The sequence below is a fragment of the Parendozoicomonas callyspongiae genome (genome assembly GCF_023502345.1).
GTDB lineage: Bacteria > Pseudomonadota > Gammaproteobacteria > Pseudomonadales > Endozoicomonadaceae > Sansalvadorimonas > Sansalvadorimonas callyspongiae.
In genome coordinates, this window is record NZ_JAMFLX010000024.1 from 1 (window position 1) to 57,671 (window position 57,671).

A 57,671-nucleotide genomic window follows, 5' to 3' on the forward strand; every position below is an offset into this window, starting at 1 on the left:
CGCGGCATAGAGATAAAAGGCGAGCAGTTCTTTAACCAGCTCGGTTATGTCTGCTGGCAACACATACTGACATACCTGACCGCCAGAGATATTCAGATACTTCGGATGGTCTGCAGATATTTCCGTTTGGATGATGCTGAAAAGAATCCATGTAGAATCAGCCAAAATCAATTTTTGACCAGATTTTTGGTGGAAAAATATTATCACAGCAGCCCCAGGATACAGTCCCGATACCGTAACAGCATGCCGTCAGAATTTTCCCGCGAATGCCAGCCCGAGGCTCCTTTTAGGCGGTGGCTGGAAAAGCATTTTACTGAGAAAGAGCGGGCATGGGTTATGAGAGACGTGCTCAGGCAAGGTGCCCTGCTGCGCTATTTGAGCAACAGGGCCGGGAAAGTTGAAACTATTACCACCCTGAAAGGGCACACAGAAGTGATCAAATGCCTGGCCACCTTCCCCGACGGCCGGGTGCTCTCTGGCTCTTTTGATAAAACTCTGAAAGTCTGGGACCTGGCCAGGGAGTCAGGTCAGGAGTGTATCGCCACCTTGACAGGGCACAGTAGCTGGGTGCTATGTGCGGCCACCCTCCCCAGTGGGCAGGTGATCTCTGGCTCTTGTGATAAGACTCTGAAAGTCTGGGATCTGACCAGGGAGCCAGGTCAGGAGTGTATCGCCACTCTGATGGGGCACTGTGACTGGGTGCTATGTGTGGCCATCCTGCCCGGTGGGCAGGTGATCTCTGGCTCTGCTGACAGTACCCTGAAAATCTGGGGGATCAGAGTGTCAGGCTATAAGTGCATTACCACTCTGACAGGGCACGTCCGTCGGATCAATTATGTGTCCATTCTCCCCGACGAACGGGTGATCTCAGGCTCTGATGACGGTACCCTGAAAGTTTGGGATCGGACTCTGAGGCCAGGTCAAGAGTGCGTCGTCACCCTGGCAGGGCACACAGACTGGGTCAGATGTGTGGTCATCCTCCCCGGTGGACAAGTGCTCTCGGGCTCTAATGATATGACGCTGAAAATCTGGGATTTGGCCAGAGCTCCAGGCTGTGAATGTGTCGCTACCCTGTCAGATCATGGCAGTTCGATTAAATGGATAGGCATCCTTCCCAGTGGGCGCGTGATCTCTAACTCTCATGATAAGACCCTGAAGCTCTGGGACATAACAAGGGCAGCAGGTGATATGTGTGTCGTCACCCTGAAAGAACACAGCAATGATGTCGAATTTGTGGCTAGTCTCTCCGATGGACGAGTGATCTCTGGCTCTGACGATAAGCCACTGAAAATCTTGGATCTGACCAGGGCTTCAGGTGATATGTGTGTCGCTACCCAAGAAGGGCATCCTGGCAGGATCGGACGTGTGGCCAGCACGTTCGAAGGGTGGGTGATTTCTGGCTCTTATGACAAGACTCTGAAAGTCTGGAACCTCTATGGTTCCATTGATGTAGACGAAGGGCTCATTGAAAAAGCCGTGAAACATTGATAGCCGAGCCTAATTAGTACAATTGTCAAATTCTCTGAATAAACAAAACCAGTCGTTCAATTATTCCGTGTGAATTGATTTCAAAAAGACGTGATTTTAAACCAGCCTGTCCTGTAGCTAGGCAGTCAGGTTCAGATCAATATCCAACTAACTGTCAAATCAGTATTTCTGACAAAAAAGAGAGGAACATTTTTTTTCAGTTCACATCTAATCAGGGCAAAGCACTTTTATCAGGAGTACATTCGCATGATTTTAAGATCGCAAGTTGAGAGGCCAAACCCTACAGAATCTCATTCGCCTCAACCGGCAGAGCGCGTACAGGACTTTCAGAACAATCGGTCGCAAACTGGAATACTACCTTCTCAAGTTGGAGACAAACCTCTTACAGCATTCGCAGTATCGGCCATCAGTAGCAGTTCTGTCGAAACAGAGTCCCCAAAGATAGCTGTTTCATTTGAAGACGACGGCGATACAGTGGTGTTCACGCTGAAATCAACCCAAGAGCCCGGTACTGTTGAAGAGGTAGAGGAAAAAATTTACAGGATTAGGGGCTGCAGATTATCTGAAGAAGTTTCGAACATTGGCATTAAAAACGCGATTGCAGCAGCAATTTGTAGCAAGGAAGACAATGAAGTTACCTTACATGACATATACACTTGGATGAATGACAACATCACCTATTACAAAAATACAGACAACCAAGGTAAAGGTAGATGGAGAAACTCCGTTCGACAGAGTCTTTCGTCTTATGAACACTTCAAAAAACTGCCTAAAACAGAAGGCTTGAAAGTAAAAATGCATTACTGGACGTTAAAAGATCATAAATCGTTCTTTGAAGAGTCACTGCTTCGTAGCAATAACAAGGGGGAAAACAAACATAGAAAACGAAAATATCAAGTTTTTGATGGGGCAACGCCCGAAATAACCAAGTTCAGAAAAGAATTCCCCACTGTAGATGTAGATGAGAGTCTTACGGCCCCCCTCCCGGCTAACACAAGACCGCTCCCTCCCAAGAGCAATTTCGAGGCTGCTTCAAATCTATCTTCTGGTGTTGCTGGTGGACAGCGGCAGATAGACAAGCCTGGTCGGCCTTATCAGTTAACACCTTGCCAATCCCAACCAAACTATATTCCTCCTCCTGCTGTTGCAAATAGTGGCAATTGGTCTGTACCACACATGCCTTATGGCCAGCCTTCGGGAAGTTATAGCCCGTACTCAGGAATGTATGGCCCACATGCAGGAAGAATGTATAGCCCATATGCAGGAATGTACTATCCACATTCAGGAATACATGGTATACATCCAGAAATGCGTGACCCAAATGCAGGAATTTACAGGCCGCCCGCAGGAAATTATGACCAATCTCAAAGAGGTCATGTCTCGACATCAGAAGGTTCTGCCTGGCGCCAGTAAACAAGATCTAAGACTTTTGGGTAGACGACAACCCTCAGAAACTCCTGATAACCAACCATGGATCGTTTTTGTTCAGGACTTGAATTCAGGAGCTTCCAATCTCAACGGCTGGTTGGTTATCCCCGCACGGGTAGGGAACTCACTGATCGTGGTAGATCCTCACTCCCCCACAATCCAAATTGTCAGTGCAAATGGAAGCTGTCAGCCCCAGATCAATATCTAACTAACTGTCAAATCAGTATTTCTGACGAAGAGAGGAACATTTCTTTTCAGTTCACATCTAACAGGGCTAAGCACTTTTATCAGGAATACATTCACATGAATTTAATGACGCAACAAGTTGGGAGGCCAAGCCCTACAGAATCTCACTTGCTTTATCCGACACTCTGCGACCAGAATTATTCACAGAGCAATCGGCTGCAAACTGGAATACTACCTTCTCAAATTGGAGGCAAACCGCTTGCAGCATTCGAAGTCTCGGCTGCCAGTAGCAGTTCTGTCGAAACCGAGTCCCCAAAGATAGCCACTTCATTTGAAGACGACGGCGATACATTGGTGTTTACGCTGAAATCAATCCAATCGTCTGGTGCTGCCCAAAAGGTAGAGGAGCAGCCTTATAAGATTAAAGGTTGTTCATTAACCACAAAAAAACCACAGGTTGGCTATTTATATTTGTGTGTAGCGGCAATTTGTAGCAAAACCAGCCATAAAGCCACCGCAAATGAAATATGTACCTGGATGATTAGTAACATACCCTATTTCAGCCGAAACAAGAGCAGTGGTATATGGAAACGCTCTGTGAGAAACAACCTTTCTAATAGCGGGAGTTTTATAAAACTGAATGAAAAGAGCACAAGATCGCAAGAACCCCATGGAATTAGAAGAGCCTCGCACTATTGGGCACTGAAAAATCATCAAGTGTTTTTTAATTCATTACCAAAAGATGGTGTAACGAAAAGAGTAGTGTTTGAAAAGGCACGAATGCAATGCACGCACAAACCATTCGTGTCTACTGGAATTACGCCCCAAATACCTCATCGCGAAACACAAGGCCCCAGGCCAGGAGAGGGTTTGGTGGCCGACTTAAAACCAATACTTGCCCAAAGCGCTTTTGGTCCGATCTCTGATTTATATCTTGAGGCTGACAGCCGACTTTGTATACAGCTGTGTGGTAAGCCTTATGTGCTAGTACCTTATCAACCCCAACCCCAACCCCAACCCCAACCCCAACCCCAACCCCAACCCCAACCCCACTCTGTGTCTTATTATTCTTCAGATAGCAGCAGCCGTTTCCTGCCGTCACTAGAAGCTTATAGACAACCCACAGCAGGTTATGAACAGCAGCCCCCAGGAGGTTACAGACAGCCCCATAATTTTATGTTTCAGCCTCAAATGATTATGGGTGGTAGCGGCCTGCCGCTCATAGAAGACATCCTGAGAGATTATCAGAGCCAAGACTTCCGCATTGGATTCCCTGCTGTCACGTAGAACGAAAGTCCTGGTGGAGCGAGGACAAATGTAACCCATTCCCCCTTGCATTCCTCAAATAGAGACATAACATCCCATGTATTACCAAGAGAATGTCTCGTGTAAGGTTGCTATGGATGCAGAGGCATTCTCTTATTTCTCTACTTTGATTGTTTGCTGCAAGATGTGCTCTGACTGTGAATCTTCTGACCAAGAAACTTAACAACTGCACCGGGATTGTTTTGACCGGAGGGCGGTCATCCCGTATGGGGCAGGATAAGGCTTTACTGGCCTGGCAAAATAAACCTCTCTATCGCCATATGGCTGAGTTGCTTGCTGCAACCGGTATTCAGCGTGTTTTTATTAATGGGGTTCATGACTTTGGTGAGAACATTGCTGATATCTTCCCCGGGCGTGGCCCGCTCTCAGGGCTGCATGCAGCATTGAACAGGGTTGATTCTGGCTATCTGCTTATTGTTCCCGTCGATATGCCTCTGTTAAAGGAGGTAGATTTGGTCCGGCTCATACAGCAGTGTGATGACGAAATGCCATTGCAATATGAAGGTTATTCCCTGCCGTTGCTGATGCCGGTTTCAGAAAAGGCAAGGCAACTCGCCAATCAGACTATCCAGAGTGATAACCGGAGGAACTACGCTCTCTGGCGCTTGATGGAAAAACTGAACGGGCAGAAACTGCCCGCACCAGAAGGGCATGAAACCAGCTTCTGCAATACAAATACTCCCCAGGAATGGCGGGAGTGCACAGATATCCTTGAAGTTACACAAACTGATTGAGGTAGATACCTTGACTGTGCCAGTATGTGCAGCCTTATTCAGACCGATGAGTAGTAGTCATGGGACAGCATAAAAAAGTCACCGGGTTTATTCCTCTGAATATTGCCGTACTGACGGTATCTGACACCCGCACAGAAGAGACCGATACCTCCGGCCATCTGTTGGTGGACAGCCTGCAGGCTGCCGGTCACAAGCTGGGTGATAAACGCATTGTAATTGACGACATCTATCAGATTCGTGCTGAACTCTCCCGCTGGATCGCTACAGACAAGATTCAGGCTGTCTTGATTACCGGCGGTACAGGGTTCACCGGGCGTGACAGCACTCCGGAAGCCGTTCTTCCTCTATTTGATAAAGTAGTTGACGGTTACGGTGAACTGTTTCGTCAGGTTTCCTTTGAACAGATCGGTACCTCCACCATCCAGTCCCGCGCCGTTGCCGGCTTTGCCAATGGTACAGTGATGTTCGTGATGCCTGGTTCCAACAATGGTTGTAAAACCGCCTGGGAACAGATTATTCGTGAGCAGCTGGATAGCCGTCAGCGTCCCTGCAACTTTGTGGAACAGTTGAAGTTTGAGCAGGCCGAAGTATGAGCCATCTGACCCATACGGCTGAAGGTGGTGAAGCGAAGATGGTGGATGTCGGTGATAAAAACGACAGTCGCCGTGAAGCCCGTGCCGAAGGCTTTATCTATATGGCTCCAGCCACGTTGGAGCTTGTGCAGGAGAACGGTCTGCAGAAAGGTGATGTGCTGTCCGTAGCTCGTGTTGCCGGTATTCAGGCTGCCAAGCAGTGTGGCAATCTGATTCCGCTTTGTCATCCTTTGATGTTGAACTTTATCGGCGTTGAGTTTGAGTTGCAGCCGGAACAGAACCGTATCCGCATTGAAACGTGTTGTCGTTTAAGTGGTAAAACAGGTGTTGAAATGGAAGCTCTGACGGCTGCATCGGTTGCCGCTCTGACTGTGTTTGATATGTGCAAGGCTGTCGATAAAGCCATGCACATTGAAGGTGTGCGGGTTCTGGAAAAGAGTGGTGGCAAGAGTGGCCACTATCTTGCCGAGAGTATTACCAGCAGCACACCTGAGTATGAGGTAGTCGAATGATTCAGGTTCTTTTCTTTGCTGGTTACCGTGAGCGGCTGGGTTGCGATCGCCTGGAACTGGATTCCAGCGCCAGCAATATCTCAGAGTTGAAAGAAGAGCTGGCTGAGCGAGGTGATAACTGGAAGACTGTGCTGCTGGATCGCAAAACACTGGTGGCTGTTAACCAGACCATGACTAAAGACAGCGCTGCACTGAAAGATGGTGATGAAGTTGCCTTTTTCCCCCCTGTGACGGGCGGTTAAGAGAGCTATTCAGGTTTATTCAAACACAACCGGTTATCTGCTTTTGATGACCGGGTGTGCTTTTATATATAAGCTCAAAAGAAAATCTCCTTCAAAAAATAATTAAAAACCAGGTAGTGGGTCAAATGTATGTTTTCGTGCGTAAATATCCCTGCCAAACTCGACCTTATTGATTAGTATGTTATGGGGTATGTGCGCAAACAGGAGCTCTGAGCAGGTTTTGGTGTTTGATGGCCGTGGTAAACCGCAGTTAGTCAGTGAAAGATACACTGGTCGTGACGCTCACTCTCTGGCATGTTACAACCGCGTGAGTGAATATTAAAAGTATACAGGGTTAGTCATATGGGGTTTGGTGGTATCAGCATGCCGCAGCTGCTGATTGTTCTGATGATTCTTGTGGTTCTGTTTGGCACCAGGCGTCTCGGCAGTATCGGTGAAGATCTGGGGGGCGCGGTAAAAGGGTTCCGCAAGGCCATGAAAGAAGAGGGCGAAGATAAGGAAAAGCTGGACAGCAAAGCTCAGTAATTCTTCCCTGATTTCATAGTAAACCCTGGTTTTGTAGCCGGGGTTTCTTATCTCTGGCGATGACGATGTCCAATCTCTTCATAAACGTCTTCAGGGTTGGCCACAGAGTAAATCAGCCCCCAGTTTTGCTTATTTTCAATTCGTGAAGTTTTGTTGTTGTTCGTTAGTTCCGGCTTCATTATTTGGTTGTGTAACGTCTGTCGTGCTGATTGTTGAGTCTCTATAGGGAATGCAGGTACAGACGTTCTATCGGTGGAGTAGCGGTCAAAGCCATAACTGCCGGGAAAACTCTATCCTGGTTAACAGTTTTTTATTCAATGACGACTATCATATTCACAAGTCTCAGGGTGACGGGGAATGTGTTGATGTACTTGCGCTAAGAATACGTAACTTTCTGTTGTGAATAAGCATTTATATGGGAATTTTCCTCGATTCTGTGCATATTTTCTGTACATGCTGCGCAGGCATGGCACAATCCGTACCAACTTCTATCGATATTGGCCAATGCTGGTGAGGCTTTTTTGTTCACTTCGCCTGCAGGGAAAGCCCGGGCCGATGTTTTACGATACATCTGGAGAGACCTTATGAGTGCAGAGATCATCAGTGGCACGCAGATGCGCAAGGAAATCCTTGCAGAGCTTGAACAGGAAGTTGTAAGAATGAAAGAGGCCCATGGTAAGGGCCCTGGTCTGGTGACCATTCTGGTGGGTGAAAACCCAGCATCAATGAGCTACGTAACCCTGAAAATCAAAACAGCTCTCTCTCTGGGCTTTCATGAAGTTCAGGATAATCAGCCGGATGATATTTCCGAAGAAGACCTTCTGGCCCTGATTGAAAAGTACAACAAAGATCCGGATATCCACGGTATCCTGGTTCAGCTGCCCCTGCCCAGGCACATCAACGAAGATGCTGTTATCAATGCCATCAGCCCTGATAAGGACGTGGATGGTTTCCACCCTGTCAACCTGGGCAAGATGGTTATTGGTGGTGATGAAGTGCGCTATCTGCCATGCACACCTGCCGGTATTCAGGAGATGATCGTACGCTCCGGTACCGAAACTTCCGGTGCTGAAGTGGTTGTGGTTGGTCGTTCCAATATTGTTGGTAAGCCAATTTCTGTGATGATGGGCCAGAAAGGTCCTGGCGCCAACAGTACCGTTACCATGGTTCATACCCGTACTCAGGATCTGGCGGCACACTGCAAGCGTGCTGATATTCTGATCGTTGCTGCCGGCGTTCCCGGGCTGGTTAAGCCAGAGTGGATCAAGCCTGGTGCGACTGTTATCGACGTTGGTGTGAACCGTGTTGGCACTAACGAAGAGACTGGCAAGGCCATTCTCAGTGGCGACGTTGATTACGAAGAAGCCTGCAAAGTGGCTGGCAAGATCACCCCGGTTCCCGGTGGTGTTGGCCCAATGACTATTACAATGTTGATGAAGAACACTGTTAAATCTGCGTGGTGGCATCTGGAACGTAAGTAATCTGAACAGTATTTCCATCTTTGAATCGGCAGTATTGATGCTTGTTGAATGAGCATTGATAGCTGCCGGTATTCAGCTCTTTTTTGCTTTATAAATACACAATTACATAACTGATCCGTTAGCAATAATAACCTGCTCTTCTGTGCCTGCTTCTCTATTCCGTTGTCATAATAACTATTAAAAAAGATCTGACGAAGGACGATTTGCAATGGAACAACTACAAGTACAAGCAACAAGAATAAAGAAACCAACCACACATGATCATGGCGGTTCCCAGGGGGGTGTGAAGCCTAAGGGCAAAGAAAAAGGCAGAATAAAAGATTCAGAACGCCAAACAGATGTGTATCATCAGGGGAACATAAGAAAACCTGCGCCAACTTTAAAGGCACTAGATGAGCGAATTACTGAAAAGGCCACCCCCCAGCTTCCTCCAACTTTAGAGTCATCTGATCTTCCAGAGATTTCTTACCCAATGGCTGAACTAGAGTCTCTTATGCGGAGTTTGTCTTCAGAAATCACAGATGAAATAGCAGTAGAACGGGACGCTGAAGAAGAGAAGGAAAGTGTGACCAGTGCAGAACTTTCCTACAAATATGGTATGGATCACTCGTGTCTTAAACAACGAATTAAAGAGGTAAGGGAAAATAAAGCACTCTTAATGACGCTAAAAGAGAATTTTAGTAGATACACTAATAAACTTATCCATAACTATGTTCTCCTTACTGAAAAGGAAGCAAAAGAAAATTTTATTGTTTTTTTACGTGAGCTCTCACGACTGCACCATGCCCTGGAAAAAGAAGACTATGCAAAAGAGATGATGAGAGCAGTCATCAAACAACATGCTGAAATGATAAACATGCTGACTGATGATATCAGGAAACAATGTGTTATCAGTGCATTTGATACCGAAGAAAACGAAGAATTGAGGTCTCGCTGCAAGACAGAATCTGAAAGAAACCTGTTGAAAGACCTTCACAATGTTATGGCATATCAAAGTCACAAAATAATGATGCATACAATAAGCGCAACAGCTGGGGGGGGAGAGCCGGAATCTGGAGCTTCACCAGATGAAGAAACTGACGTGATATCCGCAGATCAAAAAGTTAAACTTGCTAGGAGAGAAGCTGAAAGAAAAAGAAGAGAAGAGGATGAGAAAAGGGTTTTTGATACTGCTATAAAATCATTAGAAATGGTTGATAAGAAGAATGCTGAGTTCAATAAAAGGTGGGGAATTAGTAAACAGCCTCAGCCTGCAGACAAGACACCCCCTAAGAGGCTCGGTGTCCAAAAAACTGGAGAGCGTAAAGCAATACTTACCCCTACCCCTACCCCTACCCCTACCCCTACCCCTACCCCTACCTCAAAAGCTGTGCCCCCCACTGATAGTCAGGTGGCGAGTAAACAGAAGGGTGCGGCAAAACCTGCCAAAACAAAAACTCAAGACATGTATGAGAAGATAGATTGCCTTGTCGAAGATTTGGAAAAGGCAAAATCTGATGCAGAAACCCGTGCACGTGTCACGAGAAATATGACATCGTTGGTTGACAATGCGAATTCAAATATTTCTAAGGTAACTGAAAATGCAGCGGTCACGCCAATGAGTACAAGCCAGCGTATTAATCAAAAAGGTGTATTTGATATTTTCAGAAGAGGTCGGGATGTTCTTGTACCAACAGATGTACGCCCGGCTGCAGTTGTGAAAGAAAATGATATCAAACCCTGTGACCGAAATCTTGTTTTACGCACCCTGGTTGAGCTTCTCGAACAGCCTGTTGTAAGGCGTTATGATACAGCAAAAGATGCTTCTCCTGAGCAGGTAAGAGCCTGGAGCTCCGGACAACTGCAAGCCAAATTTGATGAGATATCAGGAATCTATTCAGATAAACAGAGGGAACTGGTAAAAAGTAAGATATTAGCCCTTCAGGCTGTTCTGAAAAATCAGAGATACCCATTCTCGTATCATAAAGGCATGGAATCACTGGTAAGCTATCCGAAGGATTTTGAAATCCTGGCAAGAGGTCTCTATGATGATTGGATTGGCTTCCCGTTTTGTGCCTATGCTGATTACAAGAGAATTCATGGTTTTGAGAATCAGCAGTTAGATAAGTTTTTGTGTGAGATTGTTTCTACTGAAGTCATCAAAGAACTCTGCAACGTTATTCCTTCAGCAGGAGATAATCTCAAAGAACCAAAAAGCAGACATGTAAAGCCTGTTGATGCCTATGAGGTTGGTTCTACACAGCACAATAGCGGCATTCATTTTTCGTTATATTTCTCCCCTAAAGAAAAGAAGCACTATCTGGTAGTAAGGGCAAAAGGCGGTGCAGAGAGTCGAGAAGTTGTAATTCCCTGTGCCGCAAAGACCGCCGAATATCTTGGCGGCAGAAAAAGTATCAATATTGCGTATCAAAATATTGGATACAAGCCCGGCCCGGATGGCGGAGGTAGTAGACTGGTTGTTTAAGTCGCGCCCCCTCATATGGCAAGCACAAAATCAACCGACGAATACTCACTGGCAATTGTTGATTTATTACTCCCATAATTCACAGACTGTTTGAATGGTTGTTCTTCACTGCTTTAAGGCGTATTTTAATCAAACACCAATCCATGAGCGAGGGAAATGTCTTTCGCCATGTTCTGGTGATGAGGAAAGATACTTCCGTGGAAAAACGACAGGGAATCATAAGTCAGACAATAAGCAACACATCAAATTTTAAAAATGTGATAATGTGCGTTCAAGGGGAGTAAGGCACATGAATGACGGTATAACACTCAAAAGCCCTCTCGAACTTAAACCCAGCTTGATTATTAAAAACCGTTTTTTTAAGTCAGCGATGAGCGAGCAGCTGGGCGATGATAATCATAATCCTTTGCCTGGTCTTGCCAGAGTCTACAGGCGCTGGGCTGATGGAGGGGTTGGTCTGAGTATTTCCGGTAATATCATGATTGATAGGACCGCTCTGGGGGAACCTAAAAATGTTGTTCTTGATGATGAGAGTGATCTCGCATCCTTCCAGAAATGGACTGGCGCTGCGACCGCAAATGGAACACATTTCTGGGCTCAATTGAATCACCCTGGCAAACAGTCGCCCCTTTTTCTCAGCAAAACGCCGGTTGCTCCTTCTGCCATTCCACTGGGAACCGGGTTTGATAAAACTTTTAATCCTCCACGGGCTCTGACCGAATCGGAAATTATTGGCATTATCGATCGATTCGGAAATTGTGCCAGGCTGGCAAAAGAAGTTGGGTTCACCGGTGCTCAAATTCACGGAGCGCATGGGTATCTGGTGAGTCAGTTCCTTTCACCGCGCCATAATCAGCGTAAGGATAAATGGGGGGGCTGTATTGAAAACCGTATGCGTTTTGTTCTTGAAATTTATAAGTCTATGCGCAGGCAGGTAGGTGAAGACTTCCCCATCGGTATCAAATTAAACTCTGCTGATTTTATGAAAGGTGGATTCACAGAAAATGATTCCATGCAGGTTGTTGATGCTTTATCCAAGGCTGGTATTGATTTGATTGAGATCTCTGGCGGGACTTATGAAAACCCGTCAATGGTTGGATCTGGAAAAAACAGGGATGAAGCCGATCTTAAAAGAGAAGCGTATTTCATTACCTATGCTGAAGGAGTTCGCAGGAAAATAAGTACGCCTCTTGTTGTTACGGGTGGCTTCAGAACGGCAAAAGGGATGCAGGAGGCTCTGAAATCAGGGGCTACAGATATGATTGGTCTTGCAAGGCCGTTAGCCCTTGATCCTGATTTAGCAAACGCAGCATCCAATGATACGGATTACCGGATTGACGTTGCGCCTGTCTCAACGGGTATTAAGTATGTTGACAGGATGATTTTGCTCGATATCACTTGGTATGAACAGCAAATTCACCGTATGTCGCAAGGAATGGAACCCAAAGCTGGGTTGTCTCCCTGGAAAACAGTATGGTCAAGCCTTTCCAGCATGGGGGTCTATGCGTTTAAGAAACGCAGGGCTTGATAGTCGTTAATTGGCTCAAGTCTTCACTGAACACTGCAATATTCTTTGAGAACCTCATCCGGGACAATCTTGTCCCGGAGATAATCTCTTGCTTGCTGCCAACTACATAGTGGCTGGTTATGGCAGGGGGGGATTTTCCAGTCGATTTGCTGCTCATTAAGTAACAGCTGGATTTGAAGGTTGTTATCGCTGCACTGGTAGAGGTGCAGCTGAACATTTGCTCCCATGGGAGTGTGATATGACGGATTCCAGACGGCAAATCTTTCATCATCCGTTCCCTTTGGCGGGATGATCTCAAGCTTGGAGAGCAGCTTTGCAATCATTGAGTCATGGGAAAAGCGATAATTTGCTGATATGTTCTCAGGATTGTTGTAGACCCCCTGTTCCAGTTGATCGAGAATATCTCTAAGCAGCGGAGAAGCAAGATTAATAGCTTTGCCCTGATGATACTCAGATAGACCGAAATCATAGAACTTTCTCCAACTTTGAATTTTACGTAACCAACCGAGAACTTTCGTTCCTTCTGGTTTATCAATCCACTCTGCAGGAACTTCGCATAACCCCAGCGGGTACTTGCGTGATACATCAAGCAGGCAAAGCCGGTAAACTGTTTCCAGAAGGCGGGGAGCTATCTCAGTGGGGCAATCAGGCATGATCTCTCTGGCAAAATGAACTGCTGCTTCAGGAAGGTTTTTTTCCAGAGTCTCTTTCCTGGCAGAAAACTCTTCTTTTAGATGCGTAAATGAGAAGTCCCCATAAACTGGCCTGCAAAGCTTGTAGCTGTGCAGTACCCACCTGGGGTTATCAAGCACATTTAAATAAGATGTCAGTTCAACCTTTTCCGGAAGAGCCTCACTGAAGCCCTCCCAAAAGGCCTCCTGGCTGTGGATAGTCCGGGTGATCTCTGAACTGCTGAGGGATATAGTTAATGACTTGGGAGGGAGCCGTCTAAATGCTGTTAGAAAACTGGTATTTCGAAAACCAAGATCATAGAGTTCCTGCCAGCCCCGGGGGGTAATATCAGAGAAGCATTTAAGGTGTGCCTTCGTCCAGGTGCTGAAAGAACGGGCCTTTTGAAAAAGTTTCTCCCCTTTCTCCGATAAAGAAAAATTACTGGTTAATTCATAAAAGTAATTGAGCAGTTCAGGAATTAACTCGGTCTCTGTTTCTTTTGGATAACGCGACCCGTGTCGTCCAGTGTAATCGACATGAAGCAATCTGCAGTTATCAGGAGGAGGAGAAAGGTGATCCGGTACAGGGTAGCTTCTATAGTTGGCCAGCCAGGGGCCAAGGTGCTGGAGAGATGAGTCTTGAAATTCTTCCGCCAGAACCGAGACTGAATTGAAACCAATTGCCAGAAATAGAGCAAAACGGAATAAACCTGACGCTCTCACGGCTGTACCTGATACTTGTAATATTGGGCAGGCAAATATAGAACACAGTATTCAATTTTGTTGATTTTCGCTGTGGAAATTACAGTTCTAACTTTGAGTGTGGAATGGCGTAATTATTGTCCATGTTGCCTGATTGCTGCCAATCCTGCTGACGGGTATCCTGTCAAAAAGAAAAATGTCTATCAGGTTGATTAATGAAAGACCGGCATGGAAATCATGTTGTTTCCCGTATAAAGACCGGAAGTATTGAAAGACGCCTGCATCTTGCTTCGGCCGGGCTGTTTGCTGGTGGCCGGATGGCATCCCATATGGCTGCTAACTTGCTGACAGGTAAAGAAAAAAAACAAGAAAGAAGAAAGCAGGCCATGTCCCGGCAGGCGACTTTCCTGGTTGCTGAAATGGGCAAGCTTAAGGGAAGTGTGGTGAAAATCGGGCAGATGATGGCGCTTTATGGCGAGCATTTTCTTCCCGATGAAGTTACCGACGTGCTTCATACCTTTGAGCACCAGACGACTGCTTTGAAGTGGCCGGTCATCCGCAGAACCCTTCGGGAACAGCTGGGTGCTGAGCGTCTGGCAGAACTGAGAATTGACCGTGTGCCCATTGGTACCGCCTCACTTGGGCAGGTTCATCGGGCTGTACGTATCAGAGATGGCAAAGAGCTATGTCTGAAAATCCAGTATCCAGGAGTCTCTGAAGCTGTTGACTCTGATCTGAACGGCGTCACCCAGCTTTTGAGACTGACCAGGTTGATTAAGGTAACCGGTGCTTTCGAGGATTGGCTGAAAGAAATTCGCAGGATGCTGCACCGGGAAATAGACTACATTCTGGAAGCAGAAACCACGCGAAGATTTGCCGAACGTCTGGCGGATGATCCCCGATTTGTTGTACCGGAAGTCTTTCCTGAATATTGCACAAAAACCGTTCTTGCCGTGGGTTATGAGCCGGGATATGGCATTACCTCCAACGAGGTGCAGCAGTTATCCCAGGAAAGACGTAACTCGATCAGCAGTGGGTTGCTGGATCTGTTTTTCAAAGAGATGTTTTCCTGGCATGAGATCCAGACGGATCCCAATTTTGGCAATTACAGAATCCAGCTGGGTGATGATGTGGAGCGGGATCGTATAGTTCTTCTGGATTTTGGCGCAGTAAATAGTTACCCGCCAGGCATCATGAATCCTATTAATCAGGTTATAGCCGGGTCGTGGTATGGCGAAAGGGATGCAATCATCAATGGTTCAGTGGAGCTGGAGTTTTTAAATGAGCAGATGCCGGAGAGTATTCGGGATGCCTTTGTCACACTCTGTAACATGATGATTGAACCTGTGCTGGGCAACAGAGAGGGTGTACCCGAGCATGTTCTGGATGAGCATGGCTGTTATCTCTGGAAAGAAAGTGACCTGCCAGGGCGAATAGCCAGGAAAGCGACCAAGTCTGCCGTTAGCCGCTACTTCAAAGTTCCTCCCAAGGAATTTATTTTTTTGAATCGTAAGCTGATGGGGGTTTATACCTTTATGTCGGTGCTGGATGCCCGGCTGGATAGCAGTGAGATGATCAGGGGTTATCTGGATCAGCCCTGAAGGTGAATTAAGTATTTAGCAATTTATCGGTAATAAACTACTTTACCAGCTCGGTGTGCTTTCACTAAATCATGCACTTTTTCAAGTGTGCCATCGCAACGAAGGTATGTTGATGTACGTGAGTGGTCATGCAGCCAAAATTCAGTCGCCAGGGCTATGATTCTGGTTTCAGGGAAACCTCTGCTTAACACTGACTCGCAGTACCTGCATTTTTTTCATACGGTACCAAAATCATTAGGCCCCTACCTTGATCATCGATTTGATCCTTATTTCAGTTACAGCAGTTATATGACTGGATTTCTTCATACAGGATTAACCTATCTTGGAGTTACAGGTTTTATACAAAATGCTGCGGTGGCCTTCTCAATTAACTTTGGTCTTTCTGTTTGCTGGCTGAAGGAATATATGAACTTCTTTAAGCACACGATAGGCAGTGATGATTTGCTCTTTGAAGCCCTTATATCCCATGACTTTAATGAGGTCCTGGCAGATATAAGGGAGGCTATCAGAAATGGAAATGCCATTATCCCTATGGTGATTTACGATCTTCAGCGATGGCATTACTTGAATATTGTTGGGTTTAATAATGATTCAGTTGTTGTGCTTGATACAGATTCAAAACTCTACATCTGGAGTGATGAAGAGCTTGAATGTGTAATGAATACTGGTTTGCATTCGAGATTTTCTGGTCTGGATGAACTTCTAACAACCTCTGTAGCTACCCTCGCTAACCAGATTACGCCAGTAAATCACTATAATCTTCTGCTGGTCACTCAGGTAGCTATAAGCACATTGAAGAGAAGTTCTAAGAGTCTTTAACTCCAGCCTTCGCGAGTCGTTATATCTTCTTAGAAGAGAGAACGACAAATTTACTGTTGTTGGCAATTGTCCTGCAGTTGCCAAACAGACGCTTGAGCTTGATATGGTAACCAAGGTGACGGTTACCAATGATACGCAGCTCGCCCCCTTTTTTGAGCACATTTAAAGACTGTTGAAACATGCGCCAGGCGATCTGGTCTCCAACAGTATTTCCCTGGTGGAATGGCGGGTTGCAGATAACGATATCAACAGAGTCAGAAGGAAAGTTGCTGAGGCAGTCATTAGCAGAAAACTGAGCCCTGTCGTCCAGATTGTTAGTCAGCCAGGAGTCATGAGCAGACTGGACTGCCATATAGGACTCATCAACGAAATGTAACCTGGCCTGAGAATTGGCCATGCCAATATGAACCCCCAGAGCCCCGTTTCCACAGCCCAAGTCAATAATAGATGAGTCCTGCTGGGCGACAGGAAGATGTTCCAGGAAAAAGCGGGTGCCAATATCCAGCTTTTGTCGTGAGAAAACCCCAGAGCGGTTCACAAGCTGCATTTGGTTATGCTCAAGTGTTTTTGGAAACTCCGTAAAACCAGTCGTTATATTTTTATCGACAGTCGAAAAAATTAGTCGTGCTTTTTTCCTGGCCAGAGAAGTTTTGGTTGGTCCGAAGTTTTTCTCGAAAAGCTCCAGAGTTGAGCTATGAATATGTTTAGCCATATCCGCAGCAACCAGAGTTGTTCCCTCCGGTGCCAGTTCCCGTATTGCTTTTAGCTGCTCTTCAAGAAGGCAGGTATTCTTCGGCAGCTTCAGGAAGACAGCAGTTGGAGAGTATTTGGGAGATTCCGTTGAAGGCAGCAATTTTATCTGGCTGATATCTATAGAGTTCAGTTGGGCATTATGCTTCAGTGCACTGTGTGCCAGCCAGGAGTCTCCCCACATAACAGGTTTTTGTTGTGCCAGTGAGAGAGTCAAACAGCCAAAGGTATCGTTGATGATAAGAGGCTGTTGAGGAAGGTTGTTCTGGTCTGAGGTTTCGGCGATATGGCTCAGCAGGTACTCATCGGCAGCATCCCAGGCGCGAAGGGTTTCCTTCTTGCGTACAGGAAGGCGTTGTAGCTGCAGTGATCCAAAAGGGCTGATAAGAGTTTCCATGAAGAGGCAACCGAAACAGGAAAAAGGCGGCGATTTTTGCTTATTTTCTGAAGTTTGTCATCTGAGAAGTGAAGGCTTGTGAAAGAAGCAAGTAACCGGCATGGGAATTTTTATGACCCTCATGCCGGATATAGCAGCCAGAATCAGCTCAGTAACTTATCAAATGTAATGACCTGAACACTGTCTCCAACCGCTGCGCCAGTGGATGCTTCGGGCAGCACAATATAACAGTTGGCCATATTCATTGAGCGGAGAATGCCTGAACCCTGACTGCCGGTTGTGACAACAACCGGGGAACCATTCTCATCAGTTGACAGAATGCCCCGCTGAAACTCCCTGCGTCCTGCTGCTTTTTTCAAAGGTGTTTGAGTGCAGGCTTTCATCATGACCGATGGTGTATAGGTCTCACCCGTCATAACACGGATGGCAGCTGTAGCCAGAACATGGAGAGTGACGGTAGCCGATACAGGGTTACCTGGCAGGCCAAAGAACACACTGTTCGGCAGTTGCCCAAAGGCAAATGGCTTTCCGGGTTTGATGGCCAGCTTCCAGAAGCCAATCTCACCCAGCTCTTCGAGAATTTCCTTAATATAATCCGCTTCACCAACAGACACGCCACCGGATGTAATAACAACATCGGCTTCCTGGTCTGCGCGGATCAGGGCATCACGGATGACTGAACGGTCATCGGGCAGTTTACCCAGATCAATCACTTCAACACCAAGGCGGTTGAGCAGACTGATAATGATGATTCGGTTGCTGTCATAGATATCTCCGTGTCCCAGAGGTTCTCCCGGCAGTTTCAGTTCATCACCGGTAGAGAACACAGCCACCTTAACCTTCTTGTAAACCTTGACGCTCGCAACACCTAAAGAAGCCAGCAGGCCAAGATCCTGTGGGCGCAGTTTGTGACCGGATTCGAGAACCTGCGAACCTGTGGAAATATCTTCACCGGCCCGGCGGACATTATTACCAACGGATGCTTTGCTGAGAAAACGGATACCGTTATCAGCCTTCTCTGTTTTCTCCTGCATGATCACCGTATCGGTACCAGTAGGAACAGAAGCTCCGGTCATAATCCGAATACAATGACCTTCCGGACAGGTTTCTTCAAAGGGATGCCCGGCAAAGGACTGTCCGGCCAGTGGCAGAATATCACTGTTCTCAATGTCAGCTGCCCGCAGGGCGTAACCATCCATAGCCGAGTTATCATGGGAAGGTACATTGATCGGGGAGGTAATATTCTCCGCGAGAACCCTGCCGTCACAATCGGCCAGAGAAATGAGTTCTGTTTCAGAGATGGGAGAAACGCTGGATGTCAGGGAGGCGATAGCATCATCCAGGGACATCAGTCCTGGTGCAGAGCAGCAATCGGACATGGAGAATGGTTCCTTGATATAGCTTGTCGGGTCAGTTTATCAAAAGAGAGTATTTGATTTTTATCGGCTTAGGCAGTCTGCTGAAGGCCTGTCGTCTGAACCACAAATTCTGCGACCTGTTCAGGGTTATTGATATCCAGCTGAGGTAATGGAATATTCTCGCCGCTATCACAGCAGTCCCAGCACAGGGCAATGATGTTTGTGTCATTTTTATAGAGAAATGGACGATCGAAATCCGAGCGGTGAAGCTCAATCTTGGGGATGGCAGAATCCCGGAAACCTTCCACAATAATCAGATCCAGGCGATCTTGGTCAAGCAGTGACAGCTGGTCTTCCAGAAGAGGATCGTCAATCTCCCGCTCGGTGATACAGATAGCTCTTTCTGGAGTGCTGAGAACGAGTTGTGTTGCTCCCGCCTTACGCAGGCGATAGCTGTCCTTTCCGGGTTTATCCGGCTCTATGGAATGATGGGACGCCTTGACCAGTCCAATTTTGATCCCCCGCCCAGTAATCAGCGGGAGAACTTTTTCAAGCAGAGTGGTTTTTCCGGTACCACTGAAAGCAGCAAAACCGATAATGGGTATTTGTAAGTTCAAGGTTCAGCCGCCGATCATCGCCAGGTTTCGGGTCGCACCAGTGATTCCCTGATCCAGGAAGTGCCGGTCATCTTTCAGTGTGAGCAGGTCCCTGATACGGGCAATCAGGAGTTCCTGCTGGCCATCATCCTGTAGCAGGTGTCGCAGGCTGTAGCCATTCTCTGAGAACAGACAGAGCTGGAAATCACCCTGGCTGGTTACACGCAGGCGGTTGCAACTAGCACAAAAATCCTTGGAGTAGGGCATGATCAGCCCGATCTTACCCTGGTAGTCAGGATGACTGAACTCCTGGGCCGGACCAGCATCAGCCGCTCTGGCATCCAGCAGCCATCCACGTTCAATCAGCTTACTGCGAACAGTGGCTCCGGATACATGATATTTCAGGAAGAAATCATTAGTATCGCCGGTTTCCATCAGTTCAATAAAACGAACGGTAATAGGCTGGGTTTTAATCCATGCCAGGAAGCGATCCAGTTCATGATCATTCATGCCTTTCATCAGCACGGTGTTGACCTTGATGGAAGACAGACCGTTTTCAAAAGCGATATCGATGCCGCGCAGAATCTCATCCAGCCGATCATGGCCGGTAATACGGTGAAACATGTCGGGCTGAAGGCTGTCTATGCTGACATTCAGGCGGTTCATGCCTGCATCCAGCCAGCTTTTGATCCGCTTATCCATCTTGTAACCATTGGTGGTCACGGCCAGGGTTTTGATCTCGGGAATATCGCTGATGGTGCGCAGAAGATCGTTGAAATCACTGCGCAGAGAAGGTTCCCCACCACTGATACGGATTTTTCGGGTACCAAGATGAGCAAACGCTGTCGCTAGACGACGGATTTCCGGTAACGTCAGGGCGCTTTTATGCTGTGATTCGATACATCCGTCGGGGAGACAGTACTGGCATTTGAAATTGCAGAGATCTGTAACCGACAGACGCAGATAGGGGAATTCTCTCCCCTGTCGGTCTTGCAGTCTGTTCATGGAACACCTTTCCAAAAGTCCGGGAGGCTGCAGGATTTCTCTCCACAACCCTTTGGTGATCTCTCACCACGGCCCGACAACCGTGACTGTAATATTCAGTTTTAGATTGAAAGGCTCGGCGCTCATTTATCTTTTATGTGGAAGACACACTAATGCTTAACGTGTGCAATGTGGCTTGTCTTCTGGGTTAAGAGCATATCAGAGATAGTGCAATGTATATACAGGAAGTGTCGACAATATGAGGCACGTTTTGTACGTACAAACTCTCTACCTAGGGGGCGTTCTCAATTAAACATCGACTCAGTGACTCTAAAAGCGGTCAGATGTTAGAAGGGCTTGTGAAAATCGTAGTTATTCTACATTGAGCAAGCCCGACGCAGCAGACGTCTGTGCCCTTTGGGTATGGCCGCTTTTAGAGTCATCCGCAGGGCGCTTCCGAGAGTTCCTGTAAGCTTCGTTGTAGCGCCTTGAAAGGCAACAAGCATTCCTGCGGCACTACGCCTCGTTACAGAAACTCTCGGAAGCGCTGAGTTCGATGTTTAATTGAGAACGCCTTCAGTTGACTCAAGACTACCATAACTGGCAGGCGGCAAAACTGAGGGCAATCATGGTTTGCCGTTTTTCTGCCCGAAGGTGAAGTTTTCGGGCAGACTGTTGTCTACTTTATATGAATGGGCTTTTGATCAAACTGCTGAGTGTGAATATTTCTAAGTATGAATATAAAGGTGAGCAATATTCCTGATCTCCTGCACAATTGCACGCAGGCCATTGCCTCGGGATGGACTGAGGTGATTAGAGAGCTCAAGCTCTCCAAACAGTTGCTCAACATCGCAGTTAACCAGCTCAGCCGGTTTTCGACCATTAAGCATCGACATCACGATTACAATCAGGCCACGAATAATGCGTGCGTCACTGTCGATGGCAAAGTGCAGAGTATCTTCCGATGCGTTGTAATGGTGGTACATCCAGACAGTACTCTCACAGCCGGACAGTCTCATATCATCAACACGCATCTCGTCTGGGAGTTTGGGCAGATCCCAGGCAAGCTGCATAATGCTGCGATAGCGGTCCTGCCAGTTTTTGTGAGTGAGCAATGTGTCTCTCAGGCTTGAGAGGTACTGTGGATTATAAAGTGGTGCTGTTGCATAGAGATCAGGTAGTTCGGTTTCCCAGCCTTCCGTGTAAATCTCTTTACCGTAGTCTCGCTCCCGACCCAGTTCTTCAACGATTTCCTTAAGAGCAGAAACTATCTGGTCAACATCATCAATGGAGTTATAACAGCCAAGGGACGCCCGTACTGTGCCGGAAAGCCCGAGTGCTTCCATCAAAGGCATGGCGCAATGATGGCCGGTGCGCACGGCAATCCCTCTTTTATCGAGCATTGTGCCGATATCCTGGCCATGAATACCATCGACAACAAAAGAGACAACAGCCGTCTTTTTCGATGATGTTCCTATACGGTGCAGGCCGGGAATTCTATCCAGCCCATTTTCAAGACGTACTCTCAGCAGTTGCTCATGTTGCATAAGAGAACTGCGGTTCTGTTCCATAAGGAAATCAATAGCAGCAGCCATACCGATAACCCCGGCAATATTTGGAGTACCTGCCTCAAAGCGGAAGGGTGGGCGATTGAATGTGGTGCCGGAGAAGCTCACACGTTCAATCATTTCTCCTCCCGTCTGCCATGGTGGCATCTCTGCCAGAAGCTCATGGCGGCCATACAAAACACCAATACCGGTTGGCCCATAGACTTTATGACCGGAAAAAACATAGAAATCACAGTTGATATCACGTACATCGACAGGAAAGTGAGCAACTGCCTGTGAGCCATCAATAATGGTTTTTGCGCCCATTTTCCTGGCATGGGCGACCATATCCTTGACTGGATTTATGGTGCCAAGAGCATTGGAGACATGAGTGACAGATAGAATCTTTGTCTGCCGGGAAAGCAGATTTTTGAACTCCCCGAGGTCTAACTCGCCTTTGTCATTGAGGGGAATAACTTTGATAACCGCTCCGGTTTGCTGCGCTACCTGCTGCCAGGGAACAATATTGGCATGGTGTTCCATGGTTGAAAGCAGAATCTCGTCGCCTTCCTGCAGGTGGGTTGTGCCCCAGCTCATGGCCAGCAGATTGAGTGCTTCAGTTGCTCCACGGGTCCAGATGATTTCACTGGCAGATTCGGCATTTATAAACTGACGAACCTTTTCCCTGGCTTCTTCAAACTGGTGAGTGGCTTTTGCACTTAGTGCGTGGGTTGCACGGTGAACGTTGGCATTGGCATTTTCATAGTAGCTGCTGACAGCGTTTATGACGGCGCGCGGTTTTTGCGTTGTGGCAGCATTATCCAGCCAAACCAGTGGGTGACCGTTGGCTGATTCCTGAAGAATTGGAAACTGGTAGCGTAGCGGTGAGCTCATGTCTGCTCTATGGTCTTACATTGAGTGAAATCTTGGCGCCTAGTATGACGGCAGAGTGCTCTGGCGAAAAGCCTGATCACTCTGCCGTTTGTGTAACATCAAATTATTATTTAATAACCAAAGAGCGACCAGAATTTCTTTTGAAATCTAACCCCGTATGGCGCAAGCCATGAGTGATGTTTTTGGGCATATTCATCAGCAATTTTTTCGCCTTCTGCAATATATTCTGACTGAGCAGCTCTTTTGGCAATAAGAACCAGAGCTTCATACTCATAATATTCTTTGTCGGGCAGTGTGTCTGGATTTCTGCCCCGATACTTTACGACATCTATGTTCTCGAAGCTGTCAATAAATGGCACAGGGTTGTCTTCAGCACGGGCTATATACTCACGCCAGTAACTGTTGAGATCTATTCCGCTTGGAGAACCTGACAGATAGTAATTCAAATCACTGGTGTTAAACTCCTTCTTCTGTATTTTTTTTGTATCGATCAGGGTGTGAAGTTCAGTGATAAAGAGATCTGCGGGAATATCCGGGTAATAGTTAGAACCATTTTTGTCTATACCATCAAGCTCCTTTTGAACTCTTTCGTATGTTGTTTCCACTTTAAAAGTGACTTTACTTGCTGGATTGGGGGCAGTATCAATCACAAAGACATCATTGCCATTTCCGTCAACAATTTTGCTGACATAAAGAATCTTGCTTGCCAGCTCTTCAACACGAACTTCAACCTTAAGCGCGAAACGCGGCTCCCCATGATCACCAGTGTCTTCCCCAATGATTACGGACTTATAGTTTCGATCTCCGTAGTTGATACCTTTTTGAGCTTGATCATAACTATCAATCAGAGCCAGTAAGCCTGCTGAGTGAACTGGTACTCTGGGGTTGTCCCGGTATCCAATTCTTTTAAAGTCATCGAGTTCTTTTCTGGCACGCTCCAGCTTTCTGTAAGAATCTGGTTTTCCATTATTGACTGCAGCCTCCTGTTTCTTGATTTCGCTCTTCATCTCATCCAGTTTTTCCCTGGTTGTTGCCAGGTACCAGTAAATATTCTGTTCTTCCTGGTATGTGTATCTGAAATAATCAGAAATAGCTTCCATCATCCAGTGAGGGGCATAGTCACGATAAGGTGCCTGCAGCAAATGGGCGATTTCATGAACAAGGAGTCCCAGGCTTCTTTCCTCTTGGGGAAGATCCATATAAAGGTCATAAATTCGCACTTCGTTACCATAAACATCTGCGAAAGTGCCTTTAGTACTTTTGCTGTTTCCTTTAAAAACGATTTTGAATGCATCATCGGAGCTGCGCATTTTACTAACAGGGAGAAATCTGGATAGCTCTGCGTATTTACGCTCTGCCATACTGGTAACCCGTTCCATAAACCATGCATTATCTTCATCCTTAAATGAGGTTTTGGATGATTTGTGTACTATGGCTGTAACCTTGGGCCGTATAGCCTGAACGGTAGAGACTTCCGCTGCCCAGATTGGATTACTGAAAAAGGCCAAGGCCATTAGCGCAAGTGTGAAAGAACGCTGGGCAAGCTTCCTGATCATGATATGTACACTCCCTGTCATTTGTACCTTGTCAGCACTTCAGACAACTCCCCCCAGTAAGGGTTGTCAGATGGTCAGTGATACTGACGAGGTTGCTAACCACTCCTGACGAGGCCGCCGCTCAGGGATTTTTTTTTCCGTTGATATTGAGGTCACCGGATAAGAGCGTATCCTGTGCCGGTCAAAGTATTTATATAAGGGTTTCCGTGTGATTAGTGTGCAACCCGGAGATTTTGATGTGTCCGCAGAATATGAGGCTTTGCGGCAGTCAACGGGCGTTGGGGCTGTGGTTATGTTCAGTGGCCTGGTCAGGGATATGAACCTGGGTGATTCCGTGGGTGGGCTCTATCTGGAACACTATCCCGGCATGACGGAGAAGTCGCTGGAGGCGATTGCCGATGAGGCCCGGGAGCGCTGGCCCCTGGATAAGATCAGGATTATTCACCGGGTTGGTAAGCTGGAGCCGGGAGATCAGATCGTCTTCGTTGGCACAACCAGTGCCCACCGTAAGGCGGCCTTTGAGGCCTGTGAATTTCTGATGGATTTCCTGAAAACCAGGGCACCGTTCTGGAAGCGTGAGCAAACCGATGAGGGTGACCGCTGGATAGAAGCGAAAGACTCCGATTCTGATGCTGCGGATCGTTGGGTCCAACCGGAAGATCAAAACGTTTAGAAGGACTTGCAGGATGAGAAGGGGTATTCGGGCTCTGTTGTTGTCCCTGGCTGGTACTTTTCTGTTGAGTGGGCCGCTTTACGCCAAAACCCTCCGGGTGGCCGTTGCCGCCAATTTCAAGCCTGTTATGGGGGAGATCGTTTCACGATTTGAAAGTGCCACCGGGAACAGGGTTGTTCTCTCATATGCCTCAACAGGAACCCTCTATAATCAGCTGGTGCACGGTGCTCCCTTTGATGTATTTCTATCTGCAGACCAGAAGCGCCCCGGCCTTCTGGTGAAGAAAGGGCTGGTGGATGGCAAGGCAGAAACCTATGCCTATGGTCGTTTGGTTCTCTGGCGCCGTGGTGGCCCCGCACCGACCCTGGATGATCTCAGAAAACCCGGACTCAAGCTGGCAATAGCTAATCCGGCAACGGCACCCTATGGCACTGCCGCCAAAGAGAGCCTTGAGGTGCTGGGGTTATGGAAAACGGTCTCAAAGAATGTCGTGAAAGGTGCAAGTATCCAGCAGGCCTGGCAGTTTGTAGCGACCGGTAATGTTCCCATGGGTTTTGTCGCTCTCTCCCAGTTGCGTAAAGACAAGGTCAAGGATGAGTTCTGTGTTGTACGTGAAGACATGTACTCACCTTTGCGACAGGATGCCGTTGTGCTCGCCAAAAGCAGGCAGCTGAAGCTGGCGCACAGGTTTGTGGAGTTTCTTCGAATGCCGGAACAACAGGCCTGCATACAGGATGCTGGATATTATCCGGTGATTGATCCGGCTATCGGTGGCAGGAAAGAGGAAGGAAAAGAAGGATAACTGGCATGCAGGGAAGTATCTGGCAGCCCTTTATTGTGACTCTCCAGCTGGCAGGGGTGACAACCCTTGTGCTGATGTTGATAGGCATTCCTCTGGCATGGTGGCTTTCGGGTATGAAAAGCCGCTTGCGGCCATTGCTGGAAACTCTGGTCGGATTGCCTATGGTTCTTCCCCCCACTGTGCTGGGTTTTTATCTGCTGGTGGCATTTTCCCCTGATTTCTGGCCAGGGCAGGTATGGATGAAGTTGACCGGATCGACTCTGGCTTTCAGTTTCTCCGGTCTGGTTATGGCCTCGGTCCTTTACTCCATGCCCTTCGTGGTTCAACCGCTGCAACGGGCTTTTGAACAGCTGGACAGGGGACTTCTGGAATCGGCCGCCATGCTTGGGGCCAGCCCTCTGGATCGGTTCTTCTCTATCGTTCTGCCCCAGTCTGTCAGGCCATTGTTGCTGGCAGCCTGTTTGGGATTTGCCCATACCGTCGGGGAGTTCGGTGTTGTCCTGATGATCGGGGGTAATATCCCTGGAGAAACCCAGGTTCTCTCGATTGCCCTCTACGATGCGGTTGAGACTCAGGACTTTGCCACAGCCCATACCATGGCTGGCGGACTGCTGGTCTTTGCCATGACACTGCTGGTTATTCTGTACAGCCTTGACCGGAAAGGACGCCACTGATGCTGGATATCGACTTAAAGCTGGAGCGCTCGGAGTTTCAGATTGATGTTCAGGCAGTCTTTGATCTTCATGGCGTAACCGGTGTGATGGGGCCGTCCGGCTGCGGTAAAACCACCCTTCTTCGCTGTATTGCCGGTCTGGAAAAGCATGCCAAGGGGCATGTTATTTTCCATGGTGAAACCTGGCTGAAAGAGGGGGAGTTTGTCCCCCCTGAACGCAGAGGTGTTGGATATATTTTCCAGGATGGCCGGCTGTTTCCACACCTGAGTGTGCTCGACAACCTTCGCTATGGGCTTAAACGCAGCCGAGGGCGTAAAGGCGCTGCACTGGATGATGTTGTCAGCTGGCTGGATATGGACAGTCTGCTGGATCGGCATATTGGCAAACTCTCGGGCGGTCAGCGGCAGAGGGTGGCCATTGCCAGGGCTTTGCTGGGAGCCCCCAGACTGTTATTGATGGATGAGCCAATGGCGGCGCTCGACTGGGCTGCCAGATCATCAATTATGCCGCGCCTGCGGGATATCAGCCGGCATTTCCAAGTACCGGTTCTGTTTGTCAGTCACGACCGGGAAGAGATGGCCCGCCTGACAGATGAGCTGGTGCTGATGGATCAGGGGCGGATTGTCGACCGTGGGAGTTGTCGCCAGATGCTTAGCCGAACCAGAGGTAGCCTGGCGGATGATCATGCTATCTCCATGCTGGAAGCCAGAGTCGTGCGCAGGGATCAGGCCTATAACGTGACTGAGCTGGATGTTGATGGCCGCCTTTTGGTGGTGGATCAGGATAATCTGGTGGCAGGAGAGACCGTCAGGGTTGTGATTCCGGCAGCGGAAGTCAGTCTTTCCCTGGATAAGCTGGAACGTATCAGTATTCAGAACCGTCTGGAGACAATGCTGGATGAAGTCAGCGATATTGATTCTCACCATGCGCTGGTCTCCCTGAAACTGGAAACGCAGAATCTACTGGTTTTAATTACCCGCAGGGCTCGACATCGCCTTGGTTTAAAACCAGGAATGAAGGTTTACGCTCATTTTAAGGCTGCCTGCCTTGAGGTGATTTGATTTTGAACACCTTAAAGTAATGGCTGGAGTTTCCTGTAACCATTTAAGGAACTCCGGAAGTAAAAAAATACAATCCGGCTTACTAATTCTGCTTAACTTGGCCCTCAATATATTAAGAAAGTCTCTCAGGAGGCGGTATTGGGGATCAGGAAAACTCTCTGTTCAAGGTTGTTTGTAGCCCTTTCTGTTATCTATCTGGTGATTTCCGGGCCGGTTCTGGCTGAAAGCTGGAATCAGCACCTGGTGAATACGCTTCAGTATTATCAAGGCGATCACGCCCAAAACTGCATTCGCACCGGAGAGGTGTTTGAGGGGGGAACCGTTGCCCTTCTTGAAATCTGCCCAACAGATAATATTCCAAGGAAAAAGCTAGGGAAATTCCTGGTGGGAGGGGAACAGCTTTCTAAAGCAGTTGGGAGTCACCTGCTTTTTTTTCCTAATGAAAAGCCAGTATGGGTAATAGAGAAGGATAAATACCCTGTTCCATTGGTTTATCATGATGAGCTGGATATCGATGAACTCGAGCGCCTTTATCAAACAGCTACCGGGGACTCTCTGCTGAAAACAGCACCTGAATGGGTTTCGCAGCTAGACAATTCAGGCATTTTTGTTAACACCCTTTCAAATGGTTCCAGGGTCTTTGGTTATGAAGCATTAACTTTGTTTCTTGGCCGAACTGTTATTTGTTTATCTGTTGGCCCTGCTCATGACTATAAGGGTTGGGAAGAGATTTGGGATAACTCATTCCTAAACAATCAACCATTTAAAAAAATCGTGATAATGCCGGTTTTTGAGAATTTGGCGTTCAGGTATCTCTTGCAGGGAAAACTGGGTCAATGGCTGCAGTCGGCCAATCTGTGGCTTGGTGCTGATCTGCCTGAGGCTGATCAGAGGGCGAAATACCAGAGTCGTTTAGCTGTTACGATAGCCCGTGGCTTTCTGGCATTTTATTTGGCACCAGAAAATACTTCTGGAACCTATCTTGCCCTGCAGGGGATGTATCAGGTTCTGATGAGTTCAACAGTTTTGTGGAATGTTTATGAAAAGCATGGCTTATTGGGCAGTTACGCTTCAACCGTTTTTGCTGCCATGCTTCGCGAAGTTATGGCATTCAGTGCCCACAATTTTTTCGACCCCGACAGTTAAACCAATACCTTTTGGGATAACTGTTTACATTCTGCCCGGATATTTCATATCGTAAGGGGTTACAAATGGTGTAGTGGGGAACAGCATGGATTATCGCACAAAGATTACCTGTCGCAGGCAGCGCCCCACGACAGTTGAAGGGCGCGATATTGTTGAAGAAACTGAGAGCAATCGTGGCAGGGTGATTCAATCTGCCGCAGTGCGCCGGCTTCAACAGAAGACCCAGGTCTATCCTCTGGAAACCAATGCTGCGGTGCGCAGTCGTCTGACTCACTCTCTGGAAGTTCAGCAAACAGGCCGGTTTATCTCCCGCAAAATTCTTGCGTCTCTTAAAGAGCAGGATGAGCTGGAGCAGCTGGGCCTTGAAGGTATTGAAACGGCTTTTACCAACCTGGTCGAAATGTCATGCCTGTTGCATGATGTTGGCAACCCTCCATTTGGTCACTTTGGCGAGGCAGCCATTAATGACTGGATGAAGAAAAATGGCAAGGATTGTTTTCTGAAAGCTTTTGGGCATGAAAGAACTGTTCCTCCACTTTATGAAACAACCTTGATGCCTGACCTTGAGTGCTTTGAAGGTAATGCCCAGGGATTGCGCATTATCCACAGCCTGCAAAAGCTTAACCTGACCTGTTCCCAGGTTGCGGCTCTCGTGAAATATACAAGAGCCTCATGGCAAGCCAAACCTGAGGCAGGTGACTATTTCCATTACCGTCAGAAAAAACCGGGTTTCTACTTCAGTGAGGAACCGTTGATAGAGATGGTCTGGGACCATCTGAAGATTAGTAAAGGAAACCGTTACCCGCTGGTTTATATCATGGAAGCAGCGGATGATATCGCCTACTGCATAGCGGACATTGAAGATGCAGTTGATAAGGGCATTCTTACTCTTAAGCAGTTAAAGGTTCTGCTGCAAGAAGAGTGGGAGGAGCAGTGTCAGAGGGCCGAGATGCCCTGCAGCTCTTATCTGGCAGAGATTGTTGATAAGTCTATGGAGGATAATGCAACGGCCCATCTCTTTATCACCCGCTTCCGCACCATTCTTGTGAAAGAGCTGGTGGATTATGCGGTGCAGAGATATTGCCAGCACCATCAGAGTATTTTTGATGGATCTTTGGATGAACCCCTGATCGATGGCGGTTCTGAGCAGCATCTGGCGTTATTAACCCTGAAGTGGGTTGCCCGTAAGCATGTGTTCTGCCAGCCGGAAGTTGAAACACCTGAGCTGAGAGGATATGCAGCCCTGATGGGATTGATGGGAATCTACCAGCCATTGCTTGAGCTCTCCCAGGAGGACTTCCGCGTAATAACCAGTGGAGAAACCTCGCCGCATTTTATTGCGAAGCGGCTTTATCACCGATTATCTACCAAGCACAAGGAGGCTTACTGTGAAGCCGTTGCTTCCCTGACCGGTTCTGCAGAAGAGGTCAGGGCACTGGAATGGTATTACCGCTGTCGGCTTTTGATTGATTACCTGAGTGGTATGACTGATAACTTTGTGCTGGATGAGTACCAGTGTATGTCCGCTATCTGATTTAGGTAGTCCTTTGCACATCATTCTTTTTCAAAGCCAAGCTGTTTCTATACTCTTTTGATGGGTATTTATGTTCGTGAACAAATGCTGACTGAATATCAGGGAGCTATTCGAAGACCGTCAGTCCGGCCTTAGAAGCTGTCTGAAAAGTCATGTTGTTTCTGCCAGTATTCCAGAGTGTAAAACTCTTTACCTCGGCTTGGTTCCCTCTGAGGCGGTGCTCTTTATTCTTCAGGGCATAAGCGGGCATCAGTTCAGCACGTTCAGAAGAAAGAATCGTCAGCGTTGTTCGTTGAGTTTGTATAACGGACCTTTTGGCATATGGATACTTCATGCTCTGGTTGTCTGTGCGGCCAACTCTTTCAACTCTGCCGGAGAACTCAGGATATGATTCGGTTTTTTGCTCTGAAGTTCTGCTAGTGAACCATATCCCCAAAGAACACCGGCTGATTTCAGGCCATTCTTTTGAGCGGCAATAATATCAACAGCCCGGTCTCCAATCATTGTGGTGTCTTTATCAACCAGATTTTTGTCTACAAGTCTTTCAATTTGCTGCCATTTCTGGATGCCAACATCACCTCCGCTGATAAATTGAAAGTAATTGCGTAAGCCAAACATTTTTAAAATATGGTCAGCAATATCTGCTCTCTTTGAGGTGCAGATGGCCATGGGGATATTACGCTGGGATAGTGATTCAAGAGCATTGGGAATATCTGGGTAAAGAGTGTTTTCTCTATAGCCTGTAGCGACATATCGCTCCCGGTATTTTGCGACATATGTGGAGATGATTTTGGGATCCGTCTGCCCGGTCATATCCATCAGGCTCTCATCCAGTGGTGGTCCGATGTACTGAGCGATATCTTCAGCAGTTTTAGGAGAGTAGCCGAAGTGCTCGAGAGCAAAGTTTGTAGAGCGGATAATTCCTTCCAGCGGGTCACTGATAGTGCCATCAAGATCAAATAATAATTTTATGGTCATGTGTTGTTATCTTTTTCTGGTTTTATGATTCTTCTTTCTCAGGAAGTAATGATGGTTCTAATACTTACGGGCAATCACCGAGTAGGTATGCCACTGCTTTTGAACACCAAGGGCGGTTGTACCCTCCTCATCTCTCTCCCTGAATCGAATGATTTCAAACTGGTCAAAGAGGTTGGCCACCTGATCCCGGGCCATTGGATTAGTCGTATGAATTGATTTTTGAGCCCAGGAATCATTCAGCCCCATAAAATCACCACAGAAAACACCACCTGACTCCAAAACCTCGCAGACCTTTAACCAGATGTCTGAGAAATCTTCAGGCTCACAGAAAAACAGGCTGGCATTGGCAATAACTAAACCCGCTTTGGGTCCTGTCTAGTTTCAAAATTACGGACTTGAGAAATACAAACTCAAAATAGCAACTTTTTTTAACTAGGAAAATATTTTTATTGAGTTAATAAAGGATGGGTTTGCATTTTTGACTTATTGAATTTTATAACTACCAAGCCATTTATTCTTTTTGCTACTAGCAATTTGATAATAAATATCTAAAACAGTTCATGTTAAATAAAACCACGAAATTAAATTTAATTGACTGGAGTTAAATAATATGTGCAAACCTGATTTTTTTTTAAGTAAAGGTACTTTGAATTGGATTTTACTGCTGTTCTTCATTCACATATCTATCGTCACTTATGCAGTTACAATCGAATTGGATAACGGGGTGATACTGAGCATTCCTCTTCCAAAAGAGAAAACACTTGATAAATACTCGTTTAGTAATACGTCTTTAGAACCAGATGGAACTAAACAAAATTTTTACCTCCATACCCATGATTCACTAGGCTATATGCAACTTATACCTGGGAAAAGACAAGCCCCAGGCTGGGGAACCCTTTATATCAGCATTGCTTCTGTTCAGAAACCAAGTGATACGGCTCATGCTCCAAAAACAATTGGAGTTAAGTTTGCAGAACGTAGAAAAATTCCATATGACCCCCCTGTTATGGCTTCAACTGAGGTGACTCTAACCCAGATTATGGGCGATCGTATAGTTGGGGTGCCAAGGGACTGTGGGCCGGGAGAGATCTGTACATTCCTGGAGCAGACAGACAAATCTCCATCTTTGCAGATACAAAATGGCCAAGTTTTTTCAATAATGATCCCGTCAGTCTACTACGAAGATATCAATTTTCAGCAACCAACTCTGATCGTCAATGGGAAAGAATATCAGATGAATCATGAAGCTCTCCCCGATTCACTGCCAGATGCTAATACAGTCATCATCATGTATTTTGTCCCGGATAAGGGTAAGGATGAGGGTGAGGATGAGGATGAGGATGTACCAGTGGAACTTCATATTCATATGACAACTCCATTACCAAAGGCTGCTGAAACCATTACTGATAGTCGGGAACTTACGACAGCTGACATACAGGATCTAGCTGATCGATTACATATTGGTGATATTGCAGTTCTGATTCGTACAACTGCGTGGCTGGATGAGGCAGCTATAAGTACCATTAAAAATCAGTACCCAACAAACCTGTATGAAGCTGGATTCCAACTCCTCAGTAGAGTGCTTGATAAGTTGGGCAGCAGCTTAACTCTAGAAGTCATGGCCAAAGGACTTGAAAAGATAGATCACCGGAATATTGCGAAAAAATTACGTTCTGGTGAGCTAAAACTCAGCTCTGAAGATGAGGAGTTCCAAAAGGAAATGACTTCTGTAGGGGATTGGCTGGATTCACATGCCGAGGCCCTGGCAGCCAGAATGGGTATGTCTGAAAAAGCCATAAATGATATAAAGCAGGATACAAAGCAGCCTGGGTATAGGCTTTTGTATCTGGCCCATGAGGCAGACAAGCTCTCGGGTGTTTATGAAGCTTGTAATAACATGAATCTTATTGCTTTAAGAGGCCAAGTAGAAGGGGGAGAATTCCCTCTTCTAGCCATTCAGCTGGCAAAGCAAGCAACCCCAAGAGATGTTAGTAAACCTAAACTTCGTCCGGTTTCTTTAGATGGGCTTAATGCAGACTTGCTTAGAGTTAAGGTCGACAAATTCAGAGCTAACAGGGTTGCAAGCAGAATTATCAGCAAGGAGGAACGAGAGGGGTTTGGCAAGAAGATTCAGACGACAATGGGTGACAATGACACTGTCAATCAGCACTCCTGGGAAAGTTTAACCGGGTACAGAACCCAAATAAGTAGTTACCACTCAGACAAATGGGGCAAAGGTCTTACCTACGGGAAGTTTATAGAGATTCTGAACAAAACAGAAACCTTGCAGGGAGTATCTCTGGCGCAATATATCGCAGAGCAAATAAGGAATGGCGACGTTGAGAAGAGTCTGGAGTCTGAAGATTATGTACACCTTGCAAAACTTTGCAAAGATTCTGATTATGGGCGGTGTCTACTTATCTTGAATCGCATGAAAGTGGAGGATGAACTTGGTATTTTGCGTGCAGACTTAATTCATAGCTTCGGTATCAAATGCAATCAGGGCTCGAATAGCGGCTGTACTAATAAAAAATTATCATCAGGAGTATTAGTGCGAAAATGTGACGACATGCTGAATTTAGAGGACGAAATGGCAAGGATGAAAGTATCTGGCGTAGCCAAGTTTCCTAGCACTGCTAAACATTAACAATCGTGTTGGCCTCCACTGAAGTGATTCCGCTGCAGATTCAGCAGCGGAATCTAACTTAATTCAGGCACACGGTAAGAGAAAGCTCATCTCGGAAACCTGCCGCTCATCATGTGGCACCACACCAGAACCGGCCAAACAGTTTCAATCAGTTAAATTTGGGGAGTAGAGTACGTTTTCTGTGTACCATTATGGCTAAAACTATCACTAGCAGACTTAACGGGTCATGGGCACCGCCACCGCTACCACCGGCGTTATCCCCGCCACCGGCGTTATCCCCGCCACCGGCGTTATCCCCGCCACCGGCGTTATCCCCGCCACCGGCGTTATCCCCGCCACCGGCGTTATCGCCGCCACCGGCGTTATCCCCACCACCGGCGTTATCGCCGCCACCGGCGTTATCACCGCCACCGGCATTATCGCCGCCTCCTGAGTTAGATCCAGAACCCGTTTCAGTAGTAGCAGCTTTGCTAATATTTGTAGTCAAGTTGTTATTTGAGGAGACTAAATCCACTTTATTGCTATTTGTAGCAACAATGGCCTTTTGAGTGATATGTATCGAATCTGGGGCACTCTCTAGAATAGAAGCTTCAACTTCCAGCTGATTGTTTTCTGCCGGGTTGTCAAGGCTGCACGTGTAAGCAGAACCATTACTGTCCACCTGGCATTCCTGACCAGCAAGCCTGACTGCTCTTATAGAACCTGCTTTTTGATCTACGCTCCCTTTGACTTCTATTTTTTCCAGTGCTTTGTAACCACTTTGAACGGCCAGGTTATATCTGAGAGTAAACAGCTCACCCGGAGAAGCTTCTTGAATATTCCCCTTAACCACTTCCAGTTTGGCATCTACAGGAAAGTTGAGACAAACATCCAGAGTATTACTTCGTATGGATTTAATGTAGTCTTTGAAATAATTTATTGAACAATCCGAAAAGGTATTTGCATTAGTATTTAGAGTGGTACCCATAAGATAGTCGCCAGGATCACAGTTATTGAGCTCTTTCAAATCATGGGCTGAGCCCATATTGTGGCCAATTTCATGAGCCATAATAAGCGAAGTGACAGCAATCTCCGGGTTATTATAATCGGTCTTGAGTGAAGTTATGCCAACAGCTGACCGCCAGCCACAAGTGCTACTCTGCGAGGCAATCCCTGCCACTGATGAATTAAAACTTCGTCCTGTTAGCAAGTGCATGATTGAGTAGGCATTTTTCTCAAATGCCAGCTTGCCCTTTCTTTTTTCTCTCAGATCATTGTAAAGCGCATTAGCGTCTTTTGTTGTGTCAAATACTACTTCATTCAATAATTCAACATGGACTGTCTTGAAAGCTATTTTCACGGCTTGTCGGAAATATTCCTGAACATAATTGACCAGGATCTGAATCTGCTCCCTTGGGTTGTTTCCAGAATTAGCAATTGCCTGCTGGAAATGTAGGTCTGCAACAATCTCCAGCTGAGGTAAAAAGCATATACCATTTACTGTTGTTTCACATAGCTTGTCATAATCCAGTGCTTTAGCCTGTAGATTTATACTATGCGTGGTATCAAATCTGTTTGATTCGGAGGCTTGGAGTAATGCAGATATATTTTTATCGGAATGGGTGTCCTGACCAACCACGCCGCATAAGTTTTCACCAAGGTCGGCTACCAACTCTGTTTCAACCACTGCATTTGAAGCAGCCTGCATCATTCTGGTATCTGAATCATCTGCTTTCTTTGATAATGTCTCAGAATTCCCGGCAAGGGGTTGGTTTATAGTGTAAAACTCGTTGGCGAATGAAATAACACCTTGCCAGCGCTTATTTAGCAGAGAAACTGAAACCCAGCTGTCAGTCTCTCCTCTGATCTTGCCGCGATAGTGGAGCGATTTGGTTGTTTCTCCCGGCTGGTTGAAAATAAGATTCTGTTCAGCCTCCTCAAGTTCAAGCACATAGGGGTACCCCTGAATCAAGACTTCCAGCGTTTTTTCGGCGTACGCCTGAGAACTGACGATAAATGCGAGTGTCAGGATACAATGCTTTATCAATACGGAGACACTGAAATGGTTGAGGTATCGCCTCTCTTCCTGCTTACTCGCAGTCAGGAGTGAGGGTCTCTTGGATAACGTCATCAGTTAATCATACTTCCATTGATATTTATTGTTACCATAAGGAAAATGATGTTTCCTTATCATGGTTGTTTGAGCGGTCATGATACTGTTTGCAGATCAATAACTTAACCTGCAGGCAAACAGCGTCAGACAACAGGAAATCAAGATTAAAATATAAAGCCGTAGACGTATATGTATTTTACTAATCATTACTTATCGAAGCATTTACGATGGCCAGTAACTGTTTGTCTTGTAACACTCGTTGTGATGCAGTTGGCACCAACAGATTGGCAGGATGCTCTGGCCTATACACGGAGTGGATTGGTTAGTGGAGACTGGTGGCGACTATTGTCTGGCCATTGGATTCATTTATCCTGGTATCACCTGTTAATGAATGGATTGGTGCTTATTGCTTTTTACGTTCTTTATGGCGAGCGACAAAAAATATCTCTCTGCATGCTATTTTTTTTATCGATTACAATATCCGGGGGGCTTTGGTTGAAAAGTCCAGGAATAGAAAGATATGTAGGTTTTTCCGGCGTTTTAACAGGTCTTATCCTCATCGGGGCAATAAATACGTTTTCTGACGACCGACTGATTAATACTGGTATCGTATTGGTTATTCTCGGAAAGATAGCCATAGAGCAGTGGCAGCCACATGATGTAATAACTTCCGCACTCACTGACATTCCCACGGTTGTGGATGCCCACCTGTATGGAGCACTTGCAGGAATTTTGTACTGTATACTTCTACTACTAAAGTCGCATTTGATGATAAGTCGTGGGTTTTGGGGCCGCTTACGTTTTATTGATGTCAAAGAAGAGCAAGAAATGCTGACTTTGACTGACAAAGACATTATAAATTTGAGAGTCAACCAACAACGAAGCTAACAAGCTCATCATGTTCGTCGCTTCGCTCCTGGGACGCCTACGGTGTCCCATATGCGGGTGTTAGCTACAAGGGTAATTATGAAATACTTTATACTATTAGCATTGACATTTTTTACATCACAACTTTATGCAACTTCATTTGCGCCCCCTCCAAAAGAGCGAATTTATTCGGAAAATGGGAAATATTTTGCTCTTGTTGATCCAAGCTCAAAACGTATCAGTGTCCATGAAGAAAATGATCCAAATACAGAGCGTTGGTTCTTTGGTTGGAAAATTTGGCATGATACTTGGGCAGTTGCTAACTCGGGAAATACTGTCGTTTGGGTTGCTTGGAAATATTTAACTGAGGACGACATTGATCGTCCTTGTATTGCTGTTTTTGATTTCAGCGGTGTTAAGCAATTTTATAGATGCGGAGAGCTGACCAAACCGCGCAAATTTGAAGCCAATGAAATTGGCCCCATCGGAGGCTTTTGGCGAATCTGGTTTGAGTCAATTGAAAAGAAAGATAACTCAATTGTAATTGAAACTTCAGAAGGTAATATTGTTGAAGTTTCTCTTGAGAGTGGTGAACTGTCCGAAATAGAAAAAGCTAAATTTAAACAGGGTTTGCAATGATTAACAGGATGACGAAAACGGTCAGACCGCTGGATTGAAAATCAGGTTAAAAAAACAGCAGAACATGCTTTGGCCTTTTTGAGGACAATCCAGCGCGGATCTCATCGTAGAGGGGATGCGGGAGTTTCCCACAGAAGACTCCGAATACATTAGCGCAAACCAATCCCGTCATTGCGATAATCATTGCAACAATGGGGCGGACTACACATTTTTCTGGAGAGAAAGCAAAGGTCCTGAAGATTTATAGTGGTGAAGGAGGTGGAATATCACTCTGGAAAATAGTAATCATCTCCCTCTGAACAGCACTGTTGTCAAGAATATTATCATGATGAATGCGGCGTCCTCCCCGGTAGAGATGTATACCGCCGCTGTAGTTCATCTTGAAAGTATCTTTGATTTTCTCACTATGGTGAATTGGAATTGTTCTGTCTCTTTCCCCATGAAAAAGATATACGGGTGAAGAAACACCATGGCCCAGTGTTTCTGCATTGTTCATGTGATAAGACATAAAAAAGCGGGGAAGAGATATACCCTGCCAGTCATTACTGATGTCTCTTAGTTCTGCAAATGGAGCCAGCAGGATCAGCCGGCTTACATTACTTCTGTTGGCTGCTACATGACTTGCTGGCCCGCTGCCCAGTGAGTAACCCATCACTGTAATATCACTGTAGTTAGCGGCGACGGTATCAAAGGCTGACAAGGCATCCTGTAGAAACTGATCTGTTGATGTGATCTTTAATGGGTTGTTATAAGCGCGATATTCAGGGAAGAAAACATCCACACCATTATCATCAATATACTGGCTAAGCAGGGTCGAAGGATTGATATCATCTGCCTTGGCAATATTTCCAAATCCGGCCATCTGGGCTGCCAGAGTGTTGTTAGTGTGATAAACGATAATCAAAGACTTTTGAGTATTCTGATTTGATGATTCCATCAGGTAACCGGTTAGCTCATTACCATCACTTAGCTCTACAACAACTGGCTTTGCTCTTTCCGGAACTCTTATATTTCTCCACTTCTTATAGCTTCCTGGAAAAATTGTCCGTCTCTCAAAGTGTTCCCCTTCATAGGAACCCCAATACCAGCCAACCTTACGAAGCAGATAAAACAGGCCGACTCGTGACAGGTTGTAGGGAAGGGATGACCAGCCAGGAAGTAAAGGGGGAGCTATATGGTGGCGCAGTTCCCGCAGGTGACTGTCCCACTCCAGCCCTGACTGGAGAACCATTTGCGGCATAACATGATGCTGGGAAACAAGGAGACTGCTTCTTCCCGGTGTCAGCCACAGGTTGAAGTGCCCGGGGCCGGAGAAAACGGTTAAACCGGGAATATGATACTTGTTAAGGGACAGACTCTGTGAGTCAAGTTGCAGCTGATGGCCGAAGTCAGGCCTTAGTTTCTCAAGAATAACAGGAGCAAGGGGATCGGATACTCTCTTGGGGATTGCATCGATAACTGGAAATGGTTTTCCGAGCGCTTCTGTCCACCATGCGTAATGTTTTTCTGTCTCTATTCGAACCTGATCAAGCGGTCCCCACTCTTCATCCTTTAGCCATGAAATCCAAAGGCTTGGCTTCCCATCGTAAGATACTGGGAAGATTCTCAGCCCGGATATGTTCTGCCTGCTCATCTTTTGAGCAAGCTCAACCAGGGCATCGGTTGCATCATGTCTTTGTTGCAACTGACTGATGTTGTTCTGCCATTCAATTGTGATTCGGTGTGTGAATGGTATGTGCTCAAGATTACGCTCAAGAAAAATAGAAAAACCGGATGGGAAGCTGTCAGTCTCAATGGGACATTTGTCCATGGTCTGCCATTTCTGATACTCCCGCTCAAATTCGGGTCTGAGAGTATTGAATACTGTTCTGGCAATCTCCAGACGACGTAGCCAGGGAGTCAGTTCACCGAGCCAGTAAGGACCTCTCAGTAATGTCATCCCAAGATCAATACCATTGGGTAAAGCGTTTTTGAGAGCATTTGATAACGACTCCTGCCCTAGTGCCTGTCCCCATATCAGGTTCATAATGGGAATTGCTATACCACCGGCAGCAGGGTGCTGGATACAGCGGGTCAGGTGCTTGTAGACAAAACCCATTGCCCAGCTGCTGGCCAAAATGATGGCACCGGGTGCAGCAATTTCCAGCAGAGCTTTTTCTGCCATTCTGGCAGTCTGATGCTCCGGGCTTATCTGCAGATATCCAGAGTGGCGTAAAATGGCAGGTGCCCGGTACATAAGTTCGATACCGTTTGGATATTCTTCTGCTTTTGAGTAGGGCACTGCAATGAACGCCAGCATACAGAGCTTTGAGAGAAAGAAAAAAATATGCGCCAGCAGTCTGTAAATCAAAACGCATCGCCTTCATAAAATAATATGGGCAATTTCATTATAAGAGACTGATAGGGTATGACTCAGTCGTCTATGGCCATTTAAGTTTGATAAGAAAATGATCTGTGAAATTAGTGTGCGACTATTGTTTTTTCCAGTTCTATTCAAGGATGCAGTCTTAAAAAAGGGATATTTTCGACAAATGAGAAGAATTAACCAGCAACCCAAAACTGGAGGGGTGGGCAAGTGATCAATGGCTTATCAATAGGTTTGGCTCTTGGATCAGGTTCTGCCAGAGGGTGGGCTCATATTGGAGTTATCAAGGCCCTGAAGGAGATGGGGGTAGAGGCTGATGTGGTTGCAGGCTGCTCTGTTGGCTCTCTGGTTGGTGCTGCGGGGGCCTGTGGGTTTATTGATGAGTTTGAAGACTGGGTTCTGTCCCTGAAAAACTGGCGTGAAGTCTGGGGGCTGGTGGATGTCGGACTATCCGGTGGCCTGGTACGCGGAGAAAAGCTTCTCAACTTTTTCCGTGATAGCGGTGTGAATATGAATATTGAAGATATGCCCTGCGCTTACGGAGCCATAGCCACTGATCTCGCCACTGGTCAGGAACGCTGGCTGCGAACAGGCCCTGTGCTTGATGCAATAAGGGCGTCGTGTACTTTCCCAGGACTGTTCCAGCCAGTAGAAACAGACGGGCATTGGCTGCTTGATGGTGGCCTGGTTAATCCTGTTCCTGTTTCACTGTGCAGGGCTCTAGGTGCTGATATCGTTATTGCCGTTGACCTCAATACCCAGATAGTAAACCGACACGTAGGCCGGGCTGAACAGCGTGAACACTTATCCAGTTCTGACAGCAGAGAAAAGGCTGAAGAGTCCAAAGCTATCGCGCGCATCAAGTCCTGGTTTGCCGGCCCTCATCACAGAGATGAGGCTCCAGGGATTTTTGATGTGATGGCAGCCTCTATCAATATTATGCAGGATCGCATTACCCGTAGCCGTATGGCCGGTGATCCGCCGGATCTGCAGCTTTCGCCAAGACTAATGGATATTGGTATGGTGGATTTTGACCGGGCGGGGGACGCAATCAGGGAAGGGTATGCCGTGGTAAACAGTGCACGCTCAAGAATTATTGATATCTGTGGTTTACCGTCGTGATTGAAAGATAGCGACTTTTGAGCCGGGCTGTCTGTTCCTGACAGATGATATAGAGAGCCCGGTCAATTTGAAGAACTGCGAACCTTCATTGGATCACGTATCTTGCTGAGAAGCTTTTCCAGTTGAAGGATCTGGTTTTCCAGCTTGTGAGGTAATGGCTGAGAGGTAGCGCCTTTACTATCTCGACTAACTCGTTGAGAGTCTCTGCTGCTGATCTGGCCTCCTGCCGGTGCAGGTTTCTCTTCTTTGTTGGCAGACATATTAAACCCGAGTGAAATGCTGCAGTATTGCGAAGAAATATTAGTATTAATACTGTAGCTGTGTAAATAAATTTGGTCTTATCTTGGTTTTTATTTCCTACAGTTTTAAATGTTTTGTACCAAATGGGTTCTTGGTATTAAAAAAGAAGGCGAGCGCCGGTAGGATGTATAGCTATAGTCTTTTTCGAACAAACTATGCGTAAACAACTCGCTCATCTGTTACTGATTCTTTGTGGTTGGCTTGCCGTGGCTCTCGGTATTATTGGGATTTTTCTTCCTATTCTGCCGACAACACCGTTCCTTCTTCTTGCCGGGTTCTGTTTTGTCAGATCTTCTCCGCGCTTTCATACCTGGCTGGTCAACCATCGCCATTTAGGTTCTATAGTGAAGAGCTTTCAGGTCGACCAGGGTATCCCCCGAAAAATAAGGCAACGGGCAGTTATCACTATGTGGGCAAGTCTTGGATTATCGGCATTTCTGGTTGGGAAATGGTGGGTTGCCCTGGTATTGGCAGTAACAGGTACATGCGTCACAATTTACCTTTACCGATTTCCTGTCATGGAAGACACGACGCTGGATTCAAATACTAACTCAACGGACTGAACCGATTTTACTCAGCAGGGGCCATATTCAGCTGCCAAGGCTGCGTGCCGGATTTTGATAGATACCTGCTGTACAAACTATCTGTTTCCCCATGTCCATGCTGGTTGATCAGGCTGGCACGGGTGCTGCCCAAGCCTTTGGTCAGTGCAATTATCAGAAAAATGATGGCTGATGAGTATTGATGAGAGCTGGATAACGCATTTTGGCAGGATTTTTCTATACTGGCCCGTTTCGGTACGAGCGTGGCAAAAACTATGGGCAGACTTTACCGGCAGATCAGCTGGATTTTCTTGACAGGCTGGCTGGCTGCGACGGTATCTGCCGATGCGAATTATGAATGGGGCCCGGCTGGGACCGAATATGAGTTATCTTACCAGTTTGATGATATCCCCCCCAGGGAGGACATACTTTCCGGGATTCGCAGCCTGACCAGAAGCCTGGTTGAGAGACATGAAAATGACTCGGATTTTGCAGCTGTCTCTTCTTTGGCGACCATGCTGGCAATCAACCTGGTAGATGGCCTTTTGCTGAAGGGGCCAATCGTTAGCCATTTCAGTACCCTTCTCCAGAAAGAAGCACATTACTGGAAAACAGGCGCAGCCGCTGGCTTATACAGTGGTTTAGCTATGACAATGTCCTATTTGATGCTGCGCCAGTTAAAAGCTATCGATGACATGAGCTATCAGGAGAATATGCGGTTTGTCCTTGAAGCTCTTGGTACTGGTCATGTGGCAGGAACAGTGATCTGGTTGGTTTCGCGTTCAGTCTGGGGGGAGTTGCGAGGGTTAAACGTGTGGCGTGCCGTTAAACACCTGGCATTTATACGCTCTGGATATACTGACATGGAAATTGATGCTTATAACAGTGCCATACATTACTTCCTGGGAAGTGTGGCTGGAATGTTAATTCACTATGTCACGAGAAGTGTGATCAAGGGGACTAGCCTGAGAGTTGAGCGGATGGATATGGAAGATGAACTGGCCAGGATGCAATTGATCCTGGCCAGAATGGATGAGGAGGATGTTGAGCTGATAGATGGTGACTTTAATCCAGAAATAGGTCTGGAAACTGATTATCAGCCTGCTCAGGATCCACTGCATACTGAAGAAAATCTTCAAAGCCCCGTTCTCGAAGCAGATCCTCATCTATCAGGGTCTGACCTGTCAGGGCCTGATTGGCGGTAACAAAAATCTCCCGTGCAGCATCAGCCATAACTGCAGGAGTTCGGCTGCGGGCATCAAGGGTGTTATCACCGACCTGGGTCAGAGCTGCTGTTGAAATGGTTGTTTTTGGCCAGAGAGAATTCACTGCAATACCATAGCGCTTGAATTCGGCGGCCATGCCCAAGGTAAGAATTGTCATCCCATATTTGCTGAGTGTGTAGGCGGCATAGGGTTTCAGCCATTTTTCAGCAAGGTTCAGGGGAGGGGACAGGTTGAGAATATGTCCGCCAGCTTCGGATTTCTTCAGGAAAGGCAATGCCGCCTGAGAGCAGACAAACACGGCTCTTGCGTTTATCTGGTTCATCAGATCATATTTTTTTACCGGCGTATGTTCGACAGGTGTGAGGCTAATAGCACCAGCGTTATTCACCAATACATCAATTCCGCCAAAGTGTTCGGCTGCCTGCTGCATGGCTTTCTGTACCTGCTCGGCATCACGCACATCCAGCTTGATGGCCAGAGCCCGGCCTCCAGCTTCAGCAACTTCTTCAGCCACGGTATAGATTGTTCCCGGTAGCTTGGGATGCGGGGCATCAGACTTGGCGGCAATAACAATATTGGCCCCTTCCCGTGCGCAACGAAGGGCTATTTCCCGGCCAATACCCCGGCTGGCACCAGTGATAAAAATGGTGCGTTTATTCAGGGAGATTTCCTGTTTTTGTGATGTGTTCATAACTGCTCTGCTCTTCTATTTATCGTTGTTCTGGTTTTTATGAAGCGGTTGTTTCCTGATTTAGGCTCAGTCTGTAATCAGCCGCATGGCCTGTTCAGTCAAATCATCCAGGTTGAAATCCCCACCCTCCTGATACCAGTGGGTTGTCCAGTATAAAGCCCCATGAAGAAAACGCCGCAACACCAGTGGGTCGACATCTGCCCGCAAATCGTTCTGGGCATTCTTCAATTCATTCTGCCAGAGGCGCTCATAAGCATGGCGTTTCTCCAGCAGGGCCTTCTGACTCTCGTCAGACAATGCCCGCCACTCAAAAACCAGTACGGTCAGGGCGTTGCCCTGCTGGCCAAGAATAGCGTTAAGCTCACAGCGGATCATGGCGCGCAGGCGGTCTTGCGGGTTGGAAATCCCCTTAAGCGCATGTTCCATTTGAACCAGCAATCTTTCTACACACTCGCTCATCACTGCCCGCAAGATGTCATCCTTGTTGCGGAAGTGATGAAAAATACTGCCCGAGAGAATTCCGACCTCCTGAGCAATATCCCGAACAGTTGTACGCTCATAGCCTTTGGTGCGAAACAGACGCGCCGCAGCGGTAAGCAAGCGACCTTTTGCGCTTTCCGGATCTGCCAGTTTTGCTGTTTTCTCTGTCATATCTTCCTAGGCTGCTTCTTCACTGCTTACAGTCGCCAGCAGCTGCCGTCCTTTAACCTGCTCACCGGATGCCACGGAAATATCCCTTAGCACGCCATCACATCCGGCTTTCAGCGGGTGCTCCATTTTCATTGCTTCCAGAACCAGAATGGTCTGGCCACGGGTGACGTTCTCCCCTTTGGAAACCAGCACATCGACAATCAAACCATCCATACTGGCACGAATTTCACCTGAACCTGCTCCTTCACTGGCTCTGGCGGGGGACAGGGTATGATCCTGAAAAACGTGGCAACTGTCGCCTGTGTCTAGCCACAAATCGTTTCCACTGCATGAAAAGCGAACAGTTTGGCGGATACCATTAAGACTGCACAGACAGCTGTTATTATCCCGCTGATGGATAGCGATCTGAGCGGTTCCCTCCCCTTCGATAACCTGCCACTCATCTTCGGCTGAGGAGGTCAGAGTCAGCAACTGGCTGGAATCAGAAGTGCTGACTTTGCTTTCAAAGCGGTTTCCACCCGTGCTGCGCCAGGCTGATGTTCTGGTGTTTCTATCCCGCAGCAGGAGCGCAGCCAGTCCGCTCAGTGCCAGATCAGGCTCTTTGGGCTGCAGGGACTGCTCTTCACCATGTTGTTCAATAAAGGCTGTCGTAGCCTCTCCATTGGCAAAGGTGGAGTGCTGAAGAATGGCAGCAAGCCAGGCTTTATTGGAATGCATACCAAGAAGGGTTGTATCTTCAACGGCTTTGATCAGTTTGCGGCGGGCTTCTTCACGGTCCTCCCCCCAGGTAATAATCTTGGCCAGCATCGGGTCATAGTGAGAGGTGACGACCTGTCCGGTCTGGATACCATCATCAATGCGAACGCCATGCCCATGCGCTGGAGCCCACTGCTGAATCAACCCGGTTTGAGGCATAAAGTTCTGGGCAGGGTCTTCAGCGTACAGGCGAACTTCCATGGCATGACCGGTCAGCTGGATTTCATCCTGTGTCATTGGTAGAGGTTTACCCGCAGCAATATCAAGCTGCCAGGCGACCAGATCTGTTCCGGTGATCAGTTCCGTGACAGGATGCTCAACCTGCAGGCGCGTATTCATTTCCAGAAAGTAGAAGCTGCCATCTTTGTCTAGCAGAAACTCAACAGTCCCTGCGCCAACATAATCACAGGTACGGGCTGCCAGAACAGCCGCTTCACCCATCTGTTTACGCAGTTCGCTATTCACCGCGGGTGAGGGTGCCTCCTCAACAACCTTTTGGTGACGGCGCTGGATGGAGCAGTCACGTTCACCCAGATAGACAACCTTTCCATGTGTATCCGCGAAAACCTGAATTTCCACATGGCGTGGTTCCATCAGGGCCCGCTCAAGAATAAGCTCTCCGCTGCCAAAGGCACTGGTCGCTTCGCTGCGGGCGCTTTTCATCTGTTCAGCGAGGTTTGAATCATCAAACACCAGCCGCATACCACGGCCGCCACCGCCAGCTGATGCTTTTATCATCAGTGGAAAACCAATACGTGCCGCTTCCTTAATCAGGGTTTCATCATCCTGTGCATCCCCCTGATAACCTGGAATACAGGGAACGCCAGCCTGTTCCATAGCAATCTTGGATTGTCTTTTACTCCCCATCAGGGCAATGGCAGATACAGGTGGGCCGACCAGAGTAATGCCTGCTTCTTTACAGGCAGCAGCAAAGTCCGGATTTTCTGAAAGAAAGCCGTAACCCGGATGAACTGCATCGGCACCGGTACGCCTGGCAGCATCAATAATCTTTTCAATACAGAGGTAAGATTCCCCAACAGGAGCAGGGCCAATGCAGACAGCCTGATCTGCCATGTTGACATGTGGTGCACCGGCATCCGCTTCACTGTAGACGGCAACTGTCCTGTAACCCATTTCGCCAGCAGTTCGAATAACCCGGCAGGCGATTTCTCCTCGGTTGGCAATTAAAACCTTGGAGAAGTAATTTGATATTGTCATTCTTCTTCCCCTGTTTTGACTTCCGCCCAGGCTGGCAGGCGCTTCTGCACAAAAGCCATGGTGCCTTCGGTTCCTTCCGGCCCCTGGATAGCATTGGAGAAATCACGTGCGGCACTGTCCAGAAGCTCTTTCATGGGCACCTGTCCAACCGAGAGCATCAGCTGCTTGGTTGTGGCATTGGCTCCAGGGGCGCAGCGGTGAACCTTTTCAATGACACTGTCCAGCTCCTGCTCCATCTCTTCCACTGAGTCAAAAACGCTGTGAGTAATCCCCAGTCTCACAGATTCAGCACCGTTGAACTTCTCTCCCAGCAGAGCAAGACGCCGAGCCTGGGTAAGGCCTATGCGCTTGACAACAAATGGGGCAATTTGAGCCGGAGTAATACCAAGGCCGGTTTCTGGCAGGGCAAAGCTGGCATCTTTATGGGTCAGGGCAACATCAGAGATGCAGGCCAGCCCAAATCCTCCACCCATCACCGAACCTTCAAGGGCGCAGACCAGAACCTGAGGTAACTGCTCGGCAGTTTCCAGCAGGTAACCGAAAGTGCGGTTCAGGATATAGAAAGAATCGGTTTCACCTTCGCTGGTTCTGGTGCGGGCAGAGGCCATATCCTTGATATCTCCGCCGGCACAGAAATGACCGCCGGCCCCTCGCAGCACCATAACCCTGATTTCCGGACTGAGCAGAACCGAATCAAAGACAGCCAGCAGCTCCTTTACCATATTCAGGCTCAGCGCATTGCGCACTTTCGGGCGGTTAAAGGTTACAAACAGCGCTGGCCCTTTCTGGGTTAACTCCAGACATTCACATTCAGGAAAAGTCATGCTGAGTACTCCTGATTAGCCGCGCTTGCCGGGTAGTGTTCCCATCATCTTGCAGATAATGCCAAGCATGATTTCATCAGCACCACCGCCAATGGAAGTCAGGCGCATATCCCGGTAAACCCGATTGACGTCGTTCTCCATCATATAACCCATACCTCCCCAGAACTGCAGACAGCTGTCGGTGACTTCTCTGGAGAGTCGACCCGCCTTCAGTTTGGCCATAGAGGCAAGAGTCAGAACATCGCCACCATTTACATAGGTTTCTGTGGCCTGGTAGATCAGAGCACGCAGGGCTTCGACTTCTGTCTGCAGCTCAGCCAGACGGAAGTGAACATATTGATTGTTAATCAGTGGCTGGCCAAAGGTATGGCGCTCTCGGCAGTAGGTAATGGTGTCGTTTATACACTGCTCCAGACCTTTCACGGCCATGGCAGCACCGAACAGGCGCTCTTCCTGAAACTGGATCATCTGCATCATAAAGCCTGCGCCCTCGGCACCGATCCTGTTGCGCTGGGGAACACGGACATCGTCAAAGAACACCTGGGCAGTATCGGAAGAGCGCATGCCCATCTTGTTCAGTTTCTCTGAGAAGCTGATTCCAGGAGTGTCCATGGGGACAACAATCAGTGATTTATTCTTGTGGACCTTATCATCCGAGGTGTTGGCCAACAGGCACATAAAATCGGCCTGGGTTGATGTAGTGATCCACATCTTGGTGCCGTTGATAACATAGTCATCGCCATCTTTCTTGGCGGTGGTCTTCACACTTGCAACATCCGACCCCGCACCCGGTTCAGAAACGCCAATACAGGCCACCTTTTCACCACGAATAGCAGGAGCCAGGAACTCCTCTTTCAGTTCATCACTGCCAAACTTGGCAAGGGCTGGTGTGGCCATATCGGTCTGCACGCCAATGGCCAGCGCTGCTCCACCTGCGCGTGCAGTGCCAAGCTCTTCTGCAAAGGCAACCTGGTAGCTGTAATCCAGTCCCAGGCCACCGAACTTCTCGGGTTTGGCGATACCAAGCAGACCAAGGTCTCCCAGCTTTTTAAACAGTTTATGGGCCGGGAAAATGCCTTCACGCTCCCACTGCTCCGTGAAGGGATTCATTTCGTTATCAATAAAACTGCGGGTGGTACGCTGAAGCTCTTTATGTTCCTGGGTAAATTTCATGGACTATCTCCTGACCCTAATTGTTGTTCTTATTTTGGAAGTGCTTTAGAAACGGTTGACACCAAATGTGCTGCTGTTCAGTCGTCGGCTTTCTGCTATACGACAGATATCCAGCAGATAAGACAGAATTCTGCGTGTATCCTTCGGGTCGATCAGACCGTCATCCAGCATTCGGGCAGTACAGGCCAGGGCAGAGGAGCCTTCAGTCATCTGGGCAACTGTTTTCTGCTCCATGGCATCAATCATTTCGGCTGGAATTTTCTGACCCATTCGTTCGGCCTTGGCTTCAGCGACGATACGAAGAACTTTTCCGGCCTGGGCTGCACCCATAACCGCCGTAGTGCTGTTAGGCCAGGCGAACAGAAAACGTGGATCAAAACCGCGGCCACACATGGCATAGTTTCCGGCTCCATAGGAACCGCCAATAACGATACTGATTCGTGGGACTCGGGCATTGGCAACAGCCTGAATCATCTTGGAGCCATGCTTGATAATACCGTTGCGCTCAACCTCTGTTCCGACCATAAAACCAGTGGTGTTATGCAGGAAGAGAAGGGGGATTCCGCTTTGATCAAGAGTCTGGATAAACTGAGCGGCCTTGGTTGCACCTTCAGGAGTAATCGGGCCGTTATTGCCGATAATGCCGCAGGGTTGACCTTCAATGTGGATATGGCCACAGACGGTCTGTTGGTCATACTCACCTTTAAATTCCAGAAAACGTGAACCGTCGGCAATACGGGCAAGAATTTCCCGTACATCGTAGGGGATCTTTGAGTCGACTGGAATGACGCCTGGTAATTCGGAAGGTGGGTAAAGAGGTTCGTCAAACGACAGTTCTTGTTCACTGTTATGCCAGGGAAGAACTGCCAGAATTTCACGCACAATACGAATCGCGTCGCGATCATCTTCTGCCAGATATTCCCCTGTTCCTGCTGTCTGGCAATGCATTTCTGCACCGCCCAGCTCTTCGTCAGTAGCCACTTCGCCAGTAGCAGCTTTCAGAAGGGGAGGGCCTGCCAGGTACATGGTGGCCTGCCTGCGCACCATGACTGTGTAATCAGAAAGGCCGGGCTGATAAGCACCACCGGCGGTGGCACTGCCATGGACAACTGTAATCTGTGGAATACCGACTGCCGACATACGGGCCTGGTTATAAAAAGCACGGCCACCGGGTGAGAAGGTTTCAACCGCATGGTTCAGATCGGCTCCGCCACTTTGGGACAGGGCCACCATAGGCAGCTTGTTCTCAAGAGCAATCTGCTGTAGACGAAGTCGTTTTTGCAAGCCGATGGGCGTGATGGTTCCGCCCTTGATGGCATAGTTATCCACCATAATGACGCAGCGAACACCGGAGACATAACCGATACCGGCCAGGGAGCTACCACCTGCGGTACTGCCATCTTTGTCGCCATACATCTTGTAACCGGCGAGTGATGAGAGCTCCACAAATGGACGATCAGGGTCGATTAACAGTTCCAGTCGTTCACGGGGAAGAAGCTGTCCTCGCTTGGCGTACTTCTCTTTCTTTGCCCAGGCTTTATCTTCGATCAGTTTCTCAATATCCCGAAAGGTACGGATATGCTGCTCCATAACCTCGCGGTTTTCCTGAAAGCTTTGGCTGTTTGTATTTATTAGTGATTCCAGAACAGGCATAGGTTATTCCCCTTTATCCTTCAGGACTTCAGGGGCTTTTAAAACATCAGGAACAGTTGCCCTGTGAAAACCGTCCCAGGCTTTGCTGTTATCGCTGGCCGGACGAAGAGGCCAGATATTGCTGCCAAGTGGTGCACCTCCATCCACTTTAATCGTGTCACCATTGACGAAAGAGGCTGCATCACTGAGCAGGAAACAGATAACAGCACTGACTTCAGCTTCTGTTGCCAGTCTTCCCAGGGGGACGCTGTTTTTCAGTTTGGGGATCATGGCTTTGACTGCGCCTTCGTAGGTATCCATACCGCTTGATGCTACCCATCCGGGAGCCACCGCATTGACCCGTACTCCACTTGGACCCCACTCGTAAGCAGCGGTTTTGGTCAGGTTATCCATTCCTGCACGGGCTGCACCCGAATGTGCCATTCCCGGCATACCGCCCCAGTTATCAGCAGTAATATTGACCACAGCTCCACCGTATTTATGCATGGAGCGGTTATACACTTCCCGAGCAACCAGAAAACCGCCGGTCAGGTTAGTGGCGACAACGGCCTCAAAACCTTTCTTGTTGATATGTTCCATTGGCGATGGAAACTGTCCACCGGCGTTATTCACCAGTCCATGAATGGGACCAAAGGTGTTATAGATTTCGTTGATCGTGGCTTTAACCGCATCCTCAGCACGGATATCCATGGACCAGGCACTGACCTTGCCTCCATCTTCGGTGATCTCGGTAACGACCTGATCAAGCTTGTCCTGCTTACGACCTACAATCACCACATTAGCACCAAGTGAGGCTAGTTCATGGGCCGTACAGCGCCCGATGCCACTTCCTCCTCCTGTCACAATAATGGTGCGATTCTGAAAGGTATCATCCCGAAATATGGATTTATAAGGCGTTTTCTGTGACATGGGCTACTCCAGAATTATTATTCTTTTATTTGCTAAGTAAGAAATCTGTTCAGCCTAAATCCCTTGCCAGTTCATCAGGAACCGGAATTGGAAATTCCAATAACTGTTGAGCAAAAGCTTTCCCCTGCGGATCAATGCGCAGGCTGGCGACACCGCCTCCGCCCAGGCTGTTTTCCAGCAGGAAGTTAAAACCATGTATGCCCGGCATAATCCAGCGGGTGACTTTGCCAGTGTCCGGGTCAAGAACATGTTTCATCCAGTCTGCAACAGTGTCTTCTGTTAAAGCACTGGTGATAAACGGCAGGTATTCATGCTTGCGGGCGATGACTCCGATATTGGCATGGTTGCCTTTATCTCCAGACCGGGCGACGGCCAGCTTGACAAGAGGAAGAGTGGCTGTGAAATCGCCAGCGGCTTCAGGAATAAACTCCATGGCTGACTGGTCGCCAGGAGGTTCAAAATCCTGGCCCTCTTCGATAGCGATATCTGTTGTGTCGCCGCCAGATTCCACCTGAACTTTCACTTGATCCTTATCCACAAGGCAGGACCAGAGGCGAATCACCGGCCAGACACTTGGGCGTCCGCCAAGAACTCCAGTGATCCCAGGAGCCATTGCCGTTGCCGCCTGGGCAATTTCGCGGGAGAACAAAACAAGGGCCTGCTTGTTGGGGTGGGAAACTGTCAGTTTGACCACAACCTCACGGGTGTCCTGACTTTGTGATTTTTCACCATAAGTGGCTTCACTGCCCAGTATTTCAATGCAATGGTCGCTGTATTCACCCAAACCACGTTCTTCAAACAGGCGACTGGTTTTTGAAAGGATGGCGTTGGCGACGGTTTCACCCTTCTTACGGGCATCGATACCTGCCATTAGAAACGCAGCTGTGCATTTAAAGCCATCCATCCAGGTGGCAGAAACCTTGTATTCTTTTGTAGGAGCAAAACCAACAGCACCGGTTACCCGAACCCTGTCGTCTCCAACCTGCTCAAGGTCAACATGCGAAAAATTACAGACAACATCCGGCAGGTAATAGGCTCTTGGATCACCAATTTCATAAACCAGCTGTTCGCCAACTGTCTGACAGTTAACAGCACCGCCTGTTCCTTCCGGCTTGGTGATTGTGAATGAGCCATCTGCTTCACACTCGGCAATCGGGAAGCCCATATCATCGAAACCGTCTGCAACCGTTTCCCAGTCGGTATAGTTTCCGCCGGTACACTGGGCACCACATTCAATAATATGTCCGGCAAGACTTGCCTGGGCCAGTCGGCAGTAGTCGTTCATGTTCCAGTCAAACTCATAAACCAGTGGGGCAGTGACCAGTGCACTGTCGGCAACCCGACCGGTAATCACGATATCTGCGCCATCATGCAGAGCCTGAACGATAGGGGCAGCTCCAAGGTAGGCATTCATAGTCACTGTGCTTGGGGGAAGTTCCTCGCCAGTGAACATCTCGGTGATACCGGACTTCTTAAGCTCTTTGGCTCTGGGAAGCAGATCATCACCAAGAACAAGTGCAACTTTCAGGTCAAGCCCAGCTTCTTTAATGAGTGCTTCGAGAGCATCCCGGCAAGAGCTGGGATTCACGCCGCCAGCATTACTGATCACTTTAATGTTTTTGCTGGCAATCTCTGAAAGAACCGGCTTCAGAGCATATTTCACAAAGTCAGGTGCATAGCCTGCTGCAGGATCTTTCATCCTGGCACCGGCCATGATCGACATGGTGACTTCAGCCAGGTAGTCAAAAACCAAGTAATCAAGATCGGCTTTTTTAATCAGCTGGTGGGCGGCGGTTTCGGTGTCGCCCCAGAATGCGCTGGCACAACCGATTCGGACTATCTTTGCAGGGTTGGAATGATTGTTGTTATCCACTGCCGGAATCCTATAAATCAGAATTTGCCAAGGAGGTTACCAAGCAAGCGCTTGGTCGACAAGTTTTTTGACCTTTGTCATTACGGTTAGGAATGCTTGCTTATGGAGGAGTGATACGCCGAAGTGCTGGTCAAAGTGGCATAAGCAAGTGTGGGATTACAAGCGTATGCAGTCATTGGATCAGAACGGTATAACAACCTCCCTGCGTGTTGGGCTAAGCCAAAAGAGAGGCATTAAGAGATCAGCGCCAGGGGTAAGCCTCTTTGCAGGAGGCAAAAGTCAAAAGCGTAAGGTTGCAGTGTTCCGCAAGGGAGATTGTGTGATACCCAGAATATCTGGAACCATGGCTATGAGAGTCCAAGGGCCGGATGGGAAATTCAGGGACTGGCTGATTGATGGGAACCGCTTTGCTGGCCTGGGTTCTGACAGCCATGTGATTTGGTCAGCTGTTGAGGTTCCTGTACGCCGTAAGGATTCTAAAGGAAAAATGGTAGCAAGAAAGGTAGAATTGGGGTGTCGTCCAGATGATTACGCTTTTTATATCAACCATTCCTCTAAGCCTACTGTAAAAGTTTACTCCTCATTCGATGACAGGCTTACAAAAAAACAAAACGTGAAGTATCTGTCAGCTTGTCCTGTTACTGAAGATTCGGTAACACATCGTGTTGTTGCGGATACAGATATCTACTCAGATGATGAAATTACTTGGTTCTATACTGCTAACCCGGATTTCAGTTGCAGTAGGTATCGGAGGCCTTTTGATAGCAAAACAGATTCTAGCTTGGCAAAACAGACAATCGTTGCTTTGACTGGGCAGAAATTAAATGAGCTTAAAGAAGATTCATGTACCCATTTGTTAGAAAAACGCTGGCAAAGAAAATTTAAGCCTGCGACAAGGCATTACAAACTGACCCAGAGTGAAATATTTTTAAAAGAGAAGTATTTGAAAAATGGGCAGTTTGCATTGAAAAAGGCATTGAAAGCATGTCGTTGTCAAGGTCATAAAGAAGAGGTGATGATAACTTATCTTAAGATTCGACTGAGGGGATGTAATGATCTAATCGTTGCAGTGGAAAATATTCGCACAGTTTTTCGAAGAGAGTCGAAGGCCAATCAACAAGTCAGCACACGTATACGTTGTACCTTGACTGATATTTATCAGTACTGCTACGAAAAAGGTTTGATTAATCCAGAAGATGAACCATATTCCGTTCCCTTAGAGTGGCTGGCAAATCAAATTGGTAAGCAGTCAGGTGAAGAGCGTGCAAGGTGGTATCTGTTACTTGTTAATCGCTTGCGTGCTGTGCTTGTTTATCCGGGCTGTGATCGCTCGACCCTGATCACAAACTTATGTACTGCTGGAATGCCTAATCCTTTAAGGGAAGGGAGGTGTGAATGGAAACTGTATGACCTGGAGTCATTAACTGGATTTATCGGCTATGATGAGCCAGACCAAAAAAAAGTTGAGAAATTGATTAATTCCTATCTTCAGGTTGTGCCTAAGCGGGCCTGCGTTGAGGGTAAAGGCATAGCGGTTTTAGCGAAAAGAGGCCAGCCGAGTGCTATCAAGGCAATAGTGTTTAGAAGGCTTTCAGGAAAAACAACAAAAAAAGAACTGCTTAAGGAATTTACTAAGACGGGAATTGGCTTTGTTGTTGGTGGGAAGAACTGTCCTGCAGATGAGAAGAATTTATATAAGTTTGTGCGAGAACATTTCAGTTCGTCGGAACGTGAGAAAATCAGAGGCTATTGGTGGTGCTCTGATGATGAGTTGATTGAATCCCTTTCCAGTCAGAAAAAATACGCTACGGCTGTAAACTCAGAAATATGTGCGCGAATTCGTGCGGGTAATCGACAGTTATTGAAACCCTTTATCCAGAAATCTGTCAGGCCAGGTGAAACTCGCCGCTGTTCAATTCTGGGTCGACTCAGGGAGACGAAAATATACGATAAGGGAACAATACCGTTTACAGAGGCATCTGTGTCAGCGCTGTTAACCCCTGAGCAGCAGGCCTATTTTGCGAAAACTCGAAAAAGATAATTCAGTTGAAATTTTGCGTATGACCAGAAACTTATAGCCGGGACAGGAAAGAATACGCATCCCGGCTGGGAGGGTCAGACGATAAATTCCTTGGAAATTAGCTCTAAGTCTTCTATTACGCAGAGCCTGTCGCGACCGTTGTACTTGGCCTTGTAGAGTGCATAGTCAGCGCGTCTCAATGCGTGTTCTAGGCTTTCCCCTCTCTGGCGTTCCACGGCACCTGCACTGGCGGTTATCTTGTGATCACCTGTGGGTGTTGCCAAGGGTTGGGCACTGATAAGTTCGCGGAGCTTTTCTACCTTTTTGCGAGCTTCATCAAGAGAACACAAAGGCATACATAGAAGAAACTCCTCTCCACCGTAACGAACCAGAATATCTGAGTCCCTAATATTGTCTCGCAAGGTCAGGGCAATCTGTTGCAGAGCTTCGTCGCCCAGAGTGTGTCCCCAGGTATCATTGATTCGCTTGAAGTAGTCGATATCAATCATAACTACACTCAGGCAGCTGTCCTTTTCTCGGTCGTGGAGGGCAAACAACCGCGAAACAGCTTCTTCCATATAGTAACGGGTGAAACAGCCGGTCAGTGGATCCCTGATGGAGCGCTGATAGGCTTCGTTACGATTTTTCTCTATCTCGCGATAGATCATCTCTCGTTCCAAAGCGATCTGCAGTGGGGTTGTCAGGCTGCAGATAACGCGGTTCAGAGTATCAGTCTGTAGGGTCGGGTAGTGCAGCCAGATTCTTACCATCTGGCGTGCCTGTTGGCTCTTGGGACCGAACAGGGGAACCAGCAGTGCCAGCCTGTTATTTTCATATTTCAGGGAATAGGCGGGAGTTCCTGCTGGCTGGATATTGAGGTCTTGTTCGGCCTCGTCCAGCCAGTCCTGCTTGTGAATGCCAAGGTATTTAACCGGGCAGCAATCCTGGGTACAGGTGTGGCCCAGGTAGCGATGCTTGGGCAGAAAGCTGACACAGCAGTCGTTGGAATCCAGTGCGAAAAATTCCAGTGATGCCACTGGTAGATCTCGCTGAATAATATTTCTGAGGGTGCTGGCAATATCTTTGAAATCCCGATAAAGCAGCATCGTGTCAGTAATATCCCGCAGTGTCTGGTTCAGCTGGGACAGTTTCTTGAAGGCATGTCCCTGCTCCTGCATCAGCAGGTACAGGCCACAGTCCAGCTGTTGCAGCTGGTTGAACATGAAATCAACCAGATGCTCCGGAATAACTGAACCATGCTGTGGTGCAATCATACGGATGGGATACTGACGCAGTTGGGTCAGGGCAAACTGCAGAATATCCCGGGATGGCATGTAGTGCTCATGAAATGGTCGCAGGCACTCGAAATACGCTTCATCTTCAGCAATAAGAGTTGGGTTCTCGGTAAAGCCACCGAACAGGTCACTGGAAAACATCACCCGGGTTTTGCCGTCAAATGTGCAGAATGCTCCCGGGAAGTGGGCATAAGGTGTGAAGACAAAGTTCAGCATACGGTCTTCCAGTTCCAGTTGCCAGTTATGCCGGTCAACCAGCCAGAACGGAAAATTCAGGCCGTAATGCTTGAGCAGAGCCTGAGAGCGCCAGTGGGTCACCAGGTGAACATCTTTGCTTTGAAGTTTTTTGGCCAGGTAGGGAAGTGACGCCGTGATATCAGGGTCTTGGTGCTGGCAGATAATATATTTCAGATGATTAAGAGGGATGACCTGCTCAACTTTTTTCAGGGTCTGCTCAATAGTCAGCATTGAACCGGGATCAATCAGAACTGACTCAGTGCCCTGCTCAATGAGATAGACATGACATTGGAAATTATCATCAGGAATCAGGTGCCCCACCCACCAGACTCGGTCGGCAATTTCTACAGGCTTGTCTGAAGCCAAAATATTCTGGGGTGCTGGATCAGCAATCACCCTTTGTTCCATAGTTTGCATGTCCTCACTTGCATCAATGCGGGAATTCTATCTTTTGTGATGAACCGATTTGTTGATCTTTCCCATACTGTTTGATCAATTAATCACCAGCGAGCAGAAGTGGTCGGGTACGGTTATGCTTTTTATCAGAAGCGTTTGAGTGGGTGAGTTATTAATATCAGACGCTCTAAACAACTTTGAAAATCCGAGCCATCGGAAATTTTATAAACATTTCTAATGTGAAGTAATCTGTATCAGTACCAGTTTTCTAGCCGGTAGTTGTTATGCAGATTGGGGAGTTAGGAAAAGTTTTTGAGGATAACTTGCAAATGACACTCATTCTTATTTGTAATATGTACCTGAAAATAAGTAGATCCAAAGGTTTATGAATGGTCGATAAACAGACTTCGGCAAAACAGGCTCGGGAATTTCTGCGTTCTGAAACATCTGGTGTTCTTTCAACCCAGTCCAGAGTGCTGGAGGGATATCCATTCGGGTCAGTTGTGCCTTTTTGTCTGGATGCAGATGGTTACCCGGTTATCTTAATCAGTAACCTTGCACAGCACACACGCAACATATCAAAGAACAGCAAGGTGTCTTTGACTGTTACCCAGTCTTATGTTGATGATGTTCAAACTGGAGCGCGCCTGACCTGGGTTGGTGATGCAGAGAAAATCACTGATGCGGTCAGTATAAATCGCTATTACAGCTTCTTTCCTGAGTCGTGTGATTACCATAAAACTCATGACTTTGAGTTTTACCGCATTGTTCCTGTGCGCAGCCGGTACATTGGTGGTTTTGGTGATATTCACTGGTTGGACAATAGTCTGACGGCTGAAGCTAACCCCTTTGCCGGTGAGGTGGAAGAGAGTGTTATCAGTCATATGAATCTTGATCACCAGGAAGCCTTGCAGACCTACTGTTG

48 protein-coding genes and 1 riboswitch (1 of these 49 running past the window's edge) are annotated in these 57,671 nt (G+C 47.5%); of the genes, 26 read left to right on the top strand and 22 right to left on the bottom strand.

The window, feature by feature from the left end:
* Positions 1–207: hypothetical protein (locus tag M3P05_RS15630; protein ID WP_249700926.1), on the bottom strand; the 207-nt coding region annotated here is incomplete at its 3' end.
* Between the two features lie 36 nt (positions 208–243).
* On the opposite strand from M3P05_RS15630, the gene M3P05_RS15635 reads away from it, so the two are divergent.
* The 11 genes from M3P05_RS15635 (at position 244) to M3P05_RS15685 (ending at position 12,507) form a co-directional block, all read left to right on the top strand.
* Entirely contained in the window at positions 244–1,488 is a 1,245-nt protein-coding gene (locus M3P05_RS15635) for a WD40 repeat domain-containing protein (RefSeq protein ID WP_249700928.1), read from the top strand.
* A 246-nt stretch (positions 1,489–1,734) separates the two neighbouring features.
* Complete coding sequence (locus M3P05_RS15640) at positions 1,735–2,901, top strand: hypothetical protein (RefSeq protein ID WP_249700929.1); 1,167 nt, start codon at positions 1,735–1,737, stop codon at positions 2,899–2,901.
* A 318-nt stretch (positions 2,902–3,219) separates the two neighbouring features.
* Positions 3,220–4,389, top strand: coding sequence for a forkhead box protein (locus M3P05_RS15645; protein ID WP_249700932.1), 1,170 nt, complete (start codon positions 3,220–3,222; stop codon positions 4,387–4,389).
* 176 nt (positions 4,390–4,565) lie between these two features.
* Positions 4,566–5,162 carry a molybdenum cofactor guanylyltransferase gene (gene mobA / locus M3P05_RS15650; RefSeq protein ID WP_249700934.1) on the top strand — a complete coding sequence of 199 codons (597 nt, stop codon included), beginning with the start codon at positions 4,566–4,568 and terminating at the stop codon, positions 5,160–5,162.
* 59 nt (positions 5,163–5,221) lie between these two features.
* Positions 5,222–5,755: a molybdenum cofactor biosynthesis protein B gene (moaB, locus tag M3P05_RS15655; protein ID WP_249700936.1), complete on the top strand. Its 534-nt coding sequence runs from the start codon at positions 5,222–5,224 to the stop codon at positions 5,753–5,755.
* Complete coding sequence (gene moaC / locus M3P05_RS15660) at positions 5,752–6,267, top strand: cyclic pyranopterin monophosphate synthase MoaC (protein ID WP_249700938.1); 516 nt, start codon at positions 5,752–5,754, stop codon at positions 6,265–6,267. Before moaB ends, moaC begins: the two co-directional genes overlap by 4 nt.
* Positions 6,264–6,509, top strand: coding sequence for a molybdopterin synthase sulfur carrier subunit (gene moaD, locus M3P05_RS15665; RefSeq protein WP_249700940.1), 246 nt, complete (start codon positions 6,264–6,266; stop codon positions 6,507–6,509). The genes moaC and moaD overlap by 4 nt, the downstream gene beginning before the upstream one ends.
* A gap of 342 nt (positions 6,510–6,851) precedes the next feature.
* Positions 6,852–7,034 (top strand): twin-arginine translocase TatA/TatE family subunit, encoded by a 183-nt coding sequence (tatA, locus tag M3P05_RS15670; RefSeq protein ID WP_249700941.1) that lies wholly within the window; start codon positions 6,852–6,854, stop codon positions 7,032–7,034.
* A gap of 584 nt (positions 7,035–7,618) precedes the next feature.
* Positions 7,619–8,515: a bifunctional methylenetetrahydrofolate dehydrogenase/methenyltetrahydrofolate cyclohydrolase FolD gene (gene folD / locus M3P05_RS15675; RefSeq protein WP_249700943.1), complete on the top strand. Its 897-nt coding sequence runs from the start codon at positions 7,619–7,621 to the stop codon at positions 8,513–8,515.
* A gap of 208 nt (positions 8,516–8,723) precedes the next feature.
* Positions 8,724–10,979, top strand: coding sequence for a hypothetical protein (locus tag M3P05_RS15680; RefSeq protein WP_249700945.1), 2,256 nt, complete (start codon positions 8,724–8,726; stop codon positions 10,977–10,979).
* Between the two features lie 289 nt (positions 10,980–11,268).
* Entirely contained in the window at positions 11,269–12,507 is a 1,239-nt protein-coding gene (locus M3P05_RS15685; protein ID WP_249700947.1) for an NADH:flavin oxidoreductase/NADH oxidase family protein, read from the top strand.
* 23 nt (positions 12,508–12,530) lie between these two features.
* On the opposite strand, the gene M3P05_RS15690 is transcribed toward M3P05_RS15685, so the two are convergent.
* Positions 12,531–13,901 carry a histidine-type phosphatase gene (locus M3P05_RS15690; protein WP_249700948.1) on the bottom strand — a complete coding sequence of 457 codons (1,371 nt, stop codon included), beginning with the start codon at positions 13,899–13,901 and terminating at the stop codon, positions 12,531–12,533.
* A gap of 194 nt (positions 13,902–14,095) precedes the next feature.
* Between M3P05_RS15690 and M3P05_RS15695 the strand changes: the two genes are divergently transcribed.
* Both M3P05_RS15695 and M3P05_RS15700 read left to right on the top strand, forming a co-directional pair.
* The gene (locus M3P05_RS15695; RefSeq protein ID WP_249700950.1) at positions 14,096–15,481 is read left to right on the top strand and encodes an ABC1 kinase family protein; all 1,386 of its coding nucleotides are present in this window, start codon (positions 14,096–14,098) and stop codon (positions 15,479–15,481) included.
* Between the two features lie 288 nt (positions 15,482–15,769).
* Positions 15,770–16,300, top strand: a complete 531-nt coding sequence (locus tag M3P05_RS15700; protein ID WP_249700951.1) for a hypothetical protein — start codon at positions 15,770–15,772, stop codon at positions 16,298–16,300.
* Between the two features lie 19 nt (positions 16,301–16,319).
* Here M3P05_RS15700 and M3P05_RS15705 read toward each other — a convergent pair whose 3' ends face one another.
* The 6 genes from M3P05_RS15705 to M3P05_RS15730 form a co-directional block, all read right to left on the bottom strand.
* Positions 16,320–17,447: a methyltransferase gene (locus tag M3P05_RS15705; RefSeq protein WP_249700953.1), complete on the bottom strand. Its 1,128-nt coding sequence runs from the start codon at positions 17,445–17,447 to the stop codon at positions 16,320–16,322.
* 143 nt (positions 17,448–17,590) lie between these two features.
* A complete protein-coding gene (gene moeA / locus M3P05_RS15710; protein WP_249700955.1) occupies positions 17,591–18,826 on the bottom strand; it encodes a molybdopterin molybdotransferase MoeA in 1,236 nt (411 codons plus the stop codon).
* A 68-nt stretch (positions 18,827–18,894) separates the two neighbouring features.
* Positions 18,895–19,422, bottom strand: coding sequence for a molybdopterin-guanine dinucleotide biosynthesis protein B (gene mobB / locus M3P05_RS15715; RefSeq protein ID WP_249700957.1), 528 nt, complete (start codon positions 19,420–19,422; stop codon positions 18,895–18,897).
* A gap of 3 nt (positions 19,423–19,425) precedes the next feature.
* A complete protein-coding gene (gene moaA / locus M3P05_RS15720; RefSeq protein WP_249700959.1) occupies positions 19,426–20,406 on the bottom strand; it encodes a GTP 3',8-cyclase MoaA in 981 nt (326 codons plus the stop codon).
* Positions 20,395–20,539: riboswitch (molybdenum cofactor riboswitch) on the bottom strand. (Overlaps the previous gene by 12 nt.)
* Positions 20,540–21,113: 574 nt before the next feature.
* Positions 21,114–22,826 (bottom strand): SufS family cysteine desulfurase, encoded by a 1,713-nt coding sequence (locus tag M3P05_RS15725; RefSeq protein ID WP_249700961.1) that lies wholly within the window; start codon positions 22,824–22,826, stop codon positions 21,114–21,116.
* Positions 22,827–22,936: 110 nt separating this feature from the next.
* On the bottom strand, positions 22,937–24,382 hold the full coding sequence (locus M3P05_RS15730; RefSeq protein WP_249700963.1) for a hypothetical protein: 1,446 nt from the start codon (positions 24,380–24,382) through the stop codon (positions 22,937–22,939).
* Positions 24,383–24,599: 217 nt separating this feature from the next.
* On the opposite strand from M3P05_RS15730, the gene moaE reads away from it, so the two are divergent.
* From moaE to dgt, 6 genes are all read left to right on the top strand, one after another.
* Positions 24,600–25,055 (top strand): molybdopterin synthase catalytic subunit MoaE, encoded by a 456-nt coding sequence (gene moaE, locus M3P05_RS15735; protein ID WP_332842021.1) that lies wholly within the window; start codon positions 24,600–24,602, stop codon positions 25,053–25,055.
* Positions 25,056–25,068: 13 nt separating this feature from the next.
* Positions 25,069–25,857: a molybdate ABC transporter substrate-binding protein gene (gene modA, locus M3P05_RS15740; RefSeq protein WP_249700966.1), complete on the top strand. Its 789-nt coding sequence runs from the start codon at positions 25,069–25,071 to the stop codon at positions 25,855–25,857.
* A 5-nt stretch (positions 25,858–25,862) separates the two neighbouring features.
* Positions 25,863–26,531, top strand: coding sequence for a molybdate ABC transporter permease subunit (gene modB / locus M3P05_RS15745; RefSeq protein WP_249700968.1), 669 nt, complete (start codon positions 25,863–25,865; stop codon positions 26,529–26,531).
* Positions 26,531–27,592 (top strand): molybdenum ABC transporter ATP-binding protein, encoded by a 1,062-nt coding sequence (gene modC / locus M3P05_RS15750; RefSeq protein WP_249700970.1) that lies wholly within the window; start codon positions 26,531–26,533, stop codon positions 27,590–27,592. Before modB ends, modC begins: the two co-directional genes overlap by 1 nt.
* Before the next feature lie 138 nt (positions 27,593–27,730).
* Positions 27,731–28,738, top strand: coding sequence for a hypothetical protein (locus tag M3P05_RS15755; RefSeq protein ID WP_249700972.1), 1,008 nt, complete (start codon positions 27,731–27,733; stop codon positions 28,736–28,738).
* An 85-nt stretch (positions 28,739–28,823) separates the two neighbouring features.
* Positions 28,824–30,272 (top strand): dGTPase, encoded by a 1,449-nt coding sequence (gene dgt / locus M3P05_RS15760; RefSeq protein ID WP_249700974.1) that lies wholly within the window; start codon positions 28,824–28,826, stop codon positions 30,270–30,272.
* Between the two features lie 330 nt (positions 30,273–30,602).
* On the opposite strand, the gene M3P05_RS15765 is transcribed toward dgt, so the two are convergent.
* Together M3P05_RS15765 and M3P05_RS15770 are read right to left on the bottom strand one after the other, a co-directional pair.
* A complete protein-coding gene (locus tag M3P05_RS15765) occupies positions 30,603–31,250 on the bottom strand; it encodes an HAD family hydrolase (protein WP_249700975.1) in 648 nt (215 codons plus the stop codon).
* Between the two features lie 57 nt (positions 31,251–31,307).
* Positions 31,308–31,496, bottom strand: a complete 189-nt coding sequence (locus M3P05_RS15770; RefSeq protein ID WP_249700977.1) for a hypothetical protein — start codon at positions 31,494–31,496, stop codon at positions 31,308–31,310.
* Positions 31,497–31,860: 364 nt separating this feature from the next.
* Here M3P05_RS15770 and M3P05_RS15775 point away from each other — a divergent pair, with 364 nt between their 5' ends.
* Positions 31,861–33,897, top strand: coding sequence for a death domain-containing protein (locus M3P05_RS15775; protein ID WP_249700978.1), 2,037 nt, complete (start codon positions 31,861–31,863; stop codon positions 33,895–33,897).
* 148 nt (positions 33,898–34,045) lie between these two features.
* On the opposite strand, the gene M3P05_RS15780 is transcribed toward M3P05_RS15775, so the two are convergent.
* Entirely contained in the window at positions 34,046–35,827 is a 1,782-nt protein-coding gene (locus M3P05_RS15780) for a M12 family metallo-peptidase (RefSeq protein ID WP_249700979.1), read from the bottom strand.
* A 432-nt stretch (positions 35,828–36,259) separates the two neighbouring features.
* On the opposite strand from M3P05_RS15780, the gene rrtA reads away from it, so the two are divergent.
* Together rrtA and M3P05_RS15790 are read left to right on the top strand one after the other, a co-directional pair.
* Positions 36,260–36,877, top strand: a complete 618-nt coding sequence (rrtA, locus tag M3P05_RS15785) for a rhombosortase (protein WP_249700980.1) — start codon at positions 36,260–36,262, stop codon at positions 36,875–36,877.
* Positions 36,878–36,955: 78 nt separating this feature from the next.
* Positions 36,956–37,495, top strand: a complete 540-nt coding sequence (locus M3P05_RS15790; protein ID WP_249700982.1) for a hypothetical protein — start codon at positions 36,956–36,958, stop codon at positions 37,493–37,495.
* A gap of 241 nt (positions 37,496–37,736) precedes the next feature.
* On the opposite strand, the gene M3P05_RS15795 is transcribed toward M3P05_RS15790, so the two are convergent.
* On the bottom strand, positions 37,737–39,776 hold the full coding sequence (locus M3P05_RS15795) for an alpha/beta hydrolase (protein ID WP_249700983.1): 2,040 nt from the start codon (positions 39,774–39,776) through the stop codon (positions 37,737–37,739).
* Positions 39,777–40,070: 294 nt separating this feature from the next.
* Here M3P05_RS15795 and rssA point away from each other — a divergent pair, with 294 nt between their 5' ends.
* Positions 40,071–40,982: a patatin-like phospholipase RssA gene (rssA, locus tag M3P05_RS15800; RefSeq protein ID WP_249700984.1), complete on the top strand. Its 912-nt coding sequence runs from the start codon at positions 40,071–40,073 to the stop codon at positions 40,980–40,982.
* Between the two features lie 62 nt (positions 40,983–41,044).
* On the opposite strand, the gene M3P05_RS15805 is transcribed toward rssA, so the two are convergent.
* On the bottom strand, positions 41,045–41,242 hold the full coding sequence (locus tag M3P05_RS15805; RefSeq protein WP_249700985.1) for a hypothetical protein: 198 nt from the start codon (positions 41,240–41,242) through the stop codon (positions 41,045–41,047).
* Between the two features lie 195 nt (positions 41,243–41,437).
* Here M3P05_RS15805 and M3P05_RS15810 point away from each other — a divergent pair, with 195 nt between their 5' ends.
* Entirely contained in the window at positions 41,438–41,845 is a 408-nt protein-coding gene (locus M3P05_RS15810; protein ID WP_249700986.1) for a YbaN family protein, read from the top strand.
* 1,044 nt (positions 41,846–42,889) lie between these two features.
* On the opposite strand, the gene M3P05_RS15815 is transcribed toward M3P05_RS15810, so the two are convergent.
* The 8 genes from M3P05_RS15815 to M3P05_RS15850 form a co-directional block, all read right to left on the bottom strand.
* Positions 42,890–43,741 carry an SDR family oxidoreductase gene (locus M3P05_RS15815; RefSeq protein ID WP_249700988.1) on the bottom strand — a complete coding sequence of 284 codons (852 nt, stop codon included), beginning with the start codon at positions 43,739–43,741 and terminating at the stop codon, positions 42,890–42,892.
* Positions 43,742–43,807: 66 nt separating this feature from the next.
* Positions 43,808–44,392 (bottom strand): TetR/AcrR family transcriptional regulator, encoded by a 585-nt coding sequence (locus M3P05_RS15820; RefSeq protein WP_249700989.1) that lies wholly within the window; start codon positions 44,390–44,392, stop codon positions 43,808–43,810.
* 6 nt (positions 44,393–44,398) lie between these two features.
* A complete protein-coding gene (locus M3P05_RS15825) occupies positions 44,399–46,366 on the bottom strand; it encodes an acetyl/propionyl/methylcrotonyl-CoA carboxylase subunit alpha (protein ID WP_249700991.1) in 1,968 nt (655 codons plus the stop codon).
* Positions 46,363–47,190, bottom strand: coding sequence for an enoyl-CoA hydratase/isomerase family protein (locus tag M3P05_RS15830; protein WP_249700992.1), 828 nt, complete (start codon positions 47,188–47,190; stop codon positions 46,363–46,365). The genes M3P05_RS15825 and M3P05_RS15830 overlap by 4 nt, the downstream gene beginning before the upstream one ends.
* A gap of 15 nt (positions 47,191–47,205) precedes the next feature.
* Positions 47,206–48,363, bottom strand: coding sequence for an acyl-CoA dehydrogenase family protein (locus M3P05_RS15835; RefSeq protein ID WP_249700993.1), 1,158 nt, complete (start codon positions 48,361–48,363; stop codon positions 47,206–47,208).
* Between the two features lie 45 nt (positions 48,364–48,408).
* Entirely contained in the window at positions 48,409–50,016 is a 1,608-nt protein-coding gene (locus M3P05_RS15840) for an acyl-CoA carboxylase subunit beta (RefSeq protein ID WP_249700994.1), read from the bottom strand.
* A gap of 3 nt (positions 50,017–50,019) precedes the next feature.
* Positions 50,020–50,925: an SDR family oxidoreductase gene (locus M3P05_RS15845; RefSeq protein WP_249700996.1), complete on the bottom strand. Its 906-nt coding sequence runs from the start codon at positions 50,923–50,925 to the stop codon at positions 50,020–50,022.
* 49 nt (positions 50,926–50,974) lie between these two features.
* Positions 50,975–52,798: an acyclic terpene utilization AtuA family protein gene (locus M3P05_RS15850; RefSeq protein WP_249700997.1), complete on the bottom strand. Its 1,824-nt coding sequence runs from the start codon at positions 52,796–52,798 to the stop codon at positions 50,975–50,977.
* Between the two features lie 166 nt (positions 52,799–52,964).
* On the opposite strand from M3P05_RS15850, the gene M3P05_RS15855 reads away from it, so the two are divergent.
* Entirely contained in the window at positions 52,965–54,839 is a 1,875-nt protein-coding gene (locus tag M3P05_RS15855; protein ID WP_249700998.1) for a hypothetical protein, read from the top strand.
* A 74-nt stretch (positions 54,840–54,913) separates the two neighbouring features.
* Here M3P05_RS15855 and M3P05_RS15860 read toward each other — a convergent pair whose 3' ends face one another.
* A complete protein-coding gene (locus M3P05_RS15860) occupies positions 54,914–56,767 on the bottom strand; it encodes an oxygen-binding di-iron domain-containing protein (protein ID WP_249700999.1) in 1,854 nt (617 codons plus the stop codon).
* 368 nt (positions 56,768–57,135) lie between these two features.
* Between M3P05_RS15860 and M3P05_RS15865 the strand changes: the two genes are divergently transcribed.
* Positions 57,136–57,671, top strand: partial view of a HugZ family pyridoxamine 5'-phosphate oxidase gene (locus M3P05_RS15865; protein WP_249701000.1) — the 5' portion only. 172 nt of this gene lie beyond the right edge of the window; only the first 536 of its 708 coding nucleotides appear in the window; the start codon lies at positions 57,136–57,138; its stop codon lies beyond the right edge, outside the window.

Excerpts from the sequence above, each read along its gene's own strand:
- M3P05_RS15685 (WP_249700947.1), top strand. The coding sequence starts at position 11,269 with ATGAATGACGGTATAACACTCAAAAGCCCTCTCGAACTTAAACCCAGC.
- M3P05_RS15770 (WP_249700977.1), bottom strand. The coding sequence starts at position 31,496 with ATGGGGCTGAATGATTCCTGGGCTCAAAAATCAATTCATACGACTAAT.
- modA (WP_249700966.1), top strand. The coding sequence starts at position 25,069 with ATGAGAAGGGGTATTCGGGCTCTGTTGTTGTCCCTGGCTGGTACTTTT.
- M3P05_RS15705 (WP_249700953.1), bottom strand. The coding sequence starts at position 17,447 with ATGGAAACTCTTATCAGCCCTTTTGGATCACTGCAGCTACAACGCCTT.
- M3P05_RS15775 (WP_249700978.1), top strand. The coding sequence starts at position 31,861 with ATGTGCAAACCTGATTTTTTTTTAAGTAAAGGTACTTTGAATTGGATT.
- moaC (WP_249700938.1), top strand. The coding sequence starts at position 5,752 with ATGAGCCATCTGACCCATACGGCTGAAGGTGGTGAAGCGAAGATGGTG.
- moaA (WP_249700959.1), bottom strand. The coding sequence starts at position 20,406 with ATGAACAGACTGCAAGACCGACAGGGGAGAGAATTCCCCTATCTGCGT.
- M3P05_RS15790 (WP_249700982.1), top strand. The coding sequence starts at position 36,956 with ATGAAATACTTTATACTATTAGCATTGACATTTTTTACATCACAACTT.
- moeA (WP_249700955.1), bottom strand. The coding sequence starts at position 18,826 with ATGTCCGATTGCTGCTCTGCACCAGGACTGATGTCCCTGGATGATGCT.
- M3P05_RS15830 (WP_249700992.1), bottom strand. The coding sequence starts at position 47,190 with ATGACTTTTCCTGAATGTGAATGTCTGGAGTTAACCCAGAAAGGGCCA.
- M3P05_RS15845 (WP_249700996.1), bottom strand. The coding sequence starts at position 50,925 with ATGTCACAGAAAACGCCTTATAAATCCATATTTCGGGATGATACCTTT.
- modB (WP_249700968.1), top strand. The coding sequence starts at position 25,863 with ATGCAGGGAAGTATCTGGCAGCCCTTTATTGTGACTCTCCAGCTGGCA.
- moaB (WP_249700936.1), top strand. The coding sequence starts at position 5,222 with ATGGGACAGCATAAAAAAGTCACCGGGTTTATTCCTCTGAATATTGCC.
- M3P05_RS15765 (WP_249700975.1), bottom strand. The coding sequence starts at position 31,250 with ATGACCATAAAATTATTATTTGATCTTGATGGCACTATCAGTGACCCG.
- modC (WP_249700970.1), top strand. The coding sequence starts at position 26,531 with ATGCTGGATATCGACTTAAAGCTGGAGCGCTCGGAGTTTCAGATTGAT.
- M3P05_RS15635 (WP_249700928.1), top strand. The coding sequence starts at position 244 with ATGCCGTCAGAATTTTCCCGCGAATGCCAGCCCGAGGCTCCTTTTAGG.
- M3P05_RS15835 (WP_249700993.1), bottom strand. The coding sequence starts at position 48,363 with ATGAAATTTACCCAGGAACATAAAGAGCTTCAGCGTACCACCCGCAGT.
- M3P05_RS15860 (WP_249700999.1), bottom strand. The coding sequence starts at position 56,767 with ATGCAAACTATGGAACAAAGGGTGATTGCTGATCCAGCACCCCAGAAT.
- M3P05_RS15730 (WP_249700963.1), bottom strand. The coding sequence starts at position 24,382 with ATGATCAGGAAGCTTGCCCAGCGTTCTTTCACACTTGCGCTAATGGCC.
- tatA (WP_249700941.1), top strand. The coding sequence starts at position 6,852 with ATGGGGTTTGGTGGTATCAGCATGCCGCAGCTGCTGATTGTTCTGATG.
- M3P05_RS15725 (WP_249700961.1), bottom strand. The coding sequence starts at position 22,826 with ATGAGCTCACCGCTACGCTACCAGTTTCCAATTCTTCAGGAATCAGCC.
- M3P05_RS15855 (WP_249700998.1), top strand. The coding sequence starts at position 52,965 with ATGCAGTCATTGGATCAGAACGGTATAACAACCTCCCTGCGTGTTGGG.
- M3P05_RS15695 (WP_249700950.1), top strand. The coding sequence starts at position 14,096 with ATGAAAGACCGGCATGGAAATCATGTTGTTTCCCGTATAAAGACCGGA.
- M3P05_RS15825 (WP_249700991.1), bottom strand. The coding sequence starts at position 46,366 with ATGACAATATCAAATTACTTCTCCAAGGTTTTAATTGCCAACCGAGGA.
- folD (WP_249700943.1), top strand. The coding sequence starts at position 7,619 with ATGAGTGCAGAGATCATCAGTGGCACGCAGATGCGCAAGGAAATCCTT.
- M3P05_RS15805 (WP_249700985.1), bottom strand. The coding sequence starts at position 41,242 with ATGTCTGCCAACAAAGAAGAGAAACCTGCACCGGCAGGAGGCCAGATC.
- M3P05_RS15680 (WP_249700945.1), top strand. The coding sequence starts at position 8,724 with ATGGAACAACTACAAGTACAAGCAACAAGAATAAAGAAACCAACCACA.
- M3P05_RS15840 (WP_249700994.1), bottom strand. The coding sequence starts at position 50,016 with ATGCCTGTTCTGGAATCACTAATAAATACAAACAGCCAAAGCTTTCAG.
- M3P05_RS15815 (WP_249700988.1), bottom strand. The coding sequence starts at position 43,741 with ATGAACACATCACAAAAACAGGAAATCTCCCTGAATAAACGCACCATT.
- dgt (WP_249700974.1), top strand. The coding sequence starts at position 28,824 with ATGGATTATCGCACAAAGATTACCTGTCGCAGGCAGCGCCCCACGACA.
- M3P05_RS15640 (WP_249700929.1), top strand. The coding sequence starts at position 1,735 with ATGATTTTAAGATCGCAAGTTGAGAGGCCAAACCCTACAGAATCTCAT.
- M3P05_RS15820 (WP_249700989.1), bottom strand. The coding sequence starts at position 44,392 with ATGACAGAGAAAACAGCAAAACTGGCAGATCCGGAAAGCGCAAAAGGT.
- M3P05_RS15645 (WP_249700932.1), top strand. The coding sequence starts at position 3,220 with ATGAATTTAATGACGCAACAAGTTGGGAGGCCAAGCCCTACAGAATCT.
- M3P05_RS15810 (WP_249700986.1), top strand. The coding sequence starts at position 41,438 with ATGCGTAAACAACTCGCTCATCTGTTACTGATTCTTTGTGGTTGGCTT.
- M3P05_RS15700 (WP_249700951.1), top strand. The coding sequence starts at position 15,770 with ATGACTGGATTTCTTCATACAGGATTAACCTATCTTGGAGTTACAGGT.
- moaD (WP_249700940.1), top strand. The coding sequence starts at position 6,264 with ATGATTCAGGTTCTTTTCTTTGCTGGTTACCGTGAGCGGCTGGGTTGC.